Genomic DNA, 56,027 nt, shown 5'->3' with positions numbered 1-56,027 from the left:
ATCACCACCGATGCCCAGGGCAACAGCTATGTCGTCGGCACCGCCGCCGGCGATCTCGGCGACAACCGCCTGTCCGGCTCCGAGGACCTGTTCCTCACCAAGGTGGACAGCGAAGGCAAATTGCTCTGGCAGCGCACGCTCGGCGCCGCGACCGAGGCCCAGGGCGCCGCGGTCACGGTCGCCGCGAACGGCGACGTGGTCGTCGCGGGAACCGTCGCCGGGCCGTTCGGCGGCACCACCGGCACCGATTCCGACATGGTGGTGATGAAGTTCAATGCCAGCGGCGACGAGACCTTCGCCACCACCGTGCGCAGCTTCGGCGACCAGGAGGCGACGTCGGTCGCCGTCCGCGCCGACGGATCGATCTTCGTCGGCGGCAAGAGCAGCACCGGCGGCGGCGACGCGTTCGTCGCCCGCCTCTCCTCGACCGGCGCGCTGCAGGAGCGGCGCACGATCGACAGCGGCGGCACCGACGGCGTGACCGCGCTGGCGTTCGGCGCTGGCGGAGAATTGCTCGCCCTGACGCGCGAGAGCGGCATCGCCAAGGTGCGCAAGCTCGATTCCACCGCGCTCGCCACCGATCTCGGCGCGATCAGCCTCGGCTCGGCCGATGCCCGCGCGCTCGCCGTCTCCGCGACGGGCGAGATCGCGGTCGGCGGCGCCACCAACGCGGCGCTCACCGGCACCCAGGTCAACGCCGTCGGCGGCAGCCGCGACGGCTTCGTGGCGCGGATCGACGCCGGCCTCACCGGCGCCAGCATCTCCTACGTCGCGACCGGTGCGCTCGACGAGATCGACAGCATCACCTTCATGGGCGGCGACATCTATGCCGGCGGCCGCACCACCGGCTCGCTCGACGGCCAGGCGCGGCGCGGGCCGACCGACGGCTTCGTCGCGCGGATCGACAGCGCCAGCGGCGCGATCGAAACGGTCCGCCAGTTCGGCTATGCGACGCTCCGCACCGAGCCGGTGCGGGTCTCTGCGGCCACGGGCGGCGCCGGCATCGTCGGCGCGCTCGGCTTCCATCGCGGCACGCTCAATCCGGTGAGCTCGGCCACCTTGGTCGCCTCCACCGGCCTTCGTGCCGGCGACGAATTCTCGTTCAAGGTCGATGGCGGCACCGAGAAGAAGATCACCATCCTCGCCACGGACACGCTGGTGACCCTGTCGGATCGCATCCGCAAGCTCGCCGGCACCAATGTGACGGTGACCAATCCGATCAGCGGCGACGGCAAGCTGCTCCGCATCGAGGCCAAGGCCGGCCACTCGATCGGCCTGATCGCCGGCCCGGAGGGCAAGGATGCGCTCGCCAGGCTCGGCATCGAGCCAGGCCTGCTCGCCGCGTCGGTCATCCCCGACGAGAAGGCGCCGAAGGTTAAGCCGGGCGGCAATTTCAGCCTGCTGCTCAGCGATGCGCTGAAGCTCACCTCCAGCACCGACGCGGGCCACGCTCTGACCCGGATCAAATCGGCGATCTCGATGACGCAGAGCGCCTTCCGCTCGCTCTACTGGAGCGACGCCAAGGCCGCGATGGTCGACGGCGCGACCTCGGGAAGCGGCGGAACGCCTTATCAGCAGAAGCAGCTCGCCATGTACCAGGACGCGCTGGCGCGCCTCAGCGGTCCCAACACTTATACCGGTCTCTAAGGGGAATAGACGTGAGCGGAATCGGCGGAACCCCGAATTTGTTCAAGGGCATCGAGCAGGCGATGCAGCACATGTCCGGTCGCCAGAAGGTGATCGCGCAGAACATCGCCAACAGCGAGACTCCCGGCTTCAAGGCCCGGGAGGTCGAGGCGCCGGACTTCAGCCAGATGCTCGGTGCGATGGAGGGCGGCCCGCGCGTCGTGCGTCCGCGCGTGACGATCAGTGGCGGCATGGCCGCGCTCGGCGCCAGGCCGACGAGCGGTGCCAACGGCGTGATCCTGGACAAGGACACGATGGAGACGAAGCCGGACGGCAACAACGTCACGCTCGAGGAGCAATTGCTCAAGATGGGTCAGGTCCAGGCCGATTTCACGGCGCTGACCAGCCTCTACAAGAAGCAGCTGCTGCTGATGAAGACGGCGACGCGCTAAGCGTCCCCGCGCCGTCGCGCCCTCGCGCGACGCGTCAGTCGAGCTTGCGGATCGTCGATTGGACGGTCGCGACCTTCAGCCCGAAACGGCGGAAGGTCATCCGGTTGCGGGCGCTGCGTCCCCCCGGATCCAGCGTGATCCACTGCTCGACGCTCGGCCCCTCCTTCATGCGGTAGCGCAGGTGGAGGGTGTCGCCGGCGATTTCGCCGCTGACCGGGCCGTTCACGTCGCTGATCGTGCCGGTGATGCGGTTGCCGCCGGAGCGCAGCAGCCGCCACGCGCGCCGCCGGACGGGCTTGCCCGCCTCTTCGACGATCTGATCGAGGACGAGCGCGCCCTCGGCGTCGATCCGGCCGCGGGCGCGGTCGCGCATGGCGTGCGGACGCGAGGCGATCACGTCCACCGTTCCGGCGCCTTCGGTGGTCCCAGTGAAGAAGCGTTCGAGCGCCGATCCGGCGGCGGGCCCCGCGAGGAGCAGGGCGAGGAGAACGGGAACCGACACGAGAGGCACCTCCGGAACGGCCGGCGGCTGCAGGTCCGCCGGCCCGAGCCAGCCTATAGCAAAGCCGCGGATCGGCCGCGAACGCTTCGGAACAAGCCCCGCGCCCTCGCATTCTCCAGCCTGCACTGCTGCGCTTTTGCGGCAGGCGCGGGCGCTTCGATGCGATCGGCCGGGCCGGATCGCGGCGGGCGGCCGCACGGGCAAGGGAAGGACGCGCCGTGGCCACGCAAGCCGAACGAAGACCGCACAGGCCGATCCACCCGCTGCAGGCGTTCCTCACGGCCGGCGCATTGCCGCTGTTCGTCGGCGGGCTGCTCAGCGACCTTGCCTATTCGTCCAACTATCAGATCCAATGGATCAATTTCGCCGCCTGGCTGATCGCCGGGGCGATGGTCTTCACCGGCTTCGCGCTGCTCGGCGCGCTGATCGGCCTCGTCCGCGCGCGGCCGCGGCGAGGCTGGCCGCTGCTCTCCTTCCTCCTCCTGCTGGTCGTCTTCGTGCTCGGGCTGATCAACTCGTTCGTTCACGCGCGCGACGCCTTCGGAACGATGCCGCAGGGCCTGATCCTGTCCGTGATCGTCACCGTCCTGGCGATCGCAATCGTCTGGATCGGCTTCTCGAGCCTTCGCGTGGGAGCGACGAAATGAACCGGACCGTCCTCCTCTCCGCCGCTGCGGCGGCCGCCCTTCTCACCGCCTGCGGCAGCGATCCCGCGCCCGAGCAATATGGCGCCAATCCGAACCTCCCCGAGCAGGAGCGCGGCCTCGTCCCGAGCATGAAGATCGCCGATCCCGCGCCCTGGGGTGATCAGCGGCCGGTCGTGCCGCAAGGCTATACGATCACCGCCATCGCCACCGGGCTCGGCATCCCGCGCCAGACCCTCGTCCTCGCGAACGGAGACATCCTCGTCGCCGAGGGTCGCGGCGGCGGCGCGCCGCCGCTGCGGCCGAAGGATCTCATCGCCGGCGTGATCAAGGCCAAGGGCACCACGTCCGTGAAGAGCGGCAACCGCCTCACCCTGCTGCGCGACGCGAACGGCGACGGCGTCTACGAGGGCCGCACCGTCTTCGCGGAAAACCTCAACGCTCCGTACGGACTGGCGCTGGTGAACGGCCAGCTCTACGTCGCCAACCAGGATGCGCTGGTGCGCTTCGCTTATGCCGACGGACAAACGCGGGCGAGCGGTCCCCCGGTCAAGGTCACCGACCTGCCGTCGCAGATCAACCATCATTGGACGAAGTCGCTGGCCGCCAGTCCCGACGGCCGCTTCCTCTATGTCGGCATCGGCTCGAACAGCAACATCACCGAGCGCGGCATGGCCGCGGAGGTCGATCGCGCGATGATCTGGCAGATCGATGCCGCGACCGGCGCGCACCGGCCGTTCGCCACCGGCATCCGCAATCCGACCGCGCTCGCCATCCAGCCGGGCACCGGCCGGCTCTGGGCGGTGGTGAACGAGCGCGACGAGCTCGGCCCAAACCTCGTCCCCGACTATCTCACCTCGGTGCGCGACGGCGGCTTCTACGGCTGGCCGTTCAGCTATTGGGGCCAGCACGTCGATACGCGGGCGCAGCCGCAGGATGCGGCCAAGGTCGCGTCGGCGATCCGGCCGGACTACAGCCTGGGGCCGCACGTCGCCGCCCTCGGCGTCGCTTTCTCCAGCCCGGTGATGGGCGCACGCTTCGCCGACGGCGTCTTCGTCGGCGAGCACGGCAGCTGGAACCGCAGCAAGCCGTCCGGCTACAAGGTGGTCTTCGTGCCGTTCCGCGGCGGCCGTCCGGCCGGCCAGCCGATCGATTTCGTCACCGGCTTCCGGGGCAGCGACGGCAAGACCCGCGGCCGTCCGGTCGGCGTCACCGTGGATCCGCGCGGCGCGCTGATCGTCGCGGACGATCTTTCGAACACCATCTGGCGGATCGCGCCGCCCCGCCAGGCGCCGGTCGCGGAAGCGCCGTCCCGGGCCGGCGCGCCGGTCCCCGAGGGCGATCACCCGAGCGCCACCCCTTATTGAGGGAGATTGTGGCGCGCGCCGGTCAGGCCGCCGGTCCCGTGGCGCTCGTCCGCGACCGCACCTCGTCGAGGCTCCACACGCCCGGTCCGGCGAACACGAGGTACAGGAACACGAAGCAGTAGAGGATCGCGGCGTCCCCGCCGTTGTTCACCGGAAAGAAGGTCTGCGGGGCGTGCGCATACCAATAAGCGACCGCCATCGTTCCGGAGGCGAGGAAGGCGGCCGGGCGGGTGAACAGCCCGATCGTGATCAGCAGCCCGCAGGTCAGCTCGAAGATCCCGGCGAAGGCGCCGGGATTGTCGAGCGCCCAGCCGGCGCCCGAAGCCTTGCCGGCCGGAAAGCCGAGGAACTTCTGGGTGCCGTGCTCGAGGAAGATCAGGCCCGAGACGATGCGCAGCAGCGCCAGCGCGTAGGGAGACCTGCGCGCGATACCCACCTGGTCGAGCATTGGGACCTCCGAAATGCGTCGCCGCCGGTCCGTAGACGTGTCGCTGCCGGAATGGTTCCCGACGCGCGAAAGGGGCCGGCGAGGGCCCGGAGCCGCGCCGGGCAATCGGCGCTGGCCGAGCGTCCCCTTTCATGCTTGGCTGCGCCGGCAGGGGAGGGCGAGGCTTGACCGAGGACACACGCCAGGCCGGGTTATCACGGGCGTCGATGGCCGTCGCGGCCTTTTCGACGATCGTCGAATGGTACGATTTCACCCTCTATCTCTATTTCGTGACCGTGCTCGCCAGGATCTTCTTCGGCGGGGGCGAGGGATCGGTGGCGGTGACCCTGGCCGGCTTCGCCGCCGCCTATCTGATGCGCCCGTTTGGAGCGGCCGTGTTCGGCAGCTTCGGTGACCGGTTCGGAAGGCGACGGGTGATGCTCCTGTCGATGGCGATGATGAGCGCGGCGATGCTCGCTACGGCGCTGCTCCCGACCCGCGCCGACATCGGTCCGCTCGCCGGCGGCTTGCTGCTCCTGCTCCGCTGCTTCATGGCCTTCTCGGTCGGCGGCGAATATACCGGCGTCGTCGCCTATCTGCTCGAGGGTGCACCGACCGCGCGGCGCGGCCTGGTGACCTCGCTTGCGGCCATGGCGAGCGAGCTCGGCGCGCTGCTCGCCGTCGGTATCTCGGCCGCGACCGTGGCCGCGCTGGACGGCGCCGCGCTCGAGAGCTGGGGCTGGCGGATCCCGTTCCTGGTCGGATCGGCGCTTGCGGCTGCCGTCTGGATCGCCCGGTCGACCATGGAGGAATCGCCCGAGTTCGAGCGCCAGCGGGCGCGCGGGACGGTGCCGGCCGCGCCGCTGCGCCATGTCGCCGCGCGCTACCGGACGGCCGTGGCGCGCGGCTTCGCCATCTCCGCGCTCGGATCGATCACTTATTATGTCGGCATCACCTACGCGCCGGCGTTCCTGATCGCCGCCGGGGGCCTCGGCGAAGGACAGGCCCTGTGGCTTTCGACGGTCGCGGCGCTGGTGGTGATCGCGATCACGCCGCTGGTCGGGGCCCTATCCGACAGGGTGGGCCGCAGGCCGGTGCTGATCGTCCTATGCGTCGCCGCGGCATCGCTGCCGATCCTGATGTTCGTCTGGATGGGCGCAGGATCGCCGGCGCAGATCTGGCTCGGCATCCTCGCCCTCGCCGCGCTCGGGGGCGGCGTCAGCGCCGTCGGCGCGGTCGCGACCGCCGAGCAATTCCCGGGCGAAGGACGGCTCAGCGGACTCGCCCTGGGGGCGACCGCGGCGACGGCGATCTTCGGCGGCCTCGCGCCCTATGTCGCGCAGCGCCTGCTCGACCACAGCGGCTGGCCGGCTGTTCCGGGCGTGATGATTGCCGCGGTCGCCCTGGCCGTGCTGCCGGTGCTGTGGCGGATGCCGGAGACGCGGCCGGAGCGCTGACGGCCGGTGCGCGGGACGGTCAGAACCAGGCCCGCACGCCCATCAGGACGTTCCACCCGCCCCGTCTCTCTCCGGCCGCGCGGCGGAAATCCGCCGTATCGCCGAACGCCCTTTCATATTCGACGCCGGCATAAGGGGCGAAGCGGCGGTCCAGCTCGTAGCGGAGGCGGAGGCCGAGCGCCGCCTTGCTGAGGCCGGCGCCGAGGCGCAGCGCCGCGGACTCCTGCGCCGAAAGGTTCAGCTCGGCGCGCGGCTGGAGGATCAGCCGCTGGGTGATGCGCAGGTCGTATTCCGCTTCCGCCCGCGCCACGACCTCGCCCTTGCTCGAGACGAAGACGGCGGCGTCGATCTCGAACCAATAAGGCGCGAGACCCTCGACGCCGGCCGCCAGCCAGCTGCGGTCGGGTCCGCTGCCGAAATCCTGGCGGAGGCCGAGCTGCAGATCGAACCACGGATCGATCGCGTGGCTCCACAACGCCTGCACCTCGCCGTGCTCGAGCCGGGAGCCGCCTTCCCCCTCGCTCTTCAGCCACAATTTGTCGACGTCGCCGCCATGCCAGGCATCCATGTCCCAGGCATAGCCGTTCTCGCCGCGCCGGCCCTGCCATTCGAGCCGGTCGATCATCACCTTGGAGACCGGCATGTCGCCGTGCTCGCGCCGCAAGGTCTCGCGGGAGGCGCCCATCGCCGCTCTGTCCCACACGGCATCGGCGGCATGCTCGGGTCCGGCCATCGCCTCTGCAGGGGCCGGGCCGATCGGCGGCGCCTGCGTCGCGGCGCCGTGGGGAGTCGCGGGGGTGCAATGGCCCATCGCGGCATGCTCGGGCGGGCAGGCCGGATCGGCTGCGGCGTGGTCTTGATGCGCCTCGACCGGCGGGGCCTCGGCGGCCGCCGAATGGCCGGCATGCTGGGCGAGCGCCGGCGCGGCGGCGCCCGCCGCGAGAAGCGCGATCAGAAAGCGGGTCATGCGGCGTCTCCGTCGAGCGGCCGGACCGTCACCACCCGCATCATGCCGGCGTGCATGTGGTAGAGAAGGTGGCAGTGGAAGGCCCAATCTCCCGGCGCATCGGCGGTCAGATCGAGGTCGACATAGCCGCCGGGCAGGACGCGTATCGTGTGCTTCAGCGGCTGGAGGTCGCCCTGGCCGTTGACGATCTCGAAGAAGTGGCCGTGCAGATGCATGGGGTGAGTCATCATCGTGTCGTTGATCAGCCGCAGGCGCACGCGCTCGTTCCGGGCGAAGCGATAGGGTTCCGGGCTCTCGCTCAATTGCGCGCCGTCCATCGACCACATGAACCGCTCCATGTTGCCGGTCAGGTGGATGTCGATCCGGCGCGTCGGCGCGCGACGATCCTGTCGCGGCTCCAGGGCGACCAGATCGCGATAGGTGAGCACCCGGTGACCGACTTGGTCGAGCCCGATACCGGGATCGCCGGTGCGGTCCGCCGGCATCGGCGCGATCATGTCGACTCCCGGGCCGACGGGGAATTGGACCCGAGCCTCGTCGCGCATGTCCATGGCGCCGTGGCCCCTCGCCGCATGGTCCATGCCGCCCATGCCCATGTCCTTCATGCCCAGCGTCGGCCGCGGACGGAGCGGCGGCACTGCGGCGCGCAGGCCGAGGCGCGGCGCGAGCGTCGCGACGGCCATGCCGGAGCGGTCGATCGTCTCGGCGACGATGCTGTAGGCGCGGTCGTCCGGTGCGACGATCAGATCGTAGGTCTCGGCATTGCCGATCTGCAGCTCGTCGACCTCGACCGGACGCACCGGGATTCCGTCGGTGGCGACCACGGTGAGGCGCAGGCCGGGGACGCGCAGATTGAAGATCGTCTGGGCCGCCGCATTGACGATGCGGAGGCGAACCCGTTCGCCGGGCCGGAACAGGCCGGTCCAGTTCTCTCCGGGGCTGTGGCCGTTGAGGAGGTAGGTATAGGCGGCGGCGGTGACGTCGGCGATGTCGGTGGGGTCCATCCGCATCCGGGCGAACATGCGGCGGTCCTCGTCGGACATCCGATCGGTCCCGTCACGGCCGGCGAGTGTCGTCTTCTGCCGATTCCAGAAGCCCGCTTCCTGCTTGAGGCGCGTGAACAGCGTGTGCGGGTGGAGGAAGGTCCAGTCCGAAAGGACGAGGACGTGCTCGCGATCGTACGCGATCGGATCGGCACCCGCGGGATCGATGATCAGCGGTCCGTAATGGCCGATCTGCTCCTGCAGGCCCGAATGGCTGTGGTACCAATAGGTGCCGGCCTGCTTCAGCACGAATTCGTAGCTGAAGCTGGACCGTGGCGCGATGCCGGGGAAGCTGACGCCCGGCACGCCGTCCATCTCGAAGGGGACGAGCAGGCCGTGCCAGTGGATCGAGGTCGGCTCGTCGAGGCGGTTGTCGACCGTCAGCCGGACCCGCTCTCCCTCGCGCAGGCGCAGGAGCGGCGCGGGAACGGTGCCGTTGATCGCCACCGCGTGTCCTGCCCTGCCGTCGACGCCGAGCATGGTGCGGTCGACGATCAGCCTGATGTCGTTGCCGCCGAGCGTCGCGGAGCCCTTGGCCGCGAGGCCCGGGCTTCCGCTCCGGGCCCAGGCCGGCAACAGCGCGTTCATTCCGGCGGCGGCGCCGATCAGGCCCGCCCCGCGCAGCAGCGTACGTCGCTGCATGAGCTGGTGAATCATGTCGTCCTCATGCGCCGCCGGGTCTCGGCCCGCGGCGGCGGAAGCGGGAGGCGGAGCGTGTCCCCCGCCTCCCTCGGTGTCAGTTTTGGGGCTGCTGGTGGCCCTGGTGGCCGCTCATGTCGTGGCCGGCATGCGGATCGGCGGCGCCTTCCTCATGCTTGCCGTGCATCTTCTCGCAGCAGGGCATCTTCTTTTCGCTTTTGCAGCAGCAGTCCTTGCCGTCCGCATGCTCGTGCTTCTCGCCGGGGTTGGCCGGCTGGGCGTGCGCAGCGGCGGGGAGAGCGATCGCGAGCGCGACCGCAGCCATCATCGTCTTCATGTCGTGTCTCCTGAAAGAAAGGGGTTCTTCTTCAGGAGATGCGGGGAGGGGGCGTCGCCGCTTCGGGGTGGAGGCCTCTGGGCGCGCAGGCGGGGGCCGGCGGGTCGAGCGGCGCAGGCATGCGGGAGATCTCGGCGACGCGCGCCGGCATCGCGGGCAGCGCGGCGCAGGCGATTGCGCAGTCGAAAGCCTGCCCGGGCCGATCCTTCGGGCGCTCGTCGCTCGCCCCGGCGCAATGCTCCGCCGCCATCTCCGCCGCGCGGTGATGCACGACGGTCGCCTGCGGCGCAGGCGGGGACGCCATCGCTGCCGCGTGCCCGGCCATGGTCAACGGCGCGACGAGCACTGCCAGCAGGATCAGCAGCCGGGACAGGAGAGCAGCCATTCCGGCCAGATAGGGCTTTCGGCCGCTGATCGCCAGCGGGCTAGAGCGCATGGCCGGCGCCGACGGGGCCGAGCGCCATCCATACGGCCATGGCGATCATCATCAGATTCTCGGTCAGCGAGACGAAGCCGAGCGGCACGTTGCTCGATCCGCCGACGCACGCGCATTTGAGCTCGCGCTTGTCGAGATACACGGCCTTGAACACCGAGACCGCGCCGATCGTGCCGATGACGAGGGCGATCGGCACCGAGAGCCAGGTGAGGACGCCGGCCGTCATCAGCACACCCGCCAGGCCTTCGGCGAACGGATAGACATAGCCATAAGGCACCCAGCGCCGCGCCAGCAGGTCGTAGTTCAGGAACATCGTCGCGAACGTTTCGACGTTCTGGAGCTTGAGCAGCGCCAGCACGACCATCGAGAAGCTGATGAACCACTCGGCGGCGCGAACGGTCAGCGCGTCGCCTGAGACCGCGTAGCTCGCGGCCAGGGCCAGCAGGGCCGTCATCGCGAACAAGGCGATCACCGGCCGGTAGCTGGTCGCCTTCGGATCGGCCACCCGCTTGCCGAGGAAGCGGCGGAGATCGTCATAGCCGCCGATCCGCTCCTTCGCGATGAAGATCTGCGGGGTCGTCGCGACATCGTGCTTCGCCTTGAACGCGTCGGTCTCCTCGCGGGTGGCGAGGTGGTGATCCTCGACCTGGTAGCCGGATCGCTTCAGCAGGTCCTTCGCCTTGAGGCCGTAGGGGCAGATGTGGTGCGGCATGACCATGCGGTACAGCAATGCTTTGCCCGGCACCTGCGGACGATGGCTGATGTCCGACATTGCACGTCTCCTTGTGAACGAGTCGGATCCCCTATACCTTCCGTACCATGGTACAGAGTCAAGAGGCCCAGTCGCTGACCATCGCCAGGCTTGCCGCAGCCGGCGGAGTCGGCGTGGAGACGATCCGTTTCTACCAGCGCAAGGGCCTGCTCGATACGCCAACGCGCGACGGCGGCATTCGCCGCTATGGTTCGGAGGACCTGCGAAGGCTGCGCTTCATCCGCCAGGCGCAGGCGGCCGGCTTCACGCTCGAGGAGATCCGCGAGTTGCTCGCGCTCGACGCGGGCGAGGATCGGAGCCGCGCCCGGGAGATGGCGCGCCGCCGCATCGAGGCGCTCGACGAGCGGATCGCCGAGCTGCAGCGCGCCCGCGACGTGCTCGAGCGGCTGGCGCGCGAGTGCCGCGCGGGGACGAAAGGGCCGTGCCCGATCCTCGCGTCGTTCGAGATCTGAAGGACGGCCGCCGCTCAGCGCCCGAGCAGCCGCACGATCGCGCTGAGCGCTTCGGGATCGTTGACCATCTCGCTGTGGCGGCAATGGAGCTCCACGCGCTCGTCGGCCTCGCCATCGAGCCCGCGCGCGCTGGCCGGCGCGACGATCGCGCCTCGACCAGGCCATCATCCGTACCGGCGGGTGATCGGCGGCGTGGGCATGCGCCGCCAACAGAAGGTGGCGGCGGCGGTTCCCCGGACCCGTGTCGATCAGGCCCCTTCATCGGCAGGACGCGCTGAGCCGCTTGCTCGCCTTCATTCTTCGGGTGCCTTGCGCTATGATCGCGCCGTGCCCGCCCTCCCGCGCAACCTCGGTGATCGCCACGTGCTCGTCTGGCTGCTCGGCCTCGCGATCGCGCTGAGGGTGCTTGTGCCCGCGGGTTGGATGCCGGTGTTCGGCGCCCACGGAGTGCGGCTGGAGCTGTGCGGCGGTCGGGCACCGCAGCCGGCGCTCGAACTCCCCCACCACGACGGCCAGGCCGTCTCGGCCCATGCCGGCCATGGCGGCGACAAGGGCAAGGATCCTCCGCCTCCCGATCAACCCTGCGCTTTCGCCGCCGTCGCCGCGCCCTGGCTGGGTGCCGATCTTCCGCTGCCGCTCGCGCCGCCCGCCCTCGCGCTTGCCGCAATTTCGCCTGCAACCTTCGTAGCGCTCGGCCGCGGCCTTGCCGCGCCGCCGCCGCCCTCCACTGGACCGCCCCTCCTGTCCTGATCCTCGACGCCGCTCGCGCGGCGCCCGCCGCCGCTCGGCGGCGTATGCGATCCAGGGAAGGACATCATGAAGCTTATTTTTGCAGCAGGCGCGTCTCTGGGCGCGCTTGTCGCCGCCGGCCATCCGGCGGCAGCGCAGACCCGCGCGCCGGACGACGAGCCCATTCTCGTCACCGGCGAACGCATGGTCGATGCCGACAGGGAGGTCGCGCAGCGCCCCGGCGGTGCCGATCTCGTCACCGCCGAAGACTATCGGGACCGCGCCGCCGTGTCGTTGCGCGACGCGCTCGCTTTCTCGCCGGGCGTCTACGCTCAGCCGCGTTTCGGTCAGGAAGTGCGGCTCTCGATCCGCGGGTCCGGCCTCAGCCGCGGTTTCCACATGCGTGGGCTGACGCTCCTCCAGGATGGGATTCCGATCAATCTCGCCGACGATAACGGCGATTTCCAGGAGCTCGATCCGGCCGTGCTGCACCACATCGAGGTGTATCGCGGCGCCAGCGGCCTCCGCTTTGGCGGCTCCACCCTCGGCGGCGCGATCAACGGCGTGACGCCCACCGGCCGGAGCAGCCCGGGCGTGACCGCCCGGCTCGATGGCGGCAGCTTCGATACCGTGCGGGCGCTTGCCTCCGCCGGCTATGCCGATTCGCGTGGCGACGCCTGGTTCGCCCTGAGCGCCGATCGTTCGGACGGCGAGCGCGAGCATGCGCAGCGGCACTCGCTGCGCTTTCACGGGAACGTCGGGCTGAGGCTCACGCCGTTGGTGGAGACACGCTTCTACGCCAGTGCTCAGACGATCGATCAGGCCCTGCCAGGCGCTTTGCCGCTCGCGGTCGTCCGCACCCGTCCGAAGACGGGAATTTTCGCCGGAGATCAGGCGCGGGACATCGAGTCGCTGCGGCTCCAGAACCGGACCACGTTCACGATCGGCGGCACGGTCGTCGATGTCGGCGCCTTCCTCAACGCCAAGGCGCTTCATCATCCGATCTTCCAGGTCGTCGACCAGCAGTCCACCGATTACGGGGCCTATTCGCGGCTCGCGTGGGAGCTGGGGCCGCTCGCCCTCGTCACGGGCGGCACGGCCCGGTTCGGCACCGTCGATTCGCGCCGCTCCGTCAATCTGAACGGGAAGCGCGGCGCGCTCACCTTCCAGGCCGATCAGGAGGCCCGCACGATCGACGTCTACGCCGAGGCGCGCTATCGCATCGGAGCGGTGAGCCTGATCGCCGGCGGCATCTACACCGATGGCATGCGTGCGCAGCACCAGCTCGTCCCCACCGGCGTTCGGGCACGCGCCGAGTTCGGCCAGTTCTCGCCGCGTCTCGGCCTGCTCTGGGACCCGCGCGGGAATCTGCAATTCTACGCCAATTACAGCCGTTCGCACGAGCTGCCCGGCTTCATCGAGCTTGCCCAGGTGGCGAGCTTCGTGCCGGTCGAGGCGCAGCGCGCGCATACCGCCGAAGTCGGCGGGCGTGGCCGCATCGGGATCGCCACGTTCGATCTCAGCCTCTACCGCGCGCGCCTGCGCGGCGAGATGCTGCAGTTCACCGTTGGGCCGGACATACCCGCCTCGACCTTCAACGCGGACCGCACCCTTCATCAGGGCATCGAGGCGGCGCTGACCCTCCATCTGGCATCCTGGGCGCGGCTCCGTCAGGCCTATCAGCTGAACGACTTCCGCTTCCGCGACGACCGGCAATTCGGCGAGAACCGGCTTCCGGTGATCCCGCGGCACCTGTACCGCGCCGAGCTTCGCCTGGGCGGCGACGGTTTCCACGTCGCGCCCACCCTGGAATGGGTACCTGAAGGCCCCTGGGCCGATTACGCCAACACGCTGAAGCTGGGCGGCGATGCGCTGCTCGGGCTCACCGCCGAGGCGGCGCTGCGCGACGGCCTGACGTTGTTCCTCGACGCCCGCAACCTCGGGAACCGCAAGGCGGTAGGGGACATCTCTGCCGTCGTGAAGGCGGATGCGGCGGCCGCGATCTTCTACCCGGTCGAACGCCGCGCCGCCTTCGCCGGCGTGCGGGCGCGCTTCTGAGGGGGGCGTGATGACGACATCCTTCTATCGGGCGATCTGGCGCTGGCACTTCTACGCCGGGCTGGTCGTGCTTCCGGTGCTCGCCTGGCTCGCCGTCACCGGCGGCCTCTATCTCTTCAAGCCGGAGATCGAGCACGCCCTCTATCGCGACTGGATCGTGCTCGACGCGCCGGCGCGGCCGCTCGCTTTCGCCGAGATGGTAGAGCGCGTGCAGAGGGCGAGCGGCGGCAGCGTCGTCCAGGTCCTGCGCCCCGCGGAGAGCCGCGAAAGCTGGCGCATGACGCTGGAGATGCCGGGCGGCGCCCGGCGGACCGCCTTCGTCGATCCGTCGATCGGGCGCGTGCTGGGCACTATCTCGGAGGGCGGCCTGATGCAGACCGTCCGCAACCTCCACAGCCTCGTGATCGCTGGCCCCGTCGGCAATGCGCTGATCGAGATCGTCGCCGGCTGGGCGATCGTCCTCGTGCTCACCGGCTTCATCCTGTGGTGGCCGCGTGGCGGGACACGCGCGGTGGCGCTGCGCGGGCGGCCGGCGCAGCGGCTGTTCTGGCGCGATCTGCACGCCTCGACCGGGGCGATCGCCGGCGCGGTGATCCTGTTCCTCGCAGTCACCGGCCTGCCCTGGTCGGTGTTCTGGGGCGCGAGGCTCCAGGCCTTCGTGGCCGAGCAGGGCCTCGGTCGGCCGCGTCCGCCCGAGATCGTCGCCGGCAGCGGGCATCACGAGGATCCGGCGCATCGCCGGAGCCTGCCCTGGTCGCTCCAGGCTGCGCCGGAGGCGATGTCGCACGGAATGCGCGACGTCGGCCCGGACGCCGCGATTGCCGCAGTGGCGGCGCGGGGGCTCGCGCCGCCTTACGCGCTGAACCTGCCGCGCTCCCCGGGGGCGGCCTATTCGCTGAGCCGGACGATCACCCGCTCGGGCGACGCGCGAGTGGTCACCGTCGATGCCGCCACTGGCCAGGTGCTGCAGGATGTGTCCGCGCGCGATTTCGGCGCCGGCGCGCGCGCGATCGAATGGGGAATCTACACCCACCAGGGCCAGCAATATGGCGAGCCGAACCGGATGGTGATGCTGGCCGGATGCCTCGCGCTGCTGCTCCTCGCCGTCAGCGCGCCGGTGATGTGGTGGAAAAGGCGGCGCGACGGCCGGTTGCGGGCGCCTCCCGCGGCCGAGGATGCACGCGCGGTGCGCAGGGTCGCGGCGGCGATGATCGTCGCCGGCATCCTCTATCCGCTGACCGGCCTCACCATCCTCGCCGCCTTTGCGGTCGAGTGGATCGGTGCGCCGCTGCGCCGGCGGAGCGGATGAAGGAGAAAGCGCCTCCCCCGTGGGGGAGGCGGCGCTCAATAATGCGAGTTGTGCGAGATCGGGGTGGGGAGATCCATCCGCGAGAGGCCGCCGGCGGCGCCATAGACGGCGTGGCGGGTACCGGTCAGGCGCTTGGCCTCGGCGGTCACCGCCGCCAGCATCTCCACCGAGAGATCGATCTGGCGCGACAGCGCCTCGGCGTTGGGCACGGAGGCTTCCTTCAGCTCGCGCAGCGCCTCGACCAGCTCGTCCTTCTGCGGTCCCTCGAGCTTCTCCAGCCAATCGGCATCGTGACGGCCGAGCTCGGCCGACTTGGTGTCGAGGCAGGCGACCAGCCGCGCCTTCGCGCCGGCGATTTCCTGGATGCCGCCGAAGCGGCTCTGGAGAAGCTGGGTCTCCTCGCGCATCAGCGCGGAGAGCGACTTCACCAGGTCGATAAGCTCACTGACCATTGTCGGCTCCTCCCTGCATGCGGATGATCTGATCGAGAACGGCGGGCGCGAGGCCGACGCCGCCGCCCTTCGCCATCTCGGCGCCGAGCGTCTCGGCCAGCACGCCGCGGAACATCTCCTCGCCGTGGCCGCCCGAAAATTCGTCGCCGACCTCGACGCTCTCCATCATCAATTTCGCCATCTGGCCGAGGAACACGGCCTCGAACTCGCGGGCGGTCGCCTGGGCGGGCGTCTCGCGCTTCGGCGCGGGCGCGGCGGGCGGGCTCGTCGGGATCGGCTGGATGTCGGCCATATCGTGTTCCTTACTGGACCTGGATCTCGGCCTGGAGCGCGCCGGCGGTCTTCAGGGCCTGGAGGATGGTGATCAGGTCGCGCGGGCTGACGCCCAGAGCGTTGAGGCCGCCGACGAGGGACTTCAGCGACGAGCCCCCGCCGACCATGGCGAGCGAGGCGCCGTTGCCGTCGTTGACGTCGATCGAGGTGCGCGGCAGCACCACCGTCTGGCCCTCGGAAAGCGGCGCCGGCTGCGAGGCGACCGGAGTCTCGGTGACGCTGATCGTCAGGCCGCCCTGGGCGATCGCCACCGGGCTGATGCGCACATCGGCGCTCATCACCACCGTGCCGGCGGCCTCGTTGATGACGACGCGGGCCGGCTGGTCGGCATCGACCTCGAGATTCTCGATGCGGCCGACGAGATCGACGACGGAACCGCCCTGCGGGGTCAGCTGCACGGTCGCCGGGTCGAGCACCTCGGCGCTGCCGGGCTCCTCGTTGTTGATCGCCGCGGCGATCCGGCGGGCGGTGGTGAAATCGGGGTTCTTGAGCGCCAGCTTCAGGGTCTGGGCGGATTTCAGCGCGAACGGCACCTCGCGCTCGACGATCCCGCCGCCCGCGATGCGCGCCGAAGTGGAGACGCCGCGGCTGACGCTGGCGCCGGCGCCCTGCGCCTTGAAGCCGGAGACGGCGAGCGGACCCTGGGCGACGGCATAGACCTCGCCGTCGAGCGCCTTGAGCGGCGTCACGATCAGCGTGCCGCCCTGCAGGCTCGAGGCGTCGCCCATCGCGGAGACCTGGACGTCGACCTGGCTGCCGCTGCGCGCGAACGGCGGCAGCGTGGCGGTGACCATCACCGCAGCGACGTTCTGGGTGCGCATCTGCGTGCCTTCGACGCTGACGCCCATCCGGCCGAGCATCCCCTTCAGCGATTCCTCGGTGAAGGGGGCGTTGCGGGTGCGGTCTCCGGTGCCGGCGAGGCCGACCACTAGGCCGTAGCCGACGAGCTGGTTGGACCGGACGTTCTCGACGTCGACGATGTCCTTCACCCGCGGCCCGGCCGAGGCCGGTGCGGCGGCCGCGAAAGCGGCGATCAGGGAGGCAGCGAGCAAGGCTTTGCGCATTATTCTCTTCGTCAATGGCGATGAGTGGCTCTTCTCCTTATAGGATGAGGATAAGGGCTCGCCCCGATCGAAAGGAAATATCGTGCGCATCACCGGCCTGCCACCGATCCGCCCGAAGGACCTGCGTCCGGCCAAGGCGACGCGGGCACGCTTCTCCGTGCCGAGCGACGAAGGCTCGCGCGCGACCGGCGCGCTCCAGCCGCTGACCTCGGTCGACATGCTGCTCGCGATCGCCGCGGTCGACGAGGAAGCCGAGCGCCGCCGCCAGATGGCCGCGGCCGCGACCGCCGGGCTCGACGCCCTCGAGGCCCTCGATCAGGCGGCCGATCCGGAGGATCGTCAGGAGAAGGCGCAGGCGGTGGCCGAATGGGCGGGCAAGGCCGAGCCGCCGTCGGATCCCGATCTTGCGCGGCTGCAGACCCAGATCGAGCTGCGCGCCCTGATCGAGATCGCCAAATTCGAACGCGACCGCTGAGCCGCCTCCTTACCTGGCTGCTGAATTGAAGGACGTGACCGAGGGCGGTCGGCCGCGAAGCGGCGGCCGATCGTGAGCGCCGCCGCTGCAACGGAAAAGGCCGGCGGCATTGCTGCCGCCGGCCTTCCCTTCCTCCCCGGAAAGCGGGCTTAGAACTCGTTCCAGTCGTCCACCGCACTGGCGAGGTTCGACTGGAGGGCGAGGGCGGTGTTGCCGCGGACGGCCGGTCGGGCCGCAGCCTTCGCCGGTCGGGCCGGCGCCGGCGCGGCGGCCGCGGCCGCCGTCGAGCCGGTGTCGAACCGGCCGACCAGTCGGGCGAGGCCGGTCGCCTCGTCGGTCAGGCTGCGGGCGGCGGCGTTGCTCTGCTCGACCATCGCCGCATTCTGCTGGGTCACCTTGTCCATCTCGGTGATGGCGGTGTTGACCTGCGACAGAGCCGAGCTCTGCTGGTCGGCGGCCATCGCGATCTGCGACACCAGGCCGCTGATCTCGTCGACCGAGCCGATGATCCGCTCGAGCGCCTTGCCGGCCTCGCCGACCAGGGCGACGCCGCCCTCGACCTGCTTGGACGAGTTGGAGATCAGCTGGCCGATCTCCTGCGCCGCGTCGGCGGAACGCTGGGCAAGCGCCCGGACCTCGTTGGCGACGACCGCGAAGGCGCGGCCCGCCTCGCCGGCATGCGCCGCCTCGACCGAGGCGTTGAGGGCCAGCAGGTTGGTCTGGAACGCGATCTTGTCGATCACCTCGATGATCTTGGTGATCTCCTGGCTCGACGTCTCGATCTCGGCCATCGCCCGGACGGCATCGGACACGGTCTTGCTGCTCGCCTGGGCGTCGGCCTGCGTCGCCTGGACCAGCTTGTTCGCCTCGTTCGCGCCGACCGCGCTGTTCTGCACGGTCGTCGTGATCTGCGTCATCGCGGCAGCGGTCTCCTCGAGCGAGGCGGCCTGCTGCTCGGTCCGGCGCGAGAGATCGTCGGACGCCTGGCTGATCTCGCCCGAGCCGCCGTGGATGTTGGCGGTCGAGCGGGCGATCGTCTCCATGGCGCCGCGGAGCTCGTCGACGGCCGCGTTGAAATCCTCCTCGAGCTTCCGGTAATCGCCCGGGAAATCGTGCAGGCTGACGGTCAGGTCGCCTTGCGAGAGCTGGCCGAGCGCCTGGCCGAGGTCGGCGACCACCCGCTGCTGCGCGGCATCGGCACGCGCCTTCTCGGCCGCCGCCTCCTCCTGCGCCACGGCGGCGTCACGGAAGACGAGCACGGCCTTGGCCATTCCGCCGATCTCGTCCTTGCGGGCGACGCCATCCACCTCGACGCGGTTGTTTCCGCCGGCGAGGCTGACCATCGTCTCCTGCAGTCGGGCGATCGGGCCGGTGATGCCGAAGCGGCTGACCAGCCAGCCGATCGCCAGAGCGCCGATGATGCCGAGGATCGACACGACCAGATTGACCCAGGCGGTCGAATTGACGCCCGCCGCAAGCTCCGCCGACTGCTTGTCGGCTTCGGCAACGGCCTCGGCGTTGATCTTGATGAGGTCGTCCTCCAGCTCGGCGAGCAGATCCTTGTTCGCGCGCAGGATGCCAGTCGCTCCTGCGATGTCGCCACGATCGACGCTGGTCATCGCATTCCGGGCGGCGCCGTCGATCTGCACGAGATCGTCGGTCATCTCGTCCAGCCGCTCGGCGAGTTCCGGTCGGAGCTCGCGAACCTCGGCGACGATCTTGCGGGCGCTGGCGAAGTCCTCCGCCTCGTCGGAACGGTTGGCCTGCAGGCGCGCGGTGTCGCCGGCGAAGGTGACGGCGCGGAAGCCCGACGCGGAAATGTCGGTGGTCAGCCGGTGAAAGCGCACCAGCTTGACCGTGCTGCCCATGCGCTTGTGGACCAGATCCGTGTATCTGTCATCGGTCTGATGAAGCACGGAGTTCGAATAGACCGCGATGCCGAGGCACAGCGCCCCGAGCATGGCGAGCAAGGCAAGCACCTTGGTCGAAATCTTGTAGTTCTGAAGAAACGTCATCTCTTCCTGCCTCCGGCCTGGACGGATCCGCGGGCGAGTCCCGCAGGATCGGCACCGGATCGCTCCTTCGCGCGGCGGGCGCCCATCGCCACGCCGCGCGCCACGAGACGCGATCCACTGCTTCACCCTGTTTCTAGGACGAAACAACGGCGGGGATGCAGCATGGCGATGGTTTTTCGCTGAACAGGGGCGCTCTCATGCTTCGAAAACATTTACGTAAGTACAACTACTTATGCTTGTAGAGCGTCGGGTTTTGTTTGAAATGCATTTAGTTTCCGCCGCAACGACTTGCTGCCGCGGCCGCCTCTATAAACCGACGAGGCCGCTCCGATCGGGTGCGGCGGGGAGGTGCGCACGCGCACCGCAGAGACGGGGATAGTGGGTGAGCAATTTTGTACGCGTGACCGGGGCCGCCGCGGCTCTGGCATTCGCCGCGCCGCTGTGCGCACAGGAGGCCGAAGAGGCGTCGGGGTGGATCCAGATCGAAGGCCTGTACAAGGGCGATGCGGTCGCCGTGGTCAGCGGCGGTCTCGATCGTGGTGCCCGCCTGCTCGGCAATGGCGAGCTGACGGCGGAAGCCGATCTCGCCCGCTTCGGCTGGACCGGCGCGCATGCGAAGCTCCATCTGCTGAGCGTCCACGGCGGTGATCCGAACAACCTTGCCGGTACGATGCAGGGCATCGACAATATCGAGGCGGCGCCCGACCGCACCAAGGTGTACGAGATCTGGCTGGAGCAGAGCTTCGCCGGGGACCGCGCCGCGCTGCTCGTCGGAATGGCCGATCTCAACGCCGATTTCTACCAGAACGACGCGGCCGGGCTGCTGATCGCGCCGGCCTTCGGCATCGGCTCCGAGCTTGCCTCGACCGGCCCGAACGGCCCCTCGATCTTCCCCTCCACGGCGCTCGCGGCGCGGCTGCGCGTCAGCCCGTCGGAGAACAGCTACGTGAAGGCGGCGCTGTTCAACGCCAAGGCCGGCGTGCTCGGAGATCGCGGCGGCGTGGACCTGAAGATGCGCGACGGCGCGCTCGCCATCGCCGAGGCGGGGATCGCGGCGGACGGCAAGCTCGCGCTCGGCTATTGGCGCTATACGGAGCGCCAGCCCGACATCCGGCTGGTGGATGCCGCCGGCGATCCGCGCCGCGACGTCGCGCAGGGCGTCTATCTGCTCGCCGAGAAGCGGCTCGCCGGAAGCGGGGAGGCGGGACGGCAGGTCAATGGCTTCGTCCGCCTCGGCCTGTCGGACGGAGACACCACGCCGTACCGCGCCGGTTGGCAGGCCGGAATCCTGGTCGACGGCGTCTTCGCCGGCCGCGAGGGCACCCAGCTCTCCTTCGGCGTCAACCAGGCCTATCTGTCGCGCAAGTACCGGCTCAACGGCCGCGACGCGGGGACGCCGTGGGGCCATGCCGAAACCGGCTTCGAGCTGACCTACTCGCATCCGCTGAGCCCCTATCTGACGGTGCAGCCCGACGTGCAGTACATCCTCAATCCGTCGGCCGATCCGAGCATTCGGGATGCGGTGATCGTCGGCGCGCGGTTCACCGTGACCGTGCCGGGTAGCTGAACCGGCAGGATATCCACCTGCAGGTACACGGCAAGGCCGTCGGCAGCGATGCCGACGGCCTTGGCCTTTGGGTCTTGCGCGGCCCACGGACGGATCGTTTTGAACGAAACCCGGACATGTCCTGTGCTACCGACACCGTCCCCAGGTGCGGATTGACATCCAGTGATGTTCATGATATGTTCTCAACTCCGGCAATCCCGGGGCCTGCGCCATCGCGGCAGATGCCGTTCTTTCCAGGCCAGGCGTCAGCAACAACCCGGAGCGGCCGGCCGGCGAGGCCGTTCGACCCAAGCCGACCGGTCGGGCGCGTTGCTGCGCTGCACAAGAAAATGGTCGGTCCGACCGTAAACAACGGTCGATTTACGGTGGTGCGCTGCAGCAGAAGTGGCGGGGGCGGATGCTATCGCAAACGCAATTGCCGAGCGGCCAGGTGGATGCAGCAATCGCGGGAAACATCGCGGTCCAGCCGCGCCATTCCACCATATCTTTGCACCGTATCTACAATGAGGCTCCGGCGGGGCGCCGCCGAGGCGCCAGGATCGGCGTCCGGCCGCGGCCTGGCTGATGCCGCGGCCACGAAAAAGGCCGGCGGCATCGCTGCCGCCGGCCTTGCTGAAGCCGAGGATCTCGGCGTCAGAATTCGTTCCAGTCGTCCACCGCTGCGGCGAGGCTGGACTGGAGAGCGAGAGCGTTGTTGCCCCGCGCCCGCGGCGCCGGCTGGCGCTTCGGCCGCGCGCCGGCGGTCGGGACCCCGGCGGGGGCGCCGGTGTTGAACCGTCCGACCAGCCGGGCGAGGCCGGTCGCCTCGTCGGTCAGGCTGCGGGCGGCGGCGTTGCTCTCCTCGACCATCGCCGCATTCTGCTGCGTCACCTTGTCCATCTCGGTGATGGCGGTGTTGACCTGGGCGAGCGCAGCCGACTGCTGGTCGGCCGCCAACGCGATCTGCGACACCAGGCCGCTGATCTCGTCGACCGAGCCGATGATCCGGCCGAGCGCCTTGCCGGCCTCGCCGACCAGCGCCACGCCGCCGTCCACCTGCTTCGACGAGTTGGAGATCAGCGCGCCGATCTCCTGCGCCGCGTCGGCGGAACGCTGGGCGAGCGCACGGACCTCGTTGGCGACGACGGCGAAGGCACGGCCCGCCTCGCCGGCCTGCGCCGCCTCGACCGAGGCGTTCAGCGCCAGCAGGTTCGTCTGGAACGCGATCTTGTCGATCACCTTGATGATCTTGGTGATCTCCTGCGAGCTCTTCTCGATATCGGCCATCGCGGCGACCGCGTCGGAGACGGTCTTGCTGCTCGCCTGGGCGTCGGCCTGGGTCGCCTGGACCAGCTTGTTCGCCTCGTTCGCACCGACGGCGCTGTTCTGCACCGTCGTCGTGATCTGTGTCATCGCCGCAGCGGTTTCCTCGAGGCTCGCCGCCTGCTGCTCGGTCCGGCGCGACAGATCGTCGGACGCCTGGCTGATCTCGCCCGAGCCGCCGTGGATGTTGGCGGTCGAGCGCGCGATCGTCTCCAGCGCGTCGCGCAGCTCACTCACCGCGGCGTTGAAGTCCTGCTCGAGCTTGCGATAGTCGCCAGGGAAATCGGCGAGGCTGACGGTGAGGTCGCCTTCCGCAAGCCGGCCGAGCGCCTGGCCCAGATCGGCGACGACCTGCTGCTGGGCGGCGTCGGCCTCGGCCTTTTCCGCGGCCGACCTTTGCTGCGTGATCGCGCCTTCGCGGAAGACCTGCACGGCCTTGGCCATCGCCCCGATCTCGTCGCCGCGGTCGGTGGAGGGCACCGCGACGCTGGTGTCGCCGCCGGCAAGCCGCTTCATCACCTCGATCATGCTGGCGATCGGGCTGGTGATCATCCTGGCGAGGGCGACATTGGCGAGGGCGGCGATCGCCACGGATCCGATCGTGCCGACGATCAGCATGATGATCGTCATGCGATAGGCGTCTTCCTGCTCCGCGGTGCGAATGTCGATGCGGCCTTGCGAGGCTTCGAGCAGCTCGTCGCCGAGCGACTCGATCTCCGCGGTATCCGCCAGCTTGCGGACCTCGGCGGCGGCCTGGCCTCGGGTCGCCGGATTGGTGGCGAGCGCCACCAGACGATCGGCGCGCGCGCCGAACGCCTCGCTCGCCTCCAGCAGCTTGCCGGCACGCTCCTTCTGGGAGTCGACCGTCGTGGTGGACTGGAAGGTGCGGACTCGCTCCTCCAGAAGCTGGCGCTTCTCGCGATATTCGGCGGCATAGGCTTCGTCGCCGGTCGCCACCAGGCCCTGCAGTGCACCCTGCTCATGCGCCGCCGCGGTCATCGCCTCCTGAGCCATGATCTTCAGCTTGTTGGCGCGGATGTTGGAGGTGCTCGCGTCGGAGATCGCCGTCGCGCTCGAGTAGACGAAGAAGTTGCAAATCAACGACGTCAGGATCACGGCGGCGAAGCCGAGCATCAGCTTTCGCGAGACGGCAAGGTTCTGAACTTTCACGGGATCTTCCAGGCTAGAGGTCAGTCGGTTTCATTATAGGATCGGTTAATTCACCCTGCGCTGCAGAGCGCTCGCTGCGGCCATTACGGGGTGACGAAAAAGGCCGGCGGCATCGCTGCCGCCGGCCTTCCGGTTCCTGCCCTGTCGGGCTTAGAACTCGTTCCAGTCGTCCGACGCCGTCTCCGCCTTGAGGGCGGTGTTGCCGACGGTGCGCGGCTTGCGGCGCGCCGGAGCCGGCGCGGCGGCCGCGCGCGGGGCCGGGATCTGAACGATACGATCATCGGCCTTGCCGGTGTCGAAGCGTCCGACCAGTCGGGCGAGGCCGTTCGCCTCGTCCGAGAGGCTGCGTGCGGCGGCGGTGCTTTCCTCGACCATCGCGGCGTTCTGCTGGGTCACCTTGTCCATCTCGGTGATGGCGGTGTTGACCTGGGCGAGCGCAGCCGACTGCTGGTCGGCGGCCATCGCGATCTGCGACACCAGGCCGCTGACCTCGTCGACCGAGCCGATGATCCGCCCGAGCGCCTTGCCCGCCTCGCCGACCAGGGCGACGCCGCCCTCGACCTGCTTCGAGGAGTTGGAGATCAAAGTGCCGATCTCCTGCGCCGCGTCGGCGGACCGCTGGGCGAGCGCCCGGACCTCGTTGGCGACGACCGCGAAGGCACGTCCCGCCTCGCCCGCATGCGCCGCCTCGACCGAGGCGTTGAGCGCCAGCAGGTTCGTCTGGAACGCGATCTTGTCGATCACCTCGATGATCTTGGTGATCTCCTGGCTCGACTTCTCGATCTCGGCCATCGCCTCGACCGCGTCGGCCACGACCTTGCTGCTCTCCTGCGCATCGGCCTGGGTGGCGAGCACGAGCCTGTTGGCCTCGTTCGCGCCGACCGCGCTGTTCTGCACCGTCGTCGTGATCTGCGTCATCGCCGCGGCAGTCTCTTCCAGAGAAGCGGCCTGCTGCTCCGTGCGGCGCGACAGATCGTCGGACGCCTGGCTGATCTCCCCCGAGCCGCCGTGGATGTTGGCGGTCGAGCGGGCGATCGTCTCCATCGCGCCCTGCAGTTCGCGGACGGCGGCGTTGAAGTCGGTCTTCAGCTTCTCGAACTCGGGCGGGAAGGCGACATCGAGATGATAGGTGAGGTCACCGCCGGCCAGCGCCGACAGCCCGTCGGCCAGTGCGGTGGTGACGCGCTCCTGCACCGCAGCCGCCTCGGCGGCACGGACGCGCTCCTTCTCGACCACCGAGGTGCGGAAGGCGTCGACCGCGCGGGAGATGTCGCCGATCTCGTCCTTCTGCTCGGTGTTGGGCACGGTCGCATCCGGATTCTTCGCGAGGCCGTGGATCGTCTCGCCGAGCGACTTGATCGGCGCCGCGACCTTGCGGGCGACGACGAAGAAGGAGACGGCGATCGCGCCGAAGGCGGCAACCGCGAGGGCGAGCATCAGCCAGAGCAGCGTGCCGGCGAATTCCTTGGCGGCGCTCGCCTCCTTCTGGGCATTGTCGATGTTGATCTGGGTGAGCTTGCCGATCGCCGAGGTGATCGGGGTGACCGCGGCGGCCGTCTCCGATTCCCAGCCGTTCAGCTCGTCCATGCTGCCCCGCTCGAGGATCGCCTCGAACGTGTCGAGGTCCTTCTTCGCATTGGCGAGGGCGGCCTCGGCTTCCTTGGCGACGACCGCCTCCTCACCGTCCATGCGGCTCTGGAGATACTCCTTGAACGCCGCCTTGCCGCGGATCCGGCTCTCGTGGACCGTGCGGATGCCCTCGGCGAAGCTGATGTCCTCGTTGCGGACCTTGTGCCCGACCTCGACGACGCCGAGACTGTACGCGTCCTGGGTGACCTTGAGCTGGTCGAGGGGCAGGACCCGCGCGGCGATCATGTCGTCGAAGCTCGCGTCGGCGGACTGCACGGAATAGAAGGCGATGCCGCAGATCGCGACGATCGCGGCGGCGAGACCAGTCAGGCATGCGATCAGTTTCTGGCGAAGGGTCATGCGAACGTTTTCCTGTTCTCATCGATTTCGGACAACAACCGGCGTCTCCTGAGGCCCACCCCGAGAAGCATGTGAAATCGCCGACCCCACTCGGGACTGCACATTAAGACGGTACTGGAGCCTTATAGGAGCGCGACGGGATCCATTCCGTCGGCAGGCAGTAAATATCCCGTAATTTCAGTGGGTACCGTAATCGGTACGGTATTGCTCGGCGGCGATCCTGGGCAGCGCTTGGCTCTGCGCAGCCAGCTCCTGGCGGAAGGATCGGGCGCGCTCAGCGCGCGCGGCGCGCCAGCCGCATCACGAAGCTGATGATCTCCGCGACCGCCGCATAATGCTCGGCCGGGATCGGGTGGTCGATCTCGACCGAGGCGTAGAGGGCGCGGGCAAGCGGCACGTTCTCGACGATCGGCACCTTCGCCTCGGTGGCGATCGCACGGATCTTGAGCGCGATCGCGTCGACCCCCTTCGCCACCACCACGGGAGCAGCCATGTCGCCATGATCGTATTTCAGCGCGACGGCATAATGGGTCGGGTTGGTGACGATCACGCTCGCGGTGGGAACGGCCGCCATCATCCGGCGGCGTGAACGCTGCAGCGCGATCTGGCGGATCTTGCCCTTGATCTTCGGATCGCCCTCGCTCTGCTTGTGCTCGTCCTTCACTTCCTGGAACGTCATGCGCATGCGCTGCAGGAACGAGCGGCGCTGCCAGACGAAGTCGAACAGGGCGATGACCGCGACCAGGAAGGCGATCGTCTTCACCAGCGCGAAGCTGAGCTCCGCCGCGGTCGAGACGATCCGCTCCGGGCCGGATCCGACCAGCTGGTCGAGCGCGACCGCCTTGGGCCACAGGATCACCCAGGCGACGATCCCGACGGCGCCGAGCTTGGCGAGCGACTTGGCGAACTCGACGAGGGCATGAACGCCGAACATGCGGCCGAGCCCCGCGGCCGGATTGAGCTTGGACCATTTGAAGGAGATGCGCGACCAGGCGATCGTCGGACGGCCCTGCGTCAGCCCGCCGAGCAGCGCTGCCGCGACCAGCAGCGCGAAGACCGGGCCGACGGCCCAGCCGAAATCGATCAACAGGCCGGAGAAGAGGTTCTGCGCGCCTTCGGGCTCGAGGCGCAGGTCGTCGGCGCCGCCCCACATGCGCTTGCACATCGTCATCACGGCCGAGAGGCCGGTGGCGCCGAGCCCGCCGAGGATCGCGACCCCGCCGAGGACCATCGCCGCGTGGCGCATCTCCGGCGCCATCGCGACGTCGCCGCGCGCGCGGGCGTCGTCCAGCTTCTTCTGGGTCGGATCGTGTGTTCTTTGATCCTTGTCGGCGTCGTCGGCCATCGATCAGCCCCAGGCCGCGCGCATGAAGGACGCCATGGTTTCGGCGAACGTCGAGAGGACGACGCCGAGCACCGTCGCGAACAGCGCCACGCCGAGCAGCAGGTTCAGCGGCTGGGCGATGAAGAAGATCTGGATCGACGGCGCGACGCGGGCGGCGAGGCCCAAAGCGACGTTGAACAGGATGCCGTAGACGATCAGCGGTGCGGCGAGGCTGAGCGCAAGGCGCGTCGCGTCGGTCGTGACCTGCACCGCCAGGCGGGCGAAATCCTCGGCCGGCGGCAGGCCGCCGACCGGGAAGGTGCCGTAGGACTGCACGATCGAGCCGATCCACATGTGATGGACGTTAAGGCTCATGCAGACGACCGCCGCGGCGACGGCGACGAAGCGCGAGAGGAGCGGCGACATGCCGCCCATCGCCGGATCGGCGACCAGCACCGAGGACAGGCCGACCTGAAGGCTGACGATCGAGCCCGCCATCGTCGCGGCGCTGAACATGATCTTGACCATCAGGCCCATCGCGAGACCGACCATCACCTCGGCGACGATGATCGCGGGAAGGGCGGCATCGAGTTGCGCCGCGGCCGAAACCTTGGGCGCGATGATCGGCCACATGCCGGCCGAGAGGCCGAAGGCGATCAGCAGCCGCACCCGCGGCGGCACCGCTTCTTCCGAGAAGACGGGAAGCAGCATCAGCACCGCGCCGACGCGGGCGAACAGGATGAGGAAGGCCGTCGCTTCGGCCGGGAAATTCTGCATCGGCTCAGCCGGAGATGATCCGCGCCGAAAGGACGGCCATGAAGTTGGAAAGCGCCTGGCCGATCATCGGCATCGACGCCAGCATGACCAGCCCGGTGACGAGCAGCTTCGGCACGAAGGTCAGGGTCGCTTCCTGGACCTGGGTGAGGGCCTGGAAGAGACCGATCGCGACGCCGACGATCAGGGACGCGATCAGCATAGGGCCGGAGACGGTCAGCACCAGGATCAGTGCCGCCTTGCCGAGCTCCATGGCATCGAGCGCGTTCATCGGTCAAATCTGCATGCGCATGATGTCGGTGTAGGCGCCGACCACGCGATCGCGGACGGCGACTACGGTGTCGAGCGCCATCTCGGCCGCACCGATCGCGGTGACGACGTCGATCAGATCGCCCTTGCCGGCAACCTGCTTGGCGCTGGCGGTTTCCGCCGCACGCATCGAGCCCGCGGCATCGGTGATCATGGTCTCGACCATGCTGCCGAAGCCGCCGGCGCTCGCGCCCGCCTCTTCACTGCCGCCGAGGCCGCCGAGGCCGGTGCCGGCGGCCTTGCCGCCGCTGAGGACACGGCCATAGGCCGAGGTCGCGTCAAGCGCTCCGATGGACATGATGCTTGTTCCTTATTTCAGAAGATCGATGGTGCGCATCGTCAGGCCCTTGGCGGCCTCGATCGCGCTGAGATTGGCTTCGTAGGCGCGCTGCGCGGCCTTCATGTCCGCACTCTCGACCAGGCTGTTGACGTTGGGCTTGAGCACGTAACCGGCGGCGTCGGCGGCCGGATTGCCCGGCTGGTAGACGCGCTGGAAGGCGCTCTGATCGGCCTCGATGCCGCGGACGCGGACGCCCTCGGCGCCGGTAGCGCGATCGACCTCGGACTCGAAGCTGGCGACCTTGCGGCGATAGGGCTGGCCGCCCGGGGTGGTCGCGACGCTGTCGGCATTGGCAAGGTTCTCGGCGATCACCCGCATGCGCAGCGACTGGGCGCGCAAGCCGGAAGCCGAGACCTCGACGCTGTTCTTCAAATCCATTGACGTCTCCTGGCGGGGAGGCGCTTGGCGGCCTCCCATCACCTTATAGGCAAGATTTTCCTAGCGACGTCGGATCCGCGAAAAATCAGATAGGCAAATTTTTCCTACCTGGACCGGAAGGGCCGCGACTCCTCTCCTACAATATGGGCAAAGGAGAATGACGCCATGTCCGCTGTCGAGGGTATCAAGGTCGAGCTCGAGTTCGTGCTGGGATCGGCCAAGCTGCCCATCCGCCAGATCCTGAAGATGAGCCGCGGCGCGATGATCCCGCTCGGCCAGAGCCACGAGGATCCCACCCGCGTCTACGTGAACAACCAGCTCGTCGCCAAAGGCAAGGTGATCGTCGACGGCGACCAGATGTCGCTCGAGATCACCGAGGTCGTGAAGAAGAAGGCCCGCTGAGATGGATCTGCTTTCCTTCCTCCGGACGATCGCGGCGCTCGGCACTGTCCTTGGCCTGCTCGTCGGCGCGCTCTGGGCGGTCCGCCGCTACAACATCGTGCTGCCCGGCCAGGCCGGGCCGCGGACCGCCAGGCGCCTGGCGCTGGTCGAGAAGGTCGGCATCGACGGCAAGCGCGCCGTCGTCCTGATCCGCCGCGACGACCGCGAGCATCTGATCATGATCGCTCCCGAGGGCCAGACGGTGATCGAGACCGGCATCGTATACCAAGCGCAGGAAGGCGAGGGCGAGGCCGTCACGGCCGACGCGCCGGCGGCGAAGGTTCAGCAGGATTTCGCGACGCTCGTCGATCTCGTCGGCACCGCGGGTCGGAAGGCCAGGGAGGCCCTCGCCAAGCGCCGCGAGGCCGCTTCGCCGGTGGACGAAGCGCTGGGCGTCACCCGCGCACCGAAGCCGCAGCCGAGCTTCGCCACCCTGGTCGAGAAGGTCGGCGCGAAAGCCCAGACCAGGCTTGCCAAGGCGGCGCGGCCCGCTGCAGCCGAGGCCGTGGCGCCGCCGCCGCCGGCGAAACCGAAGCGTCCCGCCGTGCGCCTCAAGGTCACCGCACCCGACGGCCGCACCGTCGTCGAACCCATCTCCGCCGCCGTCCGCACGCCTGCGGCCCAGGCCGCCTGAACCCGAGACCAGATCCATGCGAAAGTTCCTGAGAGTGGCGGCGTTCGCCGCCGCGCTGGCCGCTCCTGCCGCGCTCTATGCGCAATCGGCGACGGTGAGCCTGGGGGAGGGCGGAAGCGTCTCCGGCCGCGCCATCCAGCTCGTGCTGATGCTGACCGTGCTGAGCCTCGCGCCCGGCATTCTGATGACGGTCACCTCCTTCACCCGGATCGTGGTGGCGCTCTCGCTGCTGCGCACCGGCCTCGGCGCGCCCGGCGTGCCCCCGAACCCGGTGATCATCAGCCTCGCGCTGTTCCTGTCCTTCTTCGTCATGGCGCCGACCATGGAGGTGGCCTGGAAGAACGGCGTCACGCCCTATAACGAGGGGCGGATCAACGAGACCCAGGCGTTCGAGCGGACGTCGGCGCCGTTCAAGCAGTTCATGCTGAAGCACGTTCGCGACGACGACGTGCAGCTGTTCATCGATCTCTCCGGAAAGCCGGTGGCGAAGCGGGCCGATCTCCCGCTCACCACCCTGATGCCGGCGTTCATGATCTCCGAGCTGCGCCGCGCCTTCGAGATCGGCTTCATGCTCCTGCTCCCGTTCCTGATCATCGACCTCGCGGTCGCGGCCGTGCTGATGGCGATGGGCATGATGATGCTTCCGCCGACCAGCATTTCGTTGCCGATGAAAATCATCTTCTTCGTCCTCGTCGACGGCTGGGCGCTCGTCGCCGGATCGCTGGTCAAGAGCTTCGCCGGCGGGGGCTGAGCCCCCTTCCAAAGCGCAGTCCGGGAAAAGCCGGAGCGGTCCCGCCGCTCCGGCTTTTCTGCGTCGTGAGAAGCGTGTCGGCCGCGGCGAGGCGGGCCGGATCACTGGCTCTCGCGCGAGGTCAGCCACTGCGAGAGCGTGTCGAACGGGATCGTCTCGTGAAAGGCGACGCCGATCTCCTCGTCCCGGCTCCAGCGGACCACCGCCTTCAGCGATCCGAGACCGGTGACGCTGAGCGACACCATCGATCCGGGCTCCACGGAGGAGCGGACGCGCAGCTTGGCGCCGCCCTGCGAGAGATCGATCATCGAGGCGCCGAGCATGCGGGTGCCGGCATGGACCAGCACCGGCTGGTTTACCTGGACCCGCGGAAGCCGCGCGACCTGCGCCTCGCCGCCGATCGGCGTCGTCGACAGCAGGTCCTCGACATTCTCCAGTTTGTGGAACTGCATGCCGGCGAACGGCGGGGAGGACCAGACGATGGTTCCTTCGACGCTGCGGCCGTTGCGCAGCTCGATCCGGATCTCCTCGCCGACGACGAGCGGGAAGGGGGTGTTCACCTTCAGGCCGTTCGTCGAAAGGTTGCGGACGCGGCAGAGCTGGTCGCCCCGGGCGCTGATCAGGCGAGCGACCAGCATGACCGTGGCGACCCGCGCCTCGCGACGGGCGTGCTGGCGCCGGTCGTCCGACGGCTCATCCGCGGGGGGCGTCAGGTTCAGCATCAGACCGGCGTCGCCTGGGTGATGGCCGCGCGGCGGATGACACCCTTGCCGAGCGACTCCTCGGCAGCGTCCATCACCACTTTCCGGAACACGCCGAGATCCGCCAGCATGCCGTCCGGTCCGGCTGCCATCGGTGTCTTGTAGGTGCGCATGTTGATCGCGTTGAGCAGCAACGGCAGGCGCGTCTGCACCATCTCGGCGCTGTCCGCCTCCACCTCGAGCTCGAGGTTGAACGAGACGTAACCGGACAGCCGCCCGTCTGCGAAGACGAGCGGGGCGAGCACCTTCCCGGCCGGAACAAAGGCGGCCTCGCCGGAAGGTTCGGCCGGCGCGGGCGGCCCGAGCAGCATCGAGGTGCCCCAGGCGGCGCCGCCGCCGACGCCGAGACCAATGATCGAGACCGAGAGCAGGAGGAGGAACTTGCGCATCGCCGGATCCTAGAATTGGAAGTTGACGTCGCGCGGCAGGGCCGGCGCTTCGGCGAGGACGACGATCGTGATCCGTCGGTTCTCCGGCCGGTCGGGTTGATCCGCGTAGATCGGCTGAGAGCCGGCGAGCGCGACGACTTCGGAGAAGCGGTCGGGGGTCAGACCGGCGGCGATCATCGCCGCGCGGGCCGCCTGGGCCCGATCGCCGGACAGGCGCCAATTGGCGTCGCTCTGGCCGCCGACCGCGTCGGTATGGCCTTCGATCGCGATGCGCGATCCGGATTTCACCAGCTTGCGGGCGATGCTGGTCAGCATGTTGCGCGCATAATCGTTGAGCACGGCGGTGCCGCCCCTGAACATGGGCCGCTGGGCGGTGTCGGTGAGATTGATGCGCAGGCCTTCGCGGCTGGCCTGCATCTTCAGGTTTTCCATCAGCTCGCGGCTCTGCGGAATCGCCTCGAGCGCGATGCGCATCTCGGCGGCGACGACCCGCATCGACGAATCCGGCACGTCCGACGTTCCGCCGCGCGCCGTGCCGGACGTCGCCGGCTGCGGCGTCGGCTGGCCGGCGGTCTCGGGAGAATCGGCCTGGGCGCGGCTGGCGCGCCCGCCGAGTCCCGCCGCCTCGCCGGTCGACCCGGTGGCATGCGGTTCCTCCGGCGTGAAATATTCGGCCAGACCCTTCAGCTTTTCCTTGTCGGGCGTGGAGATCAGCCAGAGCAGCATGAAGAAGGCCATCATCGCCGTCACGAAGTCGGCATAAGCGACCTTCCACGCACCACCGTGGTGTCCTTCTCCGCCCTTCTTCTTCACCTTGCGGATGACGATCGTGGGCTCGTTGCGGCGGCTGGCCATGGCGCGTCTCAGGCCGCGGACTTGAGGGCCGCGCGCAGGCGATCCTGGACGCAGGACAGCCGCACCGCGTCGACCGCGGAGTGCGGCGAGGAGCCGCTCGACAGGCGCTCGAGCATGTCGGCGCTCTCGTCGGCGCGCTGGATCGCGAGGTCGAACGCCTGCAGCTGATCGACATTGGCGAGCGCGAAATCCTCGTCGGAGACGATCACTTCGGCGATCTGCTCGATCAGCCTGCGCACGTCGCGGATTTCCTCGGCCAGAGCGGCCTTCAGGATCCGCAGGTGCTCAATGTCTTCAACCTTCATCACGAGCTCCTCAGGCAAGGCGGCCTGGCGCATCAAAACAGTTCGAGTTCCCCGCCAACCTCGGCGGCGGGGATCTTCACGGGGACGGTCGGAACACTGTCCTGGACGAAGGTGCAGCGCGCCTTTCCCTCCCAGGGCAGGAACTCCACCTTGCGGGCGCGGCGCCCGCCGACGTCGGAATGGCGCACCGAAATTCCTTCGACTTCGAGGAAGCGCTGCGCGAACGCCGCGTTGCTGTGGCCGATCGTTCCGAGCCCGCTCACCACGTTGGCACCGCCATAAAGCTGCGCCGTCATGCGGGAGCGGATCGCGCCCTTCTTCATCATCTCGTTGATCAGCAATTCCATCGCGTGGACGCCGTAGCATTGCATGTCCGCGTCGCTGAGGACGCGGTCGCCGGACGGTTCCGCAAGCAGGAAGTGATTCATGCCGCCCACGCGGGCGACACGATCCTGCAGGCAGACGGCGATGCACGAGCCGAGCAGGGTCGTGATCATCACATCCGGCTCGGCGATCACCTTGTATTCGCCCTGCACGATGGGAAAGCGTTTCATGACGTCAGGTGAGCTCGCCGAAGACGCGCTCGATCTTCTCCTTGAGCGCGGCGGGGGCGAACGGCTTGACCACGTAATTGTTGACGCCGAGGGCGGCCGCCTTCTGGACGATCTCCTTGTCGGCCGAGCCGGTCAGCATGATGAAGACCGTCTTGCCGATGACCGGATCCTGGCGGACCTGCTCCAGGAACTGGAGACCGTCCATGTCCGGCATGTTGTAATCCGAGATGATCAGGTGGACGCGGTCGCTGCGCACCGCGGCGAGCGCCTCGACCGGCCCTGCCTTGTCGCGGACATCCTTGAATCCGAGATCCTGCAATGCCCGCCGGATCATCGCGCGCATGCTGGCCTGATCGTCGACCACCATAACCTTAATTGCTGACGCTGCTGGCATTTTACTCCAACCTTACTTTCGACAGGCCGCGAGGATCGCCTCGGGCATGGCTGACAGACTCAATTCGCGCTCGACGGCGCCTTTCTCGAAGGCGGCCCTCGGCATTCCGTAGACGACGCAAGTCGCTTCGTTCTGGCCCAGCGTGCGGGCGCCTGCGTGGCGCATCGCGAGCAGACCGGCAGCGCCGTCGCTTCCCATCCCGGTGAGGATGACTCCCACTGCCGCCGGCCCCAGTTTGGCGACGGAATGGAACAGCACGTCCACCGACGGGCGATGCCCGGCGACCGGATCGGACCGGCGGAGCCTTATCCTGCGCTCCGACGCTCCGATCACCTCCATGTGGCTCTCGCCCCCAGGAGCAATATAGACGGTCCCACGCTCCACCGGCATGCCGTCGCGCGCCTCGACCACGTTAATTTGGCACTCGCGGTTCAGCCTTGCGGCGAAGCCGCCGGTGAACGCCGCCGGCATGTGCTGGACGACGAGCACCGGGGGGGCATCGACCGGGAGCGCGGCGATCACGGTGAACAGCGCTTCGACCCCGCCGGTCGAGGAGCCGATCGCAACGACCATGTCGCGCTGGAAGCTGGCCCCCGTCGCGGCCGCACGCGCCGGCGGCGCGGTGAGCGGACGCACGGTCGAGCGCGCCGCGGTCTTGATCGTCGAGCAGAGCAGCTCGGCATTCTGCGCCATCTCCTGCGCGTTGCCGCTCGGCTTCTGGATGCAGTCGACGGCGCCGAGACGAAGCGCTTCGATCGTGGCGTCGGCGCCGCGGGCGGTGAGCGTCGAACACATCACCACCGGCATTGGCCGGAGGCGCATGATCTTCTCGAGGAACGAGAGCCCGTCCATGCCGGGCATCTCGATGTCGAGAGTGATGACGTCTGGGTTCAGCTCCTTGATCATCTGGCGCGCAGCGTGGGGCTCGGGCGCATGCCCGATCACCTCGATGTCGGGATCGCGGCTGATGATCCGGTCGAGCGCCGCCCGCATCGACGGGCTGTCGTCGACGATGAGCACGCGGATCGCCATGTCAGCGCCCCTCCTTGACGTAGATCGTGTGGCCCGCCGGCTTCATCTGGGTCGCCGCGGCGCCGATCAGGCGCTCGGAGTGGCCGATGTAGAGATAGCCGCCGGGGACGAGCAGATCGACGAAGCGCGCCTCGAGCTCGGCCTTCGCTGCGTCGTCGAAATAGATCATGACGTTGCGGCAGAAGATGACGTCGTACTTCTGGCGCATCGGCCAGGCCTCGAACAGATTGAGCACGCGGGCCGTCACCATCTTGCGCACCTCGTCGACCACGGCGAAGTCGGCGCCCTCGGGGCGCAGCCAGCTCGCACGATAGGGCGCGGGAATCGGCTGCACCGCATTGGCGGGGTAGACGCCGCTGCGCGCGGTATCGACGACGATCGGGCTGAGATCGGTGGCGAGCAGCTTCACGTCGGCACGATCGAGCCAGCTCGCGGTGCCGCGGTCGGGGCCGCGCAGGCACATCGCGATCGAATAGACTTCCTCGCCGCTCGAGCAGCCGGCCGACCAGATACGCACCGGCTTGTGCTCCGCCTGCTTCTTCAGCCACGGCATGGCCGTCTCGCGCAGGTGATCGAAATGATGGCCTTCGCGGAAGAAGTGGGTGTGATTGGTGGTCAGCGCGACCACCATCGCCCGCCGCTCCTCGGCGTTGCTCTGGACCAGCTTCACATAGTCCTTGAAGCTGTCCAGGCCGTGCTTGCGGACTCGCCGGTTCAGGCGCGACTGGACGAGCGTCACCTTGCCCGGGGCGAGGTGGATGCGCGCGTCGCTCTGCATGATCGCGGCGATGGCGGCGAACTCGGTCGATCCGAGCTCGGCACCGTTCGCGCCCGCGGCCTCCGGAGCCGTTGGACGACCGACCGCCTTGGCTCCGGCGAGACTCACGCGGCCATTTCCAGGTGACGGGTGACGTTCAGCGCCTCGAGGTCGAGCAGCAGCACCATCGTGCCGCTGTCGTTGACCGCGTCCTCGCCGCCCTGAATCTTGTTCGGGACCTGAACCAGGCCGGAGATGATCCCCTGCTCGCCGATCTCGACGTCGGGGGCGGGCTGGATGTCGCTGTCGCTGATCGGAATGATGTCGGCAACGTGATCGACCAGGAAGCCGGCCCGCTTGCCGTCGATATTGACGACGAGGATGCACGAGCGGGAGTGGAGCACGCTCGGCTCCCAGCCGAGACGCTCGGAGAGGCCGACCACGGGCACGACCGTGCCGCGCAGGTTGGTGACGCCGCGGATGTAGGCCGGGACGCTCGGCAGCGGCGTCGGCTCTTCCCACTCGCGGATCTCGATCAGCGACTTCATGTCGATGCCGAAGACCTGTTTGCCGAGAGTGAAGGTCACGATCTTGCGATCGGCCGCGGCGATGGTTTCAACGTTGGCGGTGGTCATGCTGCAATTCCTTTCGGGGAATATTTGGCGTTGCTGTGGCTCGCGCCGGCGAGCAGTGCGTCGATGTCGAGGATCAGGGCGATCGAGCCGTCACCGAGAATGGTGGCGCCGCCGATGCCGCGGATCGGGTGCAGGTTCTCGTCGAGGCTCTTGATCACGACCTCGCGGCGATCGTCGATCGAATCGACCATCAGCCCGATGTTGCCGGCTTCGCTGTCGACGATGATCACCAGGGATTCCTCCGGCGTGCGGGGATCGTTGGCGGCCAGACCGAACATGTCGCTGAGGCGCTTCACCGGCAGGTAGGAACCGCGCAGCTCGATCACCTCCGAGGTCGGAGTCATCGGCTGCACCTGGCCCGGCTCCGGCCGCACCGCCTCGACGACGTTGGCGAGCGGGAGGACGAACCGCTGCTCTGCGAACCGGACGATCATGCCGTCGAGGATCGCCAGGGTGAGCGGCAGGGCCATGGTGAAGGTGGTGCCTTCGCCGGGCACCGACTGGATCTCGACGCGCCCGCCGAGCGCCTCGACGTTGCTGCGCACCACGTCCATGCCGACGCCGCGACCCGAGATGTTCGAGATCGTCTCGGCAGTCGAGAAGCCGGGGGCGCAGATCAGCTGATCGATCTCCTCGTTCGAGAGGACCGCGTCGGCCGAGATGATGCCCTTTTCCACGGCCTTGGCGCGGACCCGTTCGCGATCGATGCCGCGGCCGTCATCGGCCACGCGCACGAAGATGCGCGCGCCCTTCTGCTCGGCCGAGAGGCGGATCGTGCCTTCCGGCGACTTGCCGGCGGCGATGCGATCGGCCGGGCTTTCGATGCCATGGTCGACGGCATTGCGGATCATGTGGGTCAGCGGATCGCCGATCTTCTCGATCACGCCCTTGTCGACTTCGGTCATCTCGCCGATGGTCTCGAGCTGCACCTGCTTGCCCGTCTCCGCGGAGAGATCGCGAAGCATCCGCGGCACCCGCGAGAAGGCCTGGCGGATCGGCTGCGCGCGCAGCGACATCACATTGTCCTGGATCTCCCGGGTGAGACGCGCGAGCTCCGGAAGCTCGACCCGCTCCTGATCGCGCGGCGAGAGCCGGTCGGACAGGATCGAGCCGCGGATCACCAGCTCACCGACGAGGTTGAGCAGCATGTCGAGCTTGGAAAGATCGACGCGGATGGTCTGGGCGGCTTCGTGAGTCTTGGCCTCGCCGCCCTCTGCGCGAGGCGCAGCAGCAACACGGGGCGCCGGGGCCGGCGGCGCGCCGGACGCGGCCGGGGCGGCCTCGGCGGTCGGCTCCGGGACCTCGGTCTTCGACGGCTCCGGCTCGATCGGCGCTTCGCGGAGGATCTCGATCTCGGAATCGGGCGCCACGAAGTCGAAGCAATCGGAAATCGCGCTTTCCTCGACGCTGCCGGGGAGCGACAGCGTCCAGACGAGATAGCTCTCCTCGGGGTCGAGATCGCGCAGATCGGGCAGCGCGGCACTGTCGACGCCGGTGACGCGACCGCCCAGTTCCTCGAGCTCCCGGATCACGAACATCGGCTCGGCGCCGTTGGCCATGGCCGCACGCGACGGACGGAAACGGATCTGCCAGTCACCGGACGCGGGGGGCGGCGAGTCGAGGTCGTCGAGCGAGACTCCGACCGGCTCGAAGCCGAACGGATCCGCGAACTCCTCCAGTTCCACCGTCACCGGCACGAAGCCCATCTCGTCGGCCGCGGGCGCGGCTGCGGGAGCGGCGGCTGCGGGCTCCGCGGCGGCGCCGCCGGTGCCCTTGGTTTCGAGGATCCGATCGAGCTCGGCCAGCATCTCCTCGTCGGCCGGCAGGGCGCCCTGGCCCTGCGCGGCGGCAACGTGGTCGGACAGGATGTCGAACGCCGCGAGCATCGTCTTGGTGACTTCGGCCGTCGGCGGGATCTTGCCGCCGCGAACCTCGTCCAGCACGTTTTCGAAACGGTGCGAGAACGCCAGCAGCGCGGCGTGACCGAAGGCGCCCGAGCCGCCCTTGATCGAGTGAACGGCGCGGAACACGCCGGCGATGGTCTCGGACGAGTGATCGCCCGCGGCCATTGCGGAAAGTCCTTCCTCGGCCGTCGCGAGGCCCTCGGCGCATTCCTCGAAGAAGATCGCCTGGATTTCGTCGAGTTCGTCGTTCACGGGCACACCCGGCGGATCGCCGCTCCCAGCTTGGTTGCGTCGAACGGCTTGGTGATCCAGCCGGTGGCGCCGGCCTCGCGCGCACGGGCCTTCTTCTCGTCGGAGAATTCGGTCGAGAGGACGAGGATCGGCAGGCCGCGGAACTGGGGAAGCTTGCGCACTTCCTCGATCAGCCCGAAGCCGTCCATCTTCGGCATGTTGATGTCGGTGATCAGGAGATCGGGGTTGACCTCCTGGATGCGCTCGAGCCCGTGGACGCCGTCATTGGCACCCTCAATCGTGAAGCCCTGCGCGGTCAGCGACGTCTTGAGCAGCATCCGCATGCTCGCGCTGTCGTCCACCGTCAGAATGAGTTTGCTCATTGAACCTGGTCCTCTTCTTCGAGCCCGAACAGCGTGGCCAGACCGCAGGCCTCGAGCCTGCTGCGGAGCGGTGCGCTCGGATTTGCGATGGTGAAGCCGTGGCCGTTGCGCTCGGCTTCCTCGCGGCCGGCGATCAGCAGCTGGAGCACGGCCTGGCCGATGCTCTCCACGTCCGATCCGTCGACGACAATGTCGCCGTCCACATCCGAAGCCAAAACGAGGCGCACGCGCAGGTCCTCGGCGACGACGGTGGAACCGTGCGGCGGAAGGACCAGGGGTCCTGCCGGTTCGGCATCAAATTGGGATTGCATTGAGTTCATCCTTGGCCTCGTCGAGAGCGGTCTCGAGCTGCTGGAAAGTGGGCGCGTAGTGAGACGGGGTCATGCGACGCGCGATCTCGATCGCGACCTGTGTCGGAATGCCCTGGGCGTATCCGACGATCGCCGTCTTCACGAGCTGGAAGGGGTGGCAATCGGCGTCGATCGTCTCCTTGAGCTTCGAGGCGAGAGGGCCGACGAAGCAGTAGGAAAGGAGCACGCCGAGGAAGGTACCGACCAGGGCGCCGCCGATCATCGCGCCGAGGATCTCGGTCGGCTGATCGATCGAGCCCATCGTCTTGATCACGCCGAGCACCGCGGCGACGATGCCGATCGCCGGCAGGCCGTCGGCCATCGTCTGGAGGGCATGCTGCGGCAGCAGCTCCTCGTGATGGTGCTTGTCGATGTCGTTTTCCATCGCCTCGGCGATCTGATGCGGATCCTCGAAGTTGACCGTCATCATCCGCAAATAGTCGCAGATGAAGTCGATCAGGTGATGATCGGCGAGGAGGCGCGGATAGCGCTCGAACAAAGCGCTTTCGCCCGGCGCGTCGAGATGCTTCTCGATGCCGGTCGCGCCGCCTTTCTTGAAGGTGGTCAACAGTCCGAACAGCAGGGCGAGAAGGTCGCGATAATCGCTGTCCTTCCAGCGCGGCCCCTTGAACGAGCGGGCGATGCCCTTGAGCGCGCTCTTCGCCGTGCCGCCGGAATTGGCGACGATGAAGGCGCCGATCGACGCGCCCGCGATCGCCATCATTTCGTGCGGCAGGGCGTGGAGCACGATCTCGAGCTTGCCGCCCGAGATCAGGAAGCTCCCGAACACGCACACGAGAATGACGACGAAACCGATACCGTTCAGCATGGTAGATCCGATCAGGAGCTTGACTAATCTGACTTATAGAGAGGCCGGGCAGTGGCCGTGGCCGGTGCGCCCGCGAAATGTTGCTGGCCCGGTCCGGCGGATCGATTCAGCCTGTCGCGGACGCGCGCGGAGGTAAGGGTCTGCCATCGTGTCCTCATCGGGAAAGCGGGCGCGGCCGCGGCTCGGCAGCGCTTCCGCATTATAGGCGTCGGCGCTTCGCGAGCGGCGGAGCGCCCGGGAAAAAGTTGCCGGGCCGCGCCAAGCGGGCCGCGCGCCGTCCTATGATGAGTGGGAAACGACACGAGGAGTATTCAATGTCGCTCGACGCATACCGCCGTGTGCGCACCATTGCGGAATCCCCCCGCGCCACGGAATACCGCCTGATGAGCCAGATCACCGGCGAGATGATCCACGCGCGCGACAGCGGCCTCAGCGGGATTGCCCTGGTTCCTGCGCTGCATCGCAACCGTGAGGTGTGGAGCGCCTTCTCCTCGACCTGCGCCGCGCCGGGCAACCAGCTGCCGAACGAGCTTCGCGCCAGCATCATCTCGATCGCTCTGTGGGTCGATCGCTATACCAGCGAAGTCGTTGCGGGCCGTGACAGCATCGAAGACCTGATCACCGTCAATCGCGCGATCATCGACGGTCTCGCCAACGAGAATCTGCAGGCAGCCTGAGGTAAAATACGGGGTCGGGCCAAAACCCGGCCCGCACCCGGAACGAGGCGGCAGGCGCTCCTATAATTCGGTCAACTTCAATCAAGGATGACCGAAGTGAGAAAAGCCTGCCTCGTCGCGGCCGTGTCCGGCCTCGCCTGTTTCCTCTCCCACGCGCCCGCAGCGGCGGCGCCGCTCCAGGACGCGATCGGCGCGGGAGACGCGTGGCGCATCAAGGCTTCGGTGCGCAGCCGCACCGAAGCGATCGACGGACAGTTTCGCCCGGGCGCCCCGGAGAGCGACTTTCTGCAGTCGTTCCGCTCCACCCTTCTCGCCGAATATGATGCTGGTCCGCTGCGCATCGGTGCGGAAGTGACCGACTCGCGCGGGTACGGCCAGAAGCGGAACAGCTCCGCCGGCACCAGCGATATCAATCCCGTCGAGCTCACCCAGGCCTATGTCGCGCTCGAGCTCGGCGATGCCTTTGCCGAAGGCTCCAGCGCTCTGCTGACCGCCGGCCGCTTCACCCTGCCGATCGGCTCCAAGCGGCTGCTCGACGCGGCCGGTTCCAGCAACCGCATCCCGGCTTATACCGGCGTCAACCTCGACTGGAAGAGCGCGGGCGGCGATCGCCTGGTCGCCTTCTGGGCGATGCCGCACCTGCGTGAGCCGGACGATGTCGAGAGCCTGCTCGACAATGAGGTCCAGTGGGACCCGGAGACGACCGATCTGCAGTTTTCGGGCGCCAGCTTCACCAAGGCGAAGGTGCTCGGCGGCAGCGTCGAAGTCTACGCTTATGCCCTGAAGGAGAAGGACAGCGCCGAGCGGCCGACCACGAACCGCCGCCTGTTCACCCCCGGCTTCCGCATCTTCCGCGCTCCGGCCGCGGCGATGCTCGATTACGAGCTCGAGGCCGCCTATCAGTTCGGCGCGGTCCGCGCTTCCAAGGCGGCGACCGATACCAGGGATCTGGACGTCTCGGCCTGGTTCATTCACGCAGAAGCCGGCCGGACCTTCACCGGCGCTTGGAAACCGCGCCTGTCCTTCCTGTTCGATCAGGCAAGCGGCGACAAGGCGAACGCCGCCACCTACAATCGCTTCGACGCCCTGTTCGGATCGCGCCGCACCGATTTCGGTCCGGTCAGCCTGTTCGGACCGGTCAGCCGCGCTAACGTCGTCTCCGGCGGCGTCCGCCTCGAGGCCGCGCCGTCGAAGCGTTTCGACACGATCCTGACGGCGCGCGGGCTCTGGCTCGATTCTCCGACCGACAGCTTCGGTGCGACCGGCGTGCGCGATCGCGCCGGAACGAGCGGGCGGCATGCGGGCCAGCTGTTCGAGGTCCGCGGCCGCTATTGGCTGATCCCGAAGGTCGCGCGGCTCGACGCCACCCTCGCGTATCTCGACAAGGGCAGCTTCCTCGAGGACGCGCCGAACGCCCCGGACAGGGGTGATACGCGCTACGCGGGCGTCGACCTGACGTTCGACTTCTGAGCCTCGACGAAGGCGAAGCGGAGGGCCGGCGGCAGAAATGTCGTCGGCCCTTCGCGTTTTGCCGCACAGCTGTAGGCCGCTGCGCCCGGCGTCAGGCCGTCGGCAGTACTATGTCGAAGGTGGCGCCTTCCCCTGGACTCGAGCGTGCCGTCAGCTCTCCACCGTGGGATTCTATGATCGTGCGACTGATCGCCAAGCCGACGCCCATCCCCTGCGCTTTGGTGGAGACGAAGGAGTCGAAGATCGTCGGCAGAACATCCGCGGGGATTCCCGGGCCGTTGTCGTGCACCCGCAAGCGTACGACGCCCTTTTCTTCCTTGGCGGCGATGTCGATCCGGCCGTCGCTGCGGTCGCCGATTGCCTCGATCGCATTGCGGACCAGATTGACGAGCACCTGCTGAAGTTGGATCCGGTCGGCCAGGACAACCATTTTCGCCGGAACATCGTAGCTGACGGTCACCGTCGAGCCGGTCAAAGCGAGGGCGGTCGCCTCCCGGACGCAATCACCCAGAGAGACGGAATCCCGCTTCACCTCGCCCCGCATGGTCATCTCACGCAGGCGCCGGACGATGGTCGCCGCCCGGTGAACGCTCTCCCGCAGGTGCGCGAGCACTTCGCCGAGGGTGGCCGGATCGGCGCCTCTGTTGAGCAGCCCGTCGATCGCCGAGGACTAGTTGGTGATGCTCGTCAGCGGCTGGTTCAGCTCGTGGGCCATCGCCGATGACATCGTGTCCATCGCGCTGACCCGGGAGATGTGGATCAGATCGGACTGGAGCTTCTGCGCCACCGCGCGCTCGGCCTCGAGCTTCTGCTCGAAAATGCGGCGCTCGGTGACGTCCCGAACGACTCCAAGGAAGCGGTTGTTGCGATCCTTGCCGCGCGGGACGATCTGGGCTCGGCTGTTCAGGTAGCGCAGCTCGCCGTCGGCGCGAATGATCCGATATTCCTCGTCGAAGATGGCTCCGGTCTCGTAGGAGAGCGCCTGCCGGCTCAACATCCTCTCGCGATCACTTTCCTCCACGAAGCTGTAGAACAGCTCGTTGGAGGGGACGGTCGACCCCGGGTCCAGGCCGAAGATGCGGAACGTCTCGTCGGACCAGCTGAGCGTTTGGCTCGCCGGATCGAACTCCCAGGCACCGACGCCCGCGATTCGCAGCGCCTCCAGCAGCAGTTCCTCTCGATCGGCGGCTCGCTCGACCGCTTCGAGGAGAGCCTCGGGATCATCGAACTCCTGCTTGAGGAGAGCGCCGAGCCCGCCCCAGCCCCGCAGGCCGCCCGCTGTCACGCGCCGCTCCGAGGACATGGTCACGCTCCGATCCGCTCAAGCGATGCGTCGACGGAACGCAGCTGGTCCCCGCGTTTACGGCTCGCATCGGCATGCCCGAGGCGGGCACGTGATTGAGGATAGAGGCATTTTCGAGAGTGTCGAGACTCAACCTTGCCCCTGCGGGAGCGGGTCGTGCCAGCGCGCCTAGAGCTGGGCGGCCGCCGGGAGTCCGCCCCCGGCGCGACGCGGCCTCAGCAGGCTTCGCGCCACGGCCGTCACGGCATGGCGCGGCGTGCGCCACGGTTGCGCGCCGCTGCGCCCCCGGGCCTCGATGAGGGCGGCGGCCGGGAAGGCGACGCTGGCGCGAAGTCCCGCCACCGGCGAGGCGTTGCGGATGCCGCGGCGGGCGCTGTTCAGCACATGGACGATCATCTCGCGCGGCTGGACGGCGCCCTGCTCGGTGACCGCAGACAGTCGCATCAGGGCAATCACGCCCATCGCAGCCGAAATCAGGAAATAGAACTGCCACCAGTTGAACGACAAAGCGACGACCTCGGCCACGCCTTCCGGGCTGGTCCAGGTGAGATCGAAGCTCAGCTGGCGATGTGCGAAATAGCTGGCGAATAGGCCCCCGATCAGCGGAGCCACGCCCGCCGCCGTCGACGTGATCAGCGAGCTCGTCGCCATGTAGACGTGCGCCTCGCCCTCCGGCGCCGCCTTCATGGTGATCGCGTTCGAGGCGAGCGCGACGCCGGCCGATGCCATTCCCATCAGGATGTGCAGGGTGATCAGATAGGCGGAGCGGCTCGATCCGAGCTCCGGCACGATCGCCATCGCGGCGATGCACGCAATGAAGCCGGGGGCCGCCACGGCGAGCACGGTCTTGTTGGCGAAGCGATCCGAAAGCTCGCCCCAGCCGCGCAGGACCAGCAGGTTGGAGAGCTGGCTGATGATGCTGAGGAACAGCACGAAGCCGGCAGAATAGCCCGCCTGCTGCACCAGAAAGACGGTGAAGAAGGGCAGGGCGAAATTCACGGCGAACTGCCACGAGGCCAGGAAGCGGACGATGGTGAGGAAGTTACGGTCCTTGAGCGGCTTCTTGAGCAGGCCGTTCAGGCTGCGCCGGTGCGCCGGGCGGACCATCTCGGTCTCCGGCACATGGGCAAGCTGCCAGGTGCTGACGAGGCTTGCGGCAAATCCAGCCGCGTAAAGGGTGAAGAAGACGATGCCGGCGCCCGCATAGCCGCGGTTGGAGAGCTCCAGCGCGCCGGCGGCCGAGGCGGTGCCGGCCGCCCCGAGGAGCGTGGCCCAGACGGTGCGGCGAGCGAAGAACTTGCCGAGTGTGTCGGACGGGACGAGATCGCGGATCCAGCTGTTCCACGAGCAGCCTGCGACCGAGTTGAAGGCGCAGTGGACGATCTCTCCGATGACGAGAAGGGCGAGCGCCACATTCTTGTTCGGCAGGAAGGCGAGGGCGGCCATCAGCGGCAGGGCGAGGCGCGCGGTGAACAAGGCGCAGATCGAGATCAGCCGGCGCGAGCGGACGCGCTCGACAAGGAGGATCGCCGGCGCCTGCAGGAGCTGGCACAGGAAGGGTACGGCGGCGAGGATGCCGATCACGGTCGGTGAGGCGCCCAGGAACAGGGCGTAGGCAACGAGGACGACACCGCTGTTCAGCGTGCCGACGATCGTCGCGAACGCGGCATCCGCCATCAGCCGATTGACGCCGCGATGGAGCTCTTCGGGGCTCACCGAGCCCTGCACATGGGTAAGTCTCATGGAGAGATGGAACTGCTTTAGCGATTGGAGAGAGGCCGCCGCCGCTGTCCGCGTCTCAGGGGCCGCCGGCTAATTAGGGCGACCGTCGCACCGCTTCGATTGCGGGAAATCACGTTAGGTAATGCTACCTAGCACCGTCCTCCGACACCTGCCGGGCCCGCGGCAGCGTGAAGACGAAGGTCGTGCCCCCGTCCGGGTTGACGATGGCACGAATCGATCCTCCGTGCTCCTCGATGATCGTCCGCGAAATGGAGAGGCCGACGCCGAGGCCCTGATCCTTGGTGGTGACGAAAGGCGTGAAGAGCCGCGCCTGAAGCTCCTCGTCGAGGCCCGGCCCGGTGTCGGCGACCGTCACCTCGGCGAACTCCCCGTTCGGCCGCGCGGTGATCAGAAGCTCGCGCCGGCTCTGCGACGCCATCGCCTCGATCGCATTGCGCACGAGGTTGAGCAGCACCTGTTCGATCTGCACGCGATCGACGAATATGTCGATGCTATGGGCAACGACGCGGCATGCGATCCCGGATGCGGTGGCTCCGATCAGCGCCAGCCTCAGGCTCTCGTCGATCAGCGCGCGTATGTCGTGCACCTCCCGATTGTTGTTGCCGCGCCAGAGCATGGTGCGGATCCGCCTGATGATCTCCCCGGCGCGGGCGATCGAGGCGCGCGCCTGATCGAGCGCCGATCCAGCCTGCTCCGGCACATCGGCGGATCGCTGGACGAGGACGCTCGCGACCCCGACCCAGTTGGTCGCGGCAGCGAGCGGCTGGTTCAGCTCGTGAGCCAGGGTGGCAGCCATCGCGCCCATGGCGCTGAGGCGCGAGACGTGAATCAGCTCCGACTGGAGCTGCTTGATCTTCGCGTCCGCCTCCACCCGTGCGCTGAGATCGGTCATCGCGCCGATCATCCGTCGCGGGCTGCCGTCGTCCCGGCGAAGAACGTAGCAGCGATCGAGAAACGTGGCGTAGCTCCCGTCCGGACGTCGGAAGCGATACTCCAGCTGCCATCTCGGCGCGGCACTGTCGGCAAGGAAGGCGCGGAGACTCGCGAGCGTCGGCTCCCGATCCGCTGGGTGGATGTTGTTCTCCCACCAGGTCCAGGTTGCCTCGGCGGGGTCTTCGCAGAAGGCGCCGATCGCGCGACTCCACGTGAGCTGGTTCGCATCGAAATCGCGATCCCAGATGATGTCGTTGGTGGCGAGCCCGACCAGCTCCGATCGCTCCACCAACCGCTCGAGAGCGGCTTCGGCAACCACTTGGTCGTGCACATCCTCCGTCACGCCGTAGACGAACGCCGCACCGGCCGTCTCATCGTCCCGGCCGACGGCGCGCGTCCGTAGCCAGCGGTAGCTGCCGTCGGCGGTAAGGCCGCGGAAGCGCAGGTCGTAGCTGCCGCTGGCGAACCGGGCCTCGCGCGCGGCGGCGAAATATTGATCGGCATCGTCGGGATGAACGAACTGCCGCCAGCCGTGGCCGAGCGCCTCCTGGATGGGCCGGCCGGTCAGCTCGGTCCATGCCCTGCTCACCCAGACGAGATCGTTCTCCCTGTCCGCGATCCAATGGAGCTGCGGGCTGCAGGCCCAGAGGCAGGTGAGATGATGCTCGCGGCGGCGCCTCGCCTGCTCATAGCTTTGGAGTTCGGCCAGCGCGGCGGCGATCAAGGCACTGAGATCTTCGGAACACAGGGGAGCGCCCTGCGCATCTTCGAGGATGCGCAGGGCGTTGTTCAATTGAGGGGGTGCATCAGCACGGTCGAGATACGGCACGACTTCCCCTGCTCGTCGGCGATTCGTCGCACCTTAAAAGGGTCGCCAGTCCAATGCACTAGGCGCGCTCGGCCGCAGCGTTGCAAAGGTTGGCATGGTTCGGGGAAGACGCTGCGGTGGCGCGCCGATCAGGCGGTGCGGACCAGGGGGCGCCGGCGGTAGACTCCGGCTTCCTCGGGAACGCTCGGCGCTTCGGCGGCGATGCGACGGCCACCGCGGGCGAGGCCGGCCATGCGCTCGAACAGACTTGCCGCACGGACTTCGGCCGGCGCCTCGTCGTTCGATTCCGGGACCGGAACCGGCGAGGGCGCGGCGATCTTGCCGGGCGTCACCCAGATCCGCTGGCCGTCGGTGGGCATGTCGCTGCCGGCAATGGTCGGGGCGATCAGGCGAGCCTCGGCGGTGAGCACCGGAACCGAGACGGGCTGCATGACAGGGGCAACGGCCTGGCGACGGGTCTCGACGGGCGAAACCGGCGGCGGAGTCTCCTCGGCGGCGGCCGCCTGGACGCGCGGCTGCGAGATCGGAGCGGCCGCCGGCGCTGCGGCGGGAGCGGGAGCCGGAGTCGCGGGCTTGCGCGCGATCGGAAGACACGGCGTGAGCGGATCCTGGCGTGCCGCCGGGACGGCTTCCGCTTCGCTGTCGATGCCGGTCGCCACGACCGAGACGCGGATGCGTCCCTCGAGTTCCGGGAGGAAGGACGAGCCCCAGATAATGTCGGCATCCGGATCGACCACGCTCTTGATGTGGTTCGCAGCTTCATCGATCTCCATCAGGCGGAGATCGTCGCCGCCGGTGATCGAGATGATCAGGCCCTTGGCGCCGTCGATTGCGCCGTCGAGCAGCGGATTGCGGATCGCCGCCTCGGCCGCCTGGACGGCGCGGTCGTCGCCGCTTGCCTCGCCGGTGCCGAGCATCGCGTTGCCCATCCAGCCCATGATCGCGCGGATATCGGCGAAATCGAGGTTGATGACGCCGGGCATCATGATCAGGTCGGTGATGCTGCGCACGCCGTGCTCCAGAACCTCGTCGGCCATCTGGAAGGCCTGGCGGAACGTCGTGTCCGGGCTGGCGACGCGGAACAGGTTCTGGTTCGGAATGACGATCAGCGTATCGACGCAGGACTTGAGCTCGGCGAGGCCGTCCTCGGCGGAGGCGCTGCGCTTGCGGCCCTCGAACGCGAACGGCTTGGTGACCACGCCCACCGTCAGGATGCCCTTGGCGCGGGCGGCGGCGGCGACGACGGGCGCCGCGCCGGTGCCGGTGCCGCCGCCCATGCCGGCGGCGACGAAGCACATATGTGCTCCCTCGAGCGCGCGGTCGATCTCCTCGATCGATTCCTCTGCGGCAGCCTTGCCGACCATCGCCTGGGCGCCGGCGCCCAGGCCCTGCGTCGCGCCCCGCCCGAGCTGGATCCGGACCTCCGCGGGCGAGGCGTTCAGCGCCTGCGCATCGGTGTTGGCGACGATGAACTCGACGCCATGGACGCCGCCGCGGATCATGTTGGCGACGGCATTGCCGCCGGCGCCGCCGACGCCGACCACGCAGATGCGCGGACGAAGCTCGGGGTTCGGACGTGGGTCGAGATCGAACATAGGAGTGTCCCCGTTCTGGCCCCTATCCGGGCCGTTCTGATTATTCGTCGATGAAGAGGCCGGCGCCGCCCTGGCGCCCGGCGGCGGGTCCGCAGATCAGGCCGCGAGGAGGCTCGGCTCGCTCTCCGGCTCGCGCAGCACGTAACCGCGGCCCCGCAGGGTGCCGATATAGCTCTCGCCGGTGCTGGTCGCCGCCAGCTTCTTGCGCAGCCGGCAGATATAGACGTCGATCACCTTGCTGATCGGCTCGTCGAGGTGGCCGTAAACGTGGTCAAGGAACATTTCCTTGGTGATCGGCCGGCCGCGGCGCAGCGCGAGCAGCTCGAGCACCGCATATTCCTTCGCGGTGAGATCGACCGGGTTGCCGTCGAGCTCCACCGTCTTGGCGTCGAGATCGATGGAGAGGCCGCCGGTGCGCACGATGCGGTCGGCATGGCCGGACGAGCGGCGCACCAGAGCGCGGAGACGAGCCGCGAGCTCGCCGGGGTGGAACGGCTTGGTGACGTAATCGTCGGCGCCGTCGCCGAACGCGGCGACCTTGGTGTCGATATGGTCGACGGTGCTGAGCACGAGCAGCGGCGTCTTGATCTTCGCCGCGCGCAGCTTTCGAATGAGATCGAATCCATGAAGATCCGGCAAGTTGAGCTCGGAGACGATCACGCTGAACTCAAAGGATCGGGCAAGATCGAGAGCGTCCTCGCCGCTGGCCACCGCCTCGACGTTGAATCCACCGCTGGAAAGCGCGACGCTGAGCCGCTTCCGCGTCATGACGTCAGGCTCGACCAAAAGGATACGCATCACAAGACCCCCGAATTGATTGACCGATTCGGGCGATTTCGTCCCAAGGGTCGCCCTTCACCCTGACGAGATCCTGATGCCCCGGGAAAGGTTAACCGGGAAGCGCGGGAATCTACCTTAGGTGGAAGTGCGTAGCCTTACTGGCAGGCGGCCGCGGCCTGGGCTAGGTGGGTCGGCACCGTCGAGGAACTGCAGCATGACCGATTTTGAAGTCCGTCCGGATGATGTCCTCGTGATCATCGATCCGCAGAAGGATTTCTGCCCTGGCGGCGCCCTTCCCGTGGCGGGCGGCGACGAGATCATGCCCGGTATCGCTGCGCTGGCGCAGCGTTTCCCCCTCGTCGTCATTACCCAGGACTGGCACTCGCCGGAGCACGCGTCCTTCGCCGGCAATCATCCTGGCGGGGTGCCGTTCGCGACCGCCGAGATGCCGTATGGGGCGCAGGTGCTCTGGCCCGACCACTGCGTTCGGGGCACGCCCGGCGCAGCCCTCCATCCGCGGCTCGTCGCCGCAGCCGACCGGGCGGACCTGATCCTGCGCAAGGGCACGAACCCGGCCGTCGATTCCTATTCTGCTTTCTACGAGAACGACCAAATCACCTCCACGGGCCTCGCCGGCTATCTGCGCGAGAAGGGCGCGCGACGCTGTGTCCTGGTCGGTCTCGCCTACGATTTCTGCGTTGCCTATTCGGCGCTCGATGCGGTTCGCGAGGGCTTCGAGGCGGTGGTGGTGAAGGATCTCACCCGCGCCATCGCGATGCCTGCCGCCGAGGGTCGCACCACGAGCGACGAAGCCGAGGACCGCTTCGCGCGGGCCGGGGTCACTGTTCTGTGAGCAAAGCCGCGCCGGCATCCGCGGACGAGGGAAAGCTTGCGCCGGATGCGCGTTGACGCCTCGTGCCGCGTTTCTACTTCAACGTCTGCTGCGATCGTTTCGAGGCCACTGATGTGGTCGGGGAGCATTGCCGGGACGAGACGGCGGCTCATGCCGAGGCGCTGCGCGCCGCCCGTGCCATCGTGCGCAAGCAGTTGCTCGCCGATGATCTTCCACAACATGGCTGGATCGAGGTCGAGGACGAGAGCCATCGAACGGTATTGAAGGTGCCGCTGCGCTCCGCGGCCTATTAGTCAGACGCCGCTTCAGTCGTCGGTTTCCCGCTCCCGACGGTGGCGCTTCAGCATGTTTTCGGATTCGTCGAGAAGCTTCTGGGTCTTCTCGATGCTCTGACGCAGAGCCTGCTGGCTCTCCTCCACCTCGCGCGATTGCCGTTCGCGCCGCTCTTCCCGGGTTTCTTTGTCCACGGTCATGGCTCTGTTGGTCCGAATCGGTCGAGGTTTACCTTGGGCGATGAAGATTCGGAAGACGAATGCGTGTTACGTTGGAACCGCTCTCAAGGAAGGACGTTCAGGCAGTCCCCCCGCGGTGATCAGGATCCCCCCCCCACCCCACTGATCACCACCCAGCCCCCGGCCCGAAAGGGCTGGGGGCTTTTCATTTCAGGCCCAGACAGGCTTCGACCGTCGGCCCGGATGGACCGGGTGGACGTGATCAGGAGGCGGCAGCCTTGAGGGGTTGGGAAGCGGCCGCGCCGGCCTCGGCGGCGCCCACGATCGCGGCGTTCAGCTGGTGGGGCGTGAACGGCTTCGCCAGGACCTGCACGTTGTCCGGCCGCCGGGCGATCGACTGGGCGTCGGCATAGCCGGTGATGATGATCGCGGGGAGGGTCGGACGAAGCTCGCGGGCCTGCCGGATCACCTCGGCGCCGGAGACGTGCGGCATCGCGTAATCGGTAATCAGCAGGTCGATTCCGTCCGCCGTGTCGCCGATCATGCCGAGCACCTCGCGACCGTCCGAAGCCTCGAGGACCTCGTGACCCAGGTCGGCGAGAAGCGCTGCGGTTGTCGCCCGAACGCCGTCATGATCGTCGACCAGCAGGATACGAAGCGGCGTCGCCTGCGCATCGCCGAGCCGCCGACGTTCCGGATCGTCGGCTCGCGCCGTGACGTTCTCGGCCGCGCGCGGCAACCAGATCTCGGCGCGGGTCCCCTCGCCGACGATGCTGTTCAGCCGGAAGGCGCCGCCCGATTGCTTCGCGAAGCCGTAGACCATCGACAGGCCGAGGCCGGTACCCTTGCCCACTTCCTTGGTGGTGAAGAAGGGTTCCATCACCTGCTCGAGGAGCTCGGGGGAGATGCCGCAGCCGCTGTCCGCGACGGTCAGCACCACGTAGCGGCCGCCGGTCACCCCGTCCTCACCCGCCTCGCCGACGTCGCGATTCTCCGCCGAGACAGAGATCGTGCCGCCATCCGGCATGGCATCGCGGGCATTGATGATCAGGTTCATCAAGGCGAGCTCGAGCTGGGCCTGATCGGCGAAGGCGCACCAGAGGCCATCGTCCATCTGCCAGTCGAGCTCGACAAGGCCGCCGAGGGTATGGGCGAGCAGGTCGGTGACCGCCGTCGCCAGCGCCGGGATCTCGATACACGCAGGCTCGAGCTGCTGGCGGCGTGCGAAGGCGAGCAGGCGGCCGACGAGATCCGAACCCTGCTCGGCCGCGCGCTTGGTCATGTGCAGGATCTTGAGCTGCTCCTCGGGCAGCTCGGCCCGCCGCTCGATCAGGCCCAATCCGCCGAGAACGGCGGCAAGCAGGTTGTTAAAGTCGTGCGCGATGCCGCCGGTGAGCTTGCCGATCGCGTCCATCTTGCGCGCCTGGACGAGCTGGCTCTCGAGATCCTTGCGATCGGTGACGTCGAGCAGGGTGCCGGCGAATTCGATCGGCTTGCCGTCGGCATCCCGAAGCAGGACCGCCTGATCGAGGAAATGCCGATACTGGCCGTCGGCATGCTGCCAGCGGTATTCGACGGCCATCGAACGGCCGTGCGGGCGCCCGGCCAGCGCAGTCCCGACCCGCTCGCGGTCGTCCGGGTGGAGCCGGTCGGCCCACAGGGTCGGAGTCTTCTGGATCTCTTCGAACGCATAGCCGGTCAGCGCCCCGAAATTGCCGCTGACGAACTTGGGGACGCGCGGGGCGGCGTCGAGCGCCTCCAGATAGAGGACGATCGGCAGCGACTGGATGATTGCCGCCTGCCGCTGCTCGGCGAGACGCAGCTCCTGCTCCACCCGGAGGCGTTCCGCGTTGGCGCGAAGGTTGGCGTCGAGCAGCGCCTGCTCCTGGAGCGCCTTGCGCTGGATCTCCCGGCGCATCGCGAACAAGTCCACGAAGACCGCGACCTTCGAGCGCAGCACCACCGGATCGACCGGCTTGAACACGTAATCGACCGCGCCCATCGAATAGCCGCGGATCAGGTGCTCGGCCTCCTTGTTGACCGCCGAGAGGAAAACGATCGGGATGCGCTTGGTCTGCTCCCGGCTGCGGATGATCTGAGCCGTCTCGTAGCCGTCGATCCCCGGCATGTAGACGTCGAGCAGGATCACCGCGAAATCGCCCTTCAGCAGGTGGCGCAGCGCCTCCTCGCCGGACCGTGCCTCGACGATGTCGCCCACGTCCTCCAGCACGGTGCGGATCGCGAGCAGGTTGCGCTCGTCGTCGTCGACGACCAAGACGCGCGGGCGCTCCGCAGCCTCGTCCGAGGCCGCGCCCGAAGCCTCGGGCAGAGCCGCACCATCGCGGGCAATTCGGGGACTGATACGCATTCCGCTCTTGCTCATTCCGCCGCGTTGAGGCTGTCACCCTGCGCCGAGCGCACGTCGTCGCGCGCACGGGCAATCCAGACGCGCAGGAGCGCCAGCAACAGGTCGATGTCAACCGGCTTCGCGATGTAATCGGAGGCGCCGGCATCGAGGCACTTCTGGCGGTCTCCCTTCATCGCCTTGGCGGTGACCGCGATCAGCGGCACCTCGGCGATCTGGGGACGCTTGCGGATCTCCTGCATCGTCTCATAGCCGTCCATTTCCGGCATCATGATGTCGATCAGGGCGATCTCGATGCCCGAATGCTGCTCAAGGATGGCAATGCCGTCCTTGCCGCCTTCGGCATGAAGCACCTCGACGTCGTAGCTCTCGAGCACGCTGGTCAGAGAGTAGATGTTCCGGATGTCGTCGTCGACGATCAGGATCTTCGCGCCGGCGAGCTCGGGCACCGCGCGCAGGCTGGTCGTCGGCAGCGCCGGCGCTTCCTCCGGATCGCTGACGATCTCGAGCAACGGTGCCGAGGTCCTGATGTGGTTGGCGAGATCACGGAACACGCGGGCGAGCACTTCCTGATCGGCCGGTTTCTCGGTCACGCCGAACGCACCCATGTTCATCACCGAGGCGAGCTTGTCCGCACCCGAGATGACGTGGATCGGAACGTGGCTGGTCTGGGCATCGTGCTTCAGCAGATCGAGCAGCACGAAGCCGTCGATGTCGGCGAGGCCGAGATCGAGCGTAATGGCGTGCGGCTGGAGCTTGCGCGCCATCGCCAGCGTACCGGCTCCGGCCGTGGAGACGACGCCCTTCAGGCCGGCGCCATGCGCCAGGTCGAGCAGGATCGAGGCGAAGGTGGGATCGTCCTCGACGATCAGCACGAACGGATCGTCACCGAGATCATCCCGGTCGTCGCTGACCTCGAAGCCGGTCGGCAGCGCCGAAGGCACCATCGCGCCCGTGTTGTCATAACGTGCCGTGCTGCCGCCGGCGGCCGCGCTCGGGGCGGCGGCCTGCAGCGGCACGTACAGGGTGAAGGTCGAGCCCTCGCCGACCTTCGAGGTCACCTGCAGCTCGCCGCCGAGCAGCCGTGCAATCTCGCGGCTGATCGAGAGGCCGAGGCCGGTGCCGCCGTACTTGCGGCTCGTCGTGCCGTCCGCCTGCTGGAAGGCTTCGAAGATGAGCTTCTGCTTGTCCTCGGGAATGCCGATGCCGGTGTCGGTGACCGCGATCGCGATCGCCTGATCGACGCCGCGAAGGACCGGGTGGCTCGGGCTCCAGCCGCTGCGCGCGGTGCTCACCGACAGGGTCACTCCGCCATGCGAGGTGAACTTGAAGGCGTTGGACAGCAGGTTGAGCACGATCTGCTGGAGACGCTTCTCGTCGGTGCGGATCGCGCCCGGCAGATTGGGGTCGAACTCGACGTTGAAATCGAGGTTCTTGTCGGCCGCCAGCTGGCGGAAGGTCCGCTCCATATGCTGCTTGAGACCGCTCATCGGCATCTCGCCGACCTCGATCGACACCGTGCCCGATTCGATCTTGGAGAGATCGAGGATGTCGTTGATCAGGCTCAGCAGGTCGGAGCCCGCGGAGTGGATCGTACGGGCGAAGTCGGTCTGCTTCTCGTTGAGGTTGCCCTGCGGATTGTCCGCCAGCAGCTTCGAGAGAATCAGCAGCGAATTGAGCGGCGTCCGAAGCTCGTGCGACATGTTGGCGAGGAACTCGGACTTGTACTTGGAGGTGAGGGCGAGCTGCTCGGCCTTCTCTTCGACCGCGCGGCGCGCCATCTCGATCTCGATGTTCTTCGCCTCGACCTGCTTCTTTTCGTTCTCGAGAAGCTGCGCCTTCTCCTGCAGCTCTTCGTTGGTCGCGTGGAGCTCTTCCTGCTTGGTGGTCAGTTCGGTCTGACGCGCCTGCAGCTCCTGGGTGAGCAGCTGGGACTGCTTGAGCAGGCCCTCGGTACGCATCGTCGCGGCGATCGTGTTGAGCACGATGCCGACCGATTCCATCAGCTGATCGAGGAAGCTCTGGTGAGTCTCGTTGAACTCGCTGAACGAGGCGAGCTCGATCACTGCCTTGACGTCGTCCTCGAACAAAGCGGGCAGGATGTTGACGCTGGCCGGCTTGGCGTGGCCGAGGCCCGAGCCGATGCGGATGAACTCGCCTGGCACGTCCTGGAGCAGGATCGGCCGCTTGTCGGCCGCCGCCTGGCCGACCAGACCCTCGCGCAGCTTGAACTCGCGCTTGAGCTCATCGGCATTCTCCGCGCCGTAGCTGGCGACCAGCTCCAGCTTGGTCTCCTCCTCCTCGCGCTTCGTCACATAGAAAACGCCATATTGCGCGTTCACCAGCGGCGCGAGCTCGGACATGATCAGGTTCGAGACGGTGGTGAGGTCGCGCTCGCCCTGGAGCATGCGCGAGAAGCGGGCGAGGTTGGTCTTCAGCCAGTCCTGCTCGGCGTTCTTCAGCGTCTGATCCTTGAGGTTGCGGATCATCTCGTTGATCGTGTCCTTGAGCGCCGCCATCTCGCCCGATGCCTCCACGGCGATCGAGCGGGTAAGGTCGCCCTTGGTCACGGCGGTCGCCACGTCGGCGATCGATCGCACCTGGTTGGTGAGGTTGGCGGCGAGCTGGTTCACGTTGTCGGTGAGGTCGCGCCACAGGCCGGCGGCGCCCGGGACGCGCGCCTGGCCGCCGAGGCGGCCCTCGATGCCGACCTCGCGGGCCATGTTGGTCACCTGATCGCCGAAGGTCGACAGCGTCTCGATCATGAAGTTGATCGTCTCGGCGAGGGCGGCGATCTCGCCCTTCGCGTCCACGGTCAGCTTCCGCTTGAGGTTGCCCTGCGCCACCGCGGTCACCACGTCGGCGATACCGCGCACCTGGTTGGTGAGGTTGGTGGCCATCAGGTTCACGTTGTCCGTGAGATCCTTCCAGGTCCCGCCGACGCCGGGCACCTGCGCCTGGCCGCCCAGCTTTCCTTCGGTACCGACCTCGCGGGCCACGCGGGTCACCTCGGACGCGAACGAGTTGAGCTGGTCCACCATGACGTTGATCGTGTCCTTCAGGGCGAGAATCTCCCCCTTCACGTCGACGGTGATCTTCTTGGAAAGGTCGCC

58 protein-coding genes (1 of these 58 running past the window's edge) are annotated in these 56,027 nt (G+C 68.1%); 18 read left to right on the top strand and 40 right to left on the bottom strand.

Features of this window, described 5'->3' with window-relative positions:
• Positions 1-1,647: the 3' portion of an autotransporter outer membrane beta-barrel domain-containing protein gene (locus tag E2493_RS03935; RefSeq protein WP_135083939.1), read on the top strand. The gene continues 1,065 nt to the left of window position 1, outside the view; the window shows 1,647 of its 2,712 coding nt (coding positions 1,066-2,712); its start codon lies beyond the left edge, outside the window; the stop codon is at positions 1,645-1,647.
• Between the two features lie 20 nt (positions 1,648-1,667).
• Entirely contained in the window at positions 1,668-2,078 is a 411-nt protein-coding gene (locus tag E2493_RS03930; RefSeq protein ID WP_404828288.1) for a flagellar basal body protein, read from the top strand.
• A gap of 34 nt (positions 2,079-2,112) precedes the next feature.
• On the opposite strand, the gene E2493_RS03925 is transcribed toward E2493_RS03930, so the two are convergent.
• Positions 2,113-2,580, bottom strand: a complete 468-nt coding sequence (locus E2493_RS03925) for a DUF3833 family protein (protein ID WP_167737373.1) — start codon at positions 2,578-2,580, stop codon at positions 2,113-2,115.
• 218 nt (positions 2,581-2,798) lie between these two features.
• Here E2493_RS03925 and E2493_RS03920 point away from each other — a divergent pair, with 218 nt between their 5' ends.
• A complete protein-coding gene (locus E2493_RS03920; protein ID WP_135083935.1) occupies positions 2,799-3,227 on the top strand; it encodes a DUF2231 domain-containing protein in 429 nt (142 codons plus the stop codon).
• Entirely contained in the window at positions 3,224-4,591 is a 1,368-nt protein-coding gene (locus E2493_RS03915; protein ID WP_135083933.1) for a PQQ-dependent sugar dehydrogenase, read from the top strand. The genes E2493_RS03920 and E2493_RS03915 overlap by 4 nt, the downstream gene beginning before the upstream one ends.
• A gap of 22 nt (positions 4,592-4,613) precedes the next feature.
• Here the strand turns inward: E2493_RS03915 and E2493_RS03910 are convergent, their stop codons facing one another.
• Positions 4,614-5,039, bottom strand: a complete 426-nt coding sequence (locus E2493_RS03910) for a DoxX family protein (protein WP_135083931.1) — start codon at positions 5,037-5,039, stop codon at positions 4,614-4,616.
• A 206-nt stretch (positions 5,040-5,245) separates the two neighbouring features.
• On the opposite strand from E2493_RS03910, the gene E2493_RS03905 reads away from it, so the two are divergent.
• Positions 5,246-6,475: an MFS transporter gene (locus E2493_RS03905; protein WP_135083979.1), complete on the top strand. Its 1,230-nt coding sequence runs from the start codon at positions 5,246-5,248 to the stop codon at positions 6,473-6,475.
• A gap of 19 nt (positions 6,476-6,494) precedes the next feature.
• Here E2493_RS03905 and E2493_RS03900 read toward each other — a convergent pair whose 3' ends face one another.
• The 5 genes from E2493_RS03900 to E2493_RS03880 form a co-directional block, all read right to left on the bottom strand.
• The gene (locus E2493_RS03900; protein ID WP_135083929.1) at positions 6,495-7,442 is read right to left on the bottom strand and encodes a copper resistance protein B; all 948 of its coding nucleotides are present in this window, start codon (positions 7,440-7,442) and stop codon (positions 6,495-6,497) included.
• A complete protein-coding gene (locus E2493_RS03895) occupies positions 7,439-9,142 on the bottom strand; it encodes a copper resistance system multicopper oxidase (protein WP_225421130.1) in 1,704 nt (567 codons plus the stop codon). The genes E2493_RS03900 and E2493_RS03895 overlap by 4 nt, the downstream gene beginning before the upstream one ends.
• 79 nt (positions 9,143-9,221) lie before the next feature.
• Positions 9,222-9,461, bottom strand: coding sequence for a hypothetical protein (locus tag E2493_RS03890; protein ID WP_135083927.1), 240 nt, complete (start codon positions 9,459-9,461; stop codon positions 9,222-9,224).
• A 31-nt stretch (positions 9,462-9,492) separates the two neighbouring features.
• Positions 9,493-9,846 carry a hypothetical protein gene (locus E2493_RS03885; RefSeq protein WP_135083925.1) on the bottom strand — a complete coding sequence of 118 codons (354 nt, stop codon included), beginning with the start codon at positions 9,844-9,846 and terminating at the stop codon, positions 9,493-9,495.
• Positions 9,847-9,886: 40 nt separating this feature from the next.
• A complete protein-coding gene (locus E2493_RS03880) occupies positions 9,887-10,669 on the bottom strand; it encodes a glutaredoxin family protein (RefSeq protein ID WP_135083923.1) in 783 nt (260 codons plus the stop codon).
• 47 nt (positions 10,670-10,716) lie between these two features.
• Here E2493_RS03880 and E2493_RS03875 point away from each other — a divergent pair, with 47 nt between their 5' ends.
• The 4 genes from E2493_RS03875 (at position 10,717) to E2493_RS03860 (ending at position 15,217) form a co-directional block, all read left to right on the top strand.
• Positions 10,717-11,121 (top strand): MerR family transcriptional regulator, encoded by a 405-nt coding sequence (locus E2493_RS03875; protein WP_135083921.1) that lies wholly within the window; start codon positions 10,717-10,719, stop codon positions 11,119-11,121.
• A 327-nt stretch (positions 11,122-11,448) separates the two neighbouring features.
• Positions 11,449-11,871, top strand: a complete 423-nt coding sequence (locus tag E2493_RS03870) for a hypothetical protein (RefSeq protein WP_135083919.1) — start codon at positions 11,449-11,451, stop codon at positions 11,869-11,871.
• A 66-nt stretch (positions 11,872-11,937) separates the two neighbouring features.
• Positions 11,938-13,908: a TonB-dependent receptor family protein gene (locus E2493_RS03865; protein WP_135083917.1), complete on the top strand. Its 1,971-nt coding sequence runs from the start codon at positions 11,938-11,940 to the stop codon at positions 13,906-13,908.
• A 10-nt stretch (positions 13,909-13,918) separates the two neighbouring features.
• Positions 13,919-15,217, top strand: coding sequence for a PepSY-associated TM helix domain-containing protein (locus tag E2493_RS03860; RefSeq protein WP_135083915.1), 1,299 nt, complete (start codon positions 13,919-13,921; stop codon positions 15,215-15,217).
• Between the two features lie 35 nt (positions 15,218-15,252).
• Here the strand turns inward: E2493_RS03860 and E2493_RS03855 are convergent, their stop codons facing one another.
• The 3 genes from E2493_RS03855 to E2493_RS03845 are packed head-to-tail and all read right to left on the bottom strand — an operon-like array spanning position 15,253 to position 17,066.
• On the bottom strand, positions 15,253-15,669 hold the full coding sequence (locus E2493_RS03855; protein ID WP_135083913.1) for a flagellar biosynthesis protein FlgN: 417 nt from the start codon (positions 15,667-15,669) through the stop codon (positions 15,253-15,255).
• Positions 15,659-15,961 (bottom strand): rod-binding protein, encoded by a 303-nt coding sequence (locus E2493_RS03850; protein WP_135083911.1) that lies wholly within the window; start codon positions 15,959-15,961, stop codon positions 15,659-15,661. The genes E2493_RS03855 and E2493_RS03850 overlap by 11 nt, the downstream gene beginning before the upstream one ends.
• 10 nt (positions 15,962-15,971) lie before the next feature.
• The gene (locus E2493_RS03845; RefSeq protein ID WP_135083909.1) at positions 15,972-17,066 is read right to left on the bottom strand and encodes a flagellar basal body P-ring protein FlgI; all 1,095 of its coding nucleotides are present in this window, start codon (positions 17,064-17,066) and stop codon (positions 15,972-15,974) included.
• An 82-nt stretch (positions 17,067-17,148) separates the two neighbouring features.
• On the opposite strand from E2493_RS03845, the gene E2493_RS03840 reads away from it, so the two are divergent.
• Positions 17,149-17,541: a flagellar assembly protein FliX gene (locus tag E2493_RS03840; protein WP_167737371.1), complete on the top strand. Its 393-nt coding sequence runs from the start codon at positions 17,149-17,151 to the stop codon at positions 17,539-17,541.
• 149 nt (positions 17,542-17,690) lie between these two features.
• Here E2493_RS03840 and E2493_RS03835 read toward each other — a convergent pair whose 3' ends face one another.
• Positions 17,691-19,556 carry a methyl-accepting chemotaxis protein gene (locus tag E2493_RS03835; RefSeq protein ID WP_135083905.1) on the bottom strand — a complete coding sequence of 622 codons (1,866 nt, stop codon included), beginning with the start codon at positions 19,554-19,556 and terminating at the stop codon, positions 17,691-17,693.
• A gap of 382 nt (positions 19,557-19,938) precedes the next feature.
• Here E2493_RS03835 and E2493_RS03830 point away from each other — a divergent pair, with 382 nt between their 5' ends.
• Positions 19,939-21,123: a carbohydrate porin gene (locus E2493_RS03830; protein WP_225421129.1), complete on the top strand. Its 1,185-nt coding sequence runs from the start codon at positions 19,939-19,941 to the stop codon at positions 21,121-21,123.
• A gap of 633 nt (positions 21,124-21,756) precedes the next feature.
• Here the strand turns inward: E2493_RS03830 and E2493_RS03825 are convergent.
• The 7 genes from E2493_RS03825 to flgC form a co-directional block, all read right to left on the bottom strand.
• Positions 21,757-23,595 carry a methyl-accepting chemotaxis protein gene (locus tag E2493_RS03825; protein ID WP_135083903.1) on the bottom strand — a complete coding sequence of 613 codons (1,839 nt, stop codon included), beginning with the start codon at positions 23,593-23,595 and terminating at the stop codon, positions 21,757-21,759.
• 150 nt (positions 23,596-23,745) lie between these two features.
• Positions 23,746-25,584: a methyl-accepting chemotaxis protein gene (locus E2493_RS03820; RefSeq protein ID WP_135083901.1), complete on the bottom strand. Its 1,839-nt coding sequence runs from the start codon at positions 25,582-25,584 to the stop codon at positions 23,746-23,748.
• 274 nt (positions 25,585-25,858) lie between these two features.
• Positions 25,859-26,929, bottom strand: a complete 1,071-nt coding sequence (gene flhB / locus E2493_RS03815; RefSeq protein ID WP_135083899.1) for a flagellar biosynthesis protein FlhB — start codon at positions 26,927-26,929, stop codon at positions 25,859-25,861.
• Positions 26,930-26,932: 3 nt separating this feature from the next.
• Positions 26,933-27,685 (bottom strand): flagellar biosynthetic protein FliR, encoded by a 753-nt coding sequence (fliR, locus tag E2493_RS03810; RefSeq protein WP_135083897.1) that lies wholly within the window; start codon positions 27,683-27,685, stop codon positions 26,933-26,935.
• Positions 27,686-27,689: 4 nt separating this feature from the next.
• Positions 27,690-27,953: a flagellar biosynthetic protein FliQ gene (locus E2493_RS03805; protein ID WP_135083895.1), complete on the bottom strand. Its 264-nt coding sequence runs from the start codon at positions 27,951-27,953 to the stop codon at positions 27,690-27,692.
• Between the two features lie 3 nt (positions 27,954-27,956).
• Positions 27,957-28,289 (bottom strand): flagellar hook-basal body complex protein FliE, encoded by a 333-nt coding sequence (locus E2493_RS03800; protein ID WP_135083893.1) that lies wholly within the window; start codon positions 28,287-28,289, stop codon positions 27,957-27,959.
• A gap of 12 nt (positions 28,290-28,301) precedes the next feature.
• Positions 28,302-28,709 (bottom strand): flagellar basal body rod protein FlgC, encoded by a 408-nt coding sequence (gene flgC / locus E2493_RS03795; protein ID WP_135083891.1) that lies wholly within the window; start codon positions 28,707-28,709, stop codon positions 28,302-28,304.
• A 165-nt stretch (positions 28,710-28,874) separates the two neighbouring features.
• Here flgC and E2493_RS03790 point away from each other — a divergent pair, with 165 nt between their 5' ends.
• The 3 genes from E2493_RS03790 to fliP are packed head-to-tail and all read left to right on the top strand — an operon-like array spanning position 28,875 to position 30,535.
• Entirely contained in the window at positions 28,875-29,111 is a 237-nt protein-coding gene (locus E2493_RS03790) for a FliM/FliN family flagellar motor switch protein (protein WP_135083889.1), read from the top strand.
• A gap of 1 nt (position 29,112) precedes the next feature.
• Positions 29,113-29,784 carry a flagellar biosynthetic protein FliO gene (locus E2493_RS03785; protein ID WP_135083887.1) on the top strand — a complete coding sequence of 224 codons (672 nt, stop codon included), beginning with the start codon at positions 29,113-29,115 and terminating at the stop codon, positions 29,782-29,784.
• 16 nt (positions 29,785-29,800) lie between these two features.
• Positions 29,801-30,535: a flagellar type III secretion system pore protein FliP gene (gene fliP / locus E2493_RS03780; RefSeq protein ID WP_135083885.1), complete on the top strand. Its 735-nt coding sequence runs from the start codon at positions 29,801-29,803 to the stop codon at positions 30,533-30,535.
• A gap of 101 nt (positions 30,536-30,636) precedes the next feature.
• Here fliP and E2493_RS03775 read toward each other — a convergent pair whose 3' ends face one another.
• The 13 genes from E2493_RS03775 to motA are packed head-to-tail and all read right to left on the bottom strand — an operon-like array spanning position 30,637 to position 39,914.
• Complete coding sequence (locus E2493_RS03775; RefSeq protein WP_135083883.1) at positions 30,637-31,257, bottom strand: PilZ domain-containing protein; 621 nt, start codon at positions 31,255-31,257, stop codon at positions 30,637-30,639.
• Positions 31,257-31,685, bottom strand: coding sequence for a hypothetical protein (locus tag E2493_RS03770; RefSeq protein ID WP_135083881.1), 429 nt, complete (start codon positions 31,683-31,685; stop codon positions 31,257-31,259). Before E2493_RS03770 ends, E2493_RS03775 begins: the two co-directional genes overlap by 1 nt.
• A 9-nt stretch (positions 31,686-31,694) precedes the next feature.
• Positions 31,695-32,540, bottom strand: coding sequence for a flagellar motor protein MotB (locus tag E2493_RS03765; protein WP_135083879.1), 846 nt, complete (start codon positions 32,538-32,540; stop codon positions 31,695-31,697).
• Positions 32,541-32,548: 8 nt separating this feature from the next.
• Complete coding sequence (locus E2493_RS03760) at positions 32,549-32,845, bottom strand: hypothetical protein (RefSeq protein WP_135083877.1); 297 nt, start codon at positions 32,843-32,845, stop codon at positions 32,549-32,551.
• Positions 32,846-32,877: 32 nt separating this feature from the next.
• Positions 32,878-33,399, bottom strand: a complete 522-nt coding sequence (locus E2493_RS03755; RefSeq protein WP_135083875.1) for a chemotaxis protein CheD — start codon at positions 33,397-33,399, stop codon at positions 32,878-32,880.
• A 4-nt stretch (positions 33,400-33,403) separates the two neighbouring features.
• Entirely contained in the window at positions 33,404-33,793 is a 390-nt protein-coding gene (locus E2493_RS03750; protein WP_191992959.1) for a response regulator, read from the bottom strand.
• Positions 33,794-33,805: 12 nt separating this feature from the next.
• A complete protein-coding gene (locus E2493_RS03745; RefSeq protein ID WP_135083870.1) occupies positions 33,806-34,825 on the bottom strand; it encodes a protein-glutamate methylesterase/protein-glutamine glutaminase in 1,020 nt (339 codons plus the stop codon).
• Position 34,826: 1 nt separating this feature from the next.
• Positions 34,827-35,711: a CheR family methyltransferase gene (locus tag E2493_RS03740; RefSeq protein WP_135083868.1), complete on the bottom strand. Its 885-nt coding sequence runs from the start codon at positions 35,709-35,711 to the stop codon at positions 34,827-34,829.
• Complete coding sequence (locus tag E2493_RS03735) at positions 35,708-36,217, bottom strand: chemotaxis protein CheW (protein ID WP_135083866.1); 510 nt, start codon at positions 36,215-36,217, stop codon at positions 35,708-35,710. The genes E2493_RS03740 and E2493_RS03735 overlap by 4 nt, the downstream gene beginning before the upstream one ends.
• Positions 36,214-38,373: a chemotaxis protein CheA gene (locus tag E2493_RS03730; protein WP_135083864.1), complete on the bottom strand. Its 2,160-nt coding sequence runs from the start codon at positions 38,371-38,373 to the stop codon at positions 36,214-36,216. The genes E2493_RS03735 and E2493_RS03730 overlap by 4 nt, the downstream gene beginning before the upstream one ends.
• A complete protein-coding gene (locus E2493_RS03725) occupies positions 38,370-38,735 on the bottom strand; it encodes a response regulator (RefSeq protein WP_135083862.1) in 366 nt (121 codons plus the stop codon). The genes E2493_RS03730 and E2493_RS03725 overlap by 4 nt, the downstream gene beginning before the upstream one ends.
• On the bottom strand, positions 38,732-39,046 hold the full coding sequence (locus E2493_RS03720; protein WP_135083860.1) for an STAS domain-containing protein: 315 nt from the start codon (positions 39,044-39,046) through the stop codon (positions 38,732-38,734). Before E2493_RS03720 ends, E2493_RS03725 begins: the two co-directional genes overlap by 4 nt.
• Entirely contained in the window at positions 39,030-39,914 is an 885-nt protein-coding gene (gene motA, locus E2493_RS03715; RefSeq protein ID WP_135083858.1) for a flagellar motor stator protein MotA, read from the bottom strand. Before motA ends, E2493_RS03720 begins: the two co-directional genes overlap by 17 nt.
• A gap of 314 nt (positions 39,915-40,228) precedes the next feature.
• Between motA and flaF the strand changes: the two genes are divergently transcribed.
• Entirely contained in the window at positions 40,229-40,591 is a 363-nt protein-coding gene (flaF, locus tag E2493_RS03710; RefSeq protein WP_135083856.1) for a flagellar biosynthesis regulator FlaF, read from the top strand.
• A gap of 96 nt (positions 40,592-40,687) precedes the next feature.
• The gene (locus tag E2493_RS03705) at positions 40,688-42,061 is read left to right on the top strand and encodes an alginate export family protein (RefSeq protein ID WP_225421128.1); all 1,374 of its coding nucleotides are present in this window, start codon (positions 40,688-40,690) and stop codon (positions 42,059-42,061) included.
• A 91-nt stretch (positions 42,062-42,152) separates the two neighbouring features.
• On the opposite strand, the gene E2493_RS03700 is transcribed toward E2493_RS03705, so the two are convergent.
• The 6 genes from E2493_RS03700 to E2493_RS03675 form a co-directional block, all read right to left on the bottom strand.
• Positions 42,153-42,674, bottom strand: a complete 522-nt coding sequence (locus E2493_RS03700) for a sensor histidine kinase (protein WP_135083852.1) — start codon at positions 42,672-42,674, stop codon at positions 42,153-42,155.
• A gap of 57 nt (positions 42,675-42,731) precedes the next feature.
• Positions 42,732-43,364 (bottom strand): PAS domain-containing protein, encoded by a 633-nt coding sequence (locus E2493_RS03695; RefSeq protein ID WP_225421132.1) that lies wholly within the window; start codon positions 43,362-43,364, stop codon positions 42,732-42,734.
• Positions 43,365-43,532: 168 nt separating this feature from the next.
• Positions 43,533-45,107 carry an MFS transporter gene (locus tag E2493_RS03690; RefSeq protein ID WP_135083848.1) on the bottom strand — a complete coding sequence of 525 codons (1,575 nt, stop codon included), beginning with the start codon at positions 45,105-45,107 and terminating at the stop codon, positions 43,533-43,535.
• Positions 45,108-45,231: 124 nt separating this feature from the next.
• Complete coding sequence (locus tag E2493_RS03685; RefSeq protein WP_225421127.1) at positions 45,232-46,833, bottom strand: PAS domain-containing sensor histidine kinase; 1,602 nt, start codon at positions 46,831-46,833, stop codon at positions 45,232-45,234.
• A gap of 164 nt (positions 46,834-46,997) precedes the next feature.
• Positions 46,998-48,464, bottom strand: coding sequence for a cell division protein FtsZ (gene ftsZ, locus E2493_RS03680; RefSeq protein ID WP_135083844.1), 1,467 nt, complete (start codon positions 48,462-48,464; stop codon positions 46,998-47,000).
• Between the two features lie 96 nt (positions 48,465-48,560).
• Positions 48,561-49,262 carry a response regulator transcription factor gene (locus tag E2493_RS03675; protein WP_135083842.1) on the bottom strand — a complete coding sequence of 234 codons (702 nt, stop codon included), beginning with the start codon at positions 49,260-49,262 and terminating at the stop codon, positions 48,561-48,563.
• 196 nt (positions 49,263-49,458) lie between these two features.
• Here E2493_RS03675 and E2493_RS03670 point away from each other — a divergent pair, with 196 nt between their 5' ends.
• Both E2493_RS03670 and E2493_RS03665 read left to right on the top strand, forming a co-directional pair.
• A complete protein-coding gene (locus tag E2493_RS03670) occupies positions 49,459-50,097 on the top strand; it encodes a nicotinamidase (RefSeq protein WP_135083840.1) in 639 nt (212 codons plus the stop codon).
• Positions 50,098-50,159: 62 nt separating this feature from the next.
• A complete protein-coding gene (locus E2493_RS03665) occupies positions 50,160-50,390 on the top strand; it encodes a DUF6894 family protein (RefSeq protein WP_135083838.1) in 231 nt (76 codons plus the stop codon).
• 12 nt (positions 50,391-50,402) lie between these two features.
• Here E2493_RS03665 and E2493_RS21045 read toward each other — a convergent pair whose 3' ends face one another.
• The 3 genes from E2493_RS21045 to E2493_RS03655 form a co-directional block, all read right to left on the bottom strand.
• Positions 50,403-50,570 (bottom strand): hypothetical protein, encoded by a 168-nt coding sequence (locus E2493_RS21045; protein ID WP_167737368.1) that lies wholly within the window; start codon positions 50,568-50,570, stop codon positions 50,403-50,405.
• 241 nt (positions 50,571-50,811) lie between these two features.
• Positions 50,812-52,917 (bottom strand): response regulator, encoded by a 2,106-nt coding sequence (locus E2493_RS03660; RefSeq protein ID WP_135083836.1) that lies wholly within the window; start codon positions 52,915-52,917, stop codon positions 50,812-50,814.
• 11 nt (positions 52,918-52,928) lie between these two features.
• Positions 52,929-56,027: hybrid sensor histidine kinase/response regulator (locus E2493_RS03655; protein ID WP_135083834.1), on the bottom strand; the 3,099-nt coding region annotated here is incomplete at its 5' end.

It is taken from the genome of Sphingomonas parva (ex Maeng et al. 2020), assembly GCF_004564275.1.
GTDB classification, from domain to species: domain Bacteria; phylum Pseudomonadota; class Alphaproteobacteria; order Sphingomonadales; family Sphingomonadaceae; genus Allosphingosinicella; species Allosphingosinicella parva.
The sequence above is the reverse complement of the archived record's forward strand: the minus strand, read 5'-3'. Positions and strand labels throughout refer to the sequence as shown.

Coding starts and splice junctions, on each gene's coding strand:
- E2493_RS03855 (WP_135083913.1), bottom strand. CDS start 15,669: ATGGTCAGTGAGCTTATCGACCTGGTGAAGTCGCTCTCCGCGCTGATG.
- E2493_RS03735 (WP_135083866.1), bottom strand. CDS start 36,217: ATGACCACCGCCAACGTTGAAACCATCGCCGCGGCCGATCGCAAGATC.
- E2493_RS03915 (WP_135083933.1), top strand. CDS start 3,224: ATGAACCGGACCGTCCTCCTCTCCGCCGCTGCGGCGGCCGCCCTTCTC.
- E2493_RS03765 (WP_135083879.1), bottom strand. CDS start 32,540: ATGGCCAGCCGCCGCAACGAGCCCACGATCGTCATCCGCAAGGTGAAG.
- E2493_RS03905 (WP_135083979.1), top strand. CDS start 5,246: ATGGCCGTCGCGGCCTTTTCGACGATCGTCGAATGGTACGATTTCACC.
- E2493_RS03910 (WP_135083931.1), bottom strand. CDS start 5,039: ATGCTCGACCAGGTGGGTATCGCGCGCAGGTCTCCCTACGCGCTGGCG.
- E2493_RS03755 (WP_135083875.1), bottom strand. CDS start 33,399: ATGAAACGCTTTCCCATCGTGCAGGGCGAATACAAGGTGATCGCCGAG.
- E2493_RS03890 (WP_135083927.1), bottom strand. CDS start 9,461: ATGAAGACGATGATGGCTGCGGTCGCGCTCGCGATCGCTCTCCCCGCC.
- E2493_RS03785 (WP_135083887.1), top strand. CDS start 29,113: ATGGATCTGCTTTCCTTCCTCCGGACGATCGCGGCGCTCGGCACTGTC.
- E2493_RS03820 (WP_135083901.1), bottom strand. CDS start 25,584: ATGACCCTTCGCCAGAAACTGATCGCATGCCTGACTGGTCTCGCCGCC.
- ftsZ (WP_135083844.1), bottom strand. CDS start 48,464: ATGTTCGATCTCGACCCACGTCCGAACCCCGAGCTTCGTCCGCGCATC.
- E2493_RS03835 (WP_135083905.1), bottom strand. CDS start 19,556: ATGACGTTTCTTCAGAACTACAAGATTTCGACCAAGGTGCTTGCCTTG.
- E2493_RS03695 (WP_225421132.1), bottom strand. CDS start 43,364: ATGTCCTCGGAGCGGCGCGTGACAGCGGGCGGCCTGCGGGGCTGGGGC.
- E2493_RS03895 (WP_225421130.1), bottom strand. CDS start 9,142: ATGATTCACCAGCTCATGCAGCGACGTACGCTGCTGCGCGGGGCGGGC.
- fliR (WP_135083897.1), bottom strand. CDS start 27,685: ATGCAGAATTTCCCGGCCGAAGCGACGGCCTTCCTCATCCTGTTCGCC.
- E2493_RS03860 (WP_135083915.1), top strand. CDS start 13,919: ATGACGACATCCTTCTATCGGGCGATCTGGCGCTGGCACTTCTACGCC.
- E2493_RS03800 (WP_135083893.1), bottom strand. CDS start 28,289: ATGTCCATCGGAGCGCTTGACGCGACCTCGGCCTATGGCCGTGTCCTC.
- E2493_RS03675 (WP_135083842.1), bottom strand. CDS start 49,262: ATGCGTATCCTTTTGGTCGAGCCTGACGTCATGACGCGGAAGCGGCTC.
- E2493_RS03725 (WP_135083862.1), bottom strand. CDS start 38,735: ATGAGCAAACTCATTCTGACGGTGGACGACAGCGCGAGCATGCGGATG.
- E2493_RS03865 (WP_135083917.1), top strand. CDS start 11,938: ATGAAGCTTATTTTTGCAGCAGGCGCGTCTCTGGGCGCGCTTGTCGCC.
- E2493_RS03850 (WP_135083911.1), bottom strand. CDS start 15,961: ATGGCCGACATCCAGCCGATCCCGACGAGCCCGCCCGCCGCGCCCGCG.
- E2493_RS03720 (WP_135083860.1), bottom strand. CDS start 39,046: ATGCAATCCCAATTTGATGCCGAACCGGCAGGACCCCTGGTCCTTCCG.
- E2493_RS03805 (WP_135083895.1), bottom strand. CDS start 27,953: ATGAACGCGCTCGATGCCATGGAGCTCGGCAAGGCGGCACTGATCCTG.
- E2493_RS03670 (WP_135083840.1), top strand. CDS start 49,459: ATGACCGATTTTGAAGTCCGTCCGGATGATGTCCTCGTGATCATCGAT.
- E2493_RS03845 (WP_135083909.1), bottom strand. CDS start 17,066: ATGCGCAAAGCCTTGCTCGCTGCCTCCCTGATCGCCGCTTTCGCGGCC.
- E2493_RS03760 (WP_135083877.1), bottom strand. CDS start 32,845: ATGAAGGTTGAAGACATTGAGCACCTGCGGATCCTGAAGGCCGCTCTG.
- flgC (WP_135083891.1), bottom strand. CDS start 28,709: ATGGATTTGAAGAACAGCGTCGAGGTCTCGGCTTCCGGCTTGCGCGCC.
- fliP (WP_135083885.1), top strand. CDS start 29,801: ATGCGAAAGTTCCTGAGAGTGGCGGCGTTCGCCGCCGCGCTGGCCGCT.
- E2493_RS03690 (WP_135083848.1), bottom strand. CDS start 45,107: ATGAGACTTACCCATGTGCAGGGCTCGGTGAGCCCCGAAGAGCTCCAT.
- E2493_RS03660 (WP_135083836.1), bottom strand. CDS start 52,917: ATGCGTATCAGTCCCCGAATTGCCCGCGATGGTGCGGCTCTGCCCGAG.
- E2493_RS03880 (WP_135083923.1), bottom strand. CDS start 10,669: ATGTCGGACATCAGCCATCGTCCGCAGGTGCCGGGCAAAGCATTGCTG.
- E2493_RS03750 (WP_191992959.1), bottom strand. CDS start 33,793: ATGCCAGCAGCGTCAGCAATTAAGGTTATGGTGGTCGACGATCAGGCC.
- E2493_RS03885 (WP_135083925.1), bottom strand. CDS start 9,846: ATGGCTGCTCTCCTGTCCCGGCTGCTGATCCTGCTGGCAGTGCTCGTC.
- E2493_RS03790 (WP_135083889.1), top strand. CDS start 28,875: ATGTCCGCTGTCGAGGGTATCAAGGTCGAGCTCGAGTTCGTGCTGGGA.
- flhB (WP_135083899.1), bottom strand. CDS start 26,929: ATGGCCGACGACGCCGACAAGGATCAAAGAACACACGATCCGACCCAG.
- E2493_RS03875 (WP_135083921.1), top strand. CDS start 10,717: ATGGTACAGAGTCAAGAGGCCCAGTCGCTGACCATCGCCAGGCTTGCC.
- E2493_RS03900 (WP_135083929.1), bottom strand. CDS start 7,442: ATGACCCGCTTTCTGATCGCGCTTCTCGCGGCGGGCGCCGCCGCGCCG.
- E2493_RS03775 (WP_135083883.1), bottom strand. CDS start 31,257: ATGCTGAACCTGACGCCCCCCGCGGATGAGCCGTCGGACGACCGGCGC.
- flaF (WP_135083856.1), top strand. CDS start 40,229: ATGTCGCTCGACGCATACCGCCGTGTGCGCACCATTGCGGAATCCCCC.
- E2493_RS03770 (WP_135083881.1), bottom strand. CDS start 31,685: ATGCGCAAGTTCCTCCTCCTGCTCTCGGTCTCGATCATTGGTCTCGGC.
- E2493_RS03745 (WP_135083870.1), bottom strand. CDS start 34,825: ATGGCGATCCGCGTGCTCATCGTCGACGACAGCCCGTCGATGCGGGCG.
- motA (WP_135083858.1), bottom strand. CDS start 39,914: ATGCTGAACGGTATCGGTTTCGTCGTCATTCTCGTGTGCGTGTTCGGG.
- E2493_RS21045 (WP_167737368.1), bottom strand. CDS start 50,570: ATGACCGTGGACAAAGAAACCCGGGAAGAGCGGCGCGAACGGCAATCG.